At 67.5% G+C, this 57,384-nt stretch carries 48 protein-coding genes and 9 pseudogenes (2 of these 57 only partly in view); 28 read left to right on the top strand and 29 right to left on the bottom strand.

Annotated elements, in window-relative coordinates; genetic code table 11:
• Positions 1-427 carry the 5' end (the start) of a helix-turn-helix domain-containing protein gene (locus OIU81_RS38030; RefSeq protein ID WP_329142563.1) on the bottom strand. The gene continues 506 nt to the left of window position 1, outside the view, so the window shows 427 of its 933 coding nt (coding positions 1-427); its start codon is at positions 425-427; its stop codon lies beyond the left edge, outside the window.
• 199 nt (positions 428-626) lie between these two features.
• On the opposite strand from OIU81_RS38030, the gene OIU81_RS38025 reads away from it, so the two are divergent.
• From OIU81_RS38025 to OIU81_RS37995, 7 genes are all read left to right on the top strand, one after another.
• A complete protein-coding gene (locus OIU81_RS38025) occupies positions 627-1,178 on the top strand; it encodes a hypothetical protein (protein WP_329142564.1) in 552 nt (183 codons plus the stop codon).
• A gap of 106 nt (positions 1,179-1,284) precedes the next feature.
• The gene (gene fxlM, locus OIU81_RS38020) at positions 1,285-2,523 is read left to right on the top strand and encodes a methyltransferase, FxLD system (RefSeq protein WP_329142565.1); all 1,239 of its coding nucleotides are present in this window, start codon (positions 1,285-1,287) and stop codon (positions 2,521-2,523) included.
• 70 nt (positions 2,524-2,593) lie between these two features.
• Positions 2,594-2,734, top strand: coding sequence for an FxLD family lanthipeptide (locus OIU81_RS38015; RefSeq protein WP_329332025.1), 141 nt, complete (start codon positions 2,594-2,596; stop codon positions 2,732-2,734).
• A gap of 91 nt (positions 2,735-2,825) precedes the next feature.
• Positions 2,826-5,903: a lantibiotic dehydratase gene (locus OIU81_RS38010; protein ID WP_329142567.1), complete on the top strand. Its 3,078-nt coding sequence runs from the start codon at positions 2,826-2,828 to the stop codon at positions 5,901-5,903.
• Positions 5,900-7,093, top strand: a complete 1,194-nt coding sequence (locus OIU81_RS38005) for a lanthionine synthetase C family protein (RefSeq protein ID WP_329142568.1) — start codon at positions 5,900-5,902, stop codon at positions 7,091-7,093. The genes OIU81_RS38010 and OIU81_RS38005 overlap by 4 nt, the downstream gene beginning before the upstream one ends.
• Before the next feature lie 57 nt (positions 7,094-7,150).
• The gene (locus tag OIU81_RS38000; RefSeq protein WP_329142569.1) at positions 7,151-8,158 is read left to right on the top strand and encodes a thiopeptide-type bacteriocin biosynthesis protein; all 1,008 of its coding nucleotides are present in this window, start codon (positions 7,151-7,153) and stop codon (positions 8,156-8,158) included.
• A complete protein-coding gene (locus tag OIU81_RS37995) occupies positions 8,158-8,982 on the top strand; it encodes a hypothetical protein (protein WP_329142570.1) in 825 nt (274 codons plus the stop codon). The genes OIU81_RS38000 and OIU81_RS37995 overlap by 1 nt, the downstream gene beginning before the upstream one ends.
• On the opposite strand, the gene OIU81_RS37990 is transcribed toward OIU81_RS37995, so the two are convergent.
• Both OIU81_RS37990 and OIU81_RS37985 read right to left on the bottom strand, forming a co-directional pair.
• Positions 8,962-9,888: an IS3 family transposase gene (locus OIU81_RS37990; protein WP_329142571.1), complete on the bottom strand. Its 927-nt coding sequence runs from the start codon at positions 9,886-9,888 to the stop codon at positions 8,962-8,964. The genes OIU81_RS37995 and OIU81_RS37990 overlap by 21 nt on opposite strands.
• Positions 9,885-10,097, bottom strand: coding sequence for a hypothetical protein (locus tag OIU81_RS37985; protein WP_329142572.1), 213 nt, complete (start codon positions 10,095-10,097; stop codon positions 9,885-9,887). The genes OIU81_RS37990 and OIU81_RS37985 overlap by 4 nt, the downstream gene beginning before the upstream one ends.
• Before the next feature lie 166 nt (positions 10,098-10,263).
• On the opposite strand from OIU81_RS37985, the pseudogene OIU81_RS37980 reads away from it, so the two are divergent.
• Together OIU81_RS37980 and OIU81_RS37970 are read left to right on the top strand one after the other, a co-directional pair.
• Positions 10,264-10,877, top strand: a pseudogene (locus tag OIU81_RS37980) (transposase); the annotation flags it as partial.
• A gap of 834 nt (positions 10,878-11,711) precedes the next feature.
• A complete protein-coding gene (locus OIU81_RS37970) occupies positions 11,712-12,029 on the top strand; it encodes a transposase (RefSeq protein WP_329142573.1) in 318 nt (105 codons plus the stop codon).
• A gap of 111 nt (positions 12,030-12,140) precedes the next feature.
• Here the strand turns inward: OIU81_RS37970 and OIU81_RS37965 are convergent, their stop codons facing one another.
• From OIU81_RS37965 to OIU81_RS42565, 7 genes and pseudogenes are all read right to left on the bottom strand, one after another.
• Positions 12,141-12,326 (bottom strand): hypothetical protein, encoded by a 186-nt coding sequence (locus tag OIU81_RS37965; protein WP_443074186.1) that lies wholly within the window; start codon positions 12,324-12,326, stop codon positions 12,141-12,143.
• Between the two features lie 6 nt (positions 12,327-12,332).
• Positions 12,333-13,513 (bottom strand): IS3 family transposase gene (locus OIU81_RS37960; protein WP_329142574.1). Its coding sequence is split into 2 segments (ribosomal slippage): positions 12,333-13,246 and positions 13,246-13,513, totalling 1,182 coding nucleotides; the frame shifts between segments, so codons are not numbered across the junction.
• Between the two features lie 70 nt (positions 13,514-13,583).
• Positions 13,584-14,000, bottom strand: a pseudogene (locus OIU81_RS42580) (helix-turn-helix domain-containing protein); the annotation flags it as partial.
• A 15-nt stretch (positions 14,001-14,015) separates the two neighbouring features.
• Positions 14,016-15,212: an IS110 family transposase gene (locus OIU81_RS37945; protein WP_329142155.1), complete on the bottom strand. Its 1,197-nt coding sequence runs from the start codon at positions 15,210-15,212 to the stop codon at positions 14,016-14,018.
• 492 nt (positions 15,213-15,704) lie between these two features.
• Positions 15,705-16,673 carry a DUF6211 family protein gene (locus OIU81_RS42575; protein WP_443074895.1) on the bottom strand — a complete coding sequence of 323 codons (969 nt, stop codon included), beginning with the start codon at positions 16,671-16,673 and terminating at the stop codon, positions 15,705-15,707.
• A gap of 267 nt (positions 16,674-16,940) precedes the next feature.
• Positions 16,941-17,213 (bottom strand): DUF6349 family protein, encoded by a 273-nt coding sequence (locus tag OIU81_RS42570; protein WP_443073904.1) that lies wholly within the window; start codon positions 17,211-17,213, stop codon positions 16,941-16,943.
• Positions 17,183-17,395 (bottom strand): annotated as a pseudogene (locus tag OIU81_RS42565) (DUF6349 family protein); the annotation flags it as partial. The pseudogene OIU81_RS42565 and the gene OIU81_RS42570, both read right to left, overlap by 31 nt.
• 462 nt (positions 17,396-17,857) lie before the next feature.
• On the opposite strand from OIU81_RS42565, the pseudogene OIU81_RS37935 reads away from it, so the two are divergent.
• Positions 17,858-18,142: pseudogene (locus tag OIU81_RS37935) on the top strand (transposase); the annotation flags it as partial.
• Positions 18,143-18,315: 173 nt separating this feature from the next.
• Positions 18,316-18,633 (top strand): transposase, encoded by a 318-nt coding sequence (locus OIU81_RS37930; protein WP_329142578.1) that lies wholly within the window; start codon positions 18,316-18,318, stop codon positions 18,631-18,633.
• A 35-nt stretch (positions 18,634-18,668) separates the two neighbouring features.
• Here OIU81_RS37930 and OIU81_RS37925 read toward each other — a convergent pair whose 3' ends face one another.
• Positions 18,669-19,859 carry an ISAs1 family transposase gene (locus OIU81_RS37925; protein ID WP_329142579.1) on the bottom strand — a complete coding sequence of 397 codons (1,191 nt, stop codon included), beginning with the start codon at positions 19,857-19,859 and terminating at the stop codon, positions 18,669-18,671.
• Positions 19,860-20,006: 147 nt separating this feature from the next.
• On the opposite strand from OIU81_RS37925, the gene OIU81_RS37920 reads away from it, so the two are divergent.
• Entirely contained in the window at positions 20,007-20,819 is an 813-nt protein-coding gene (locus OIU81_RS37920) for an IS3 family transposase (protein WP_329142580.1), read from the top strand.
• Here OIU81_RS37920 and ltrA read toward each other — a convergent pair.
• Positions 20,768-22,046, bottom strand: a pseudogene (gene ltrA, locus OIU81_RS37915) (group II intron reverse transcriptase/maturase). The gene OIU81_RS37920 and the pseudogene ltrA overlap by 52 nt on opposite strands.
• 587 nt (positions 22,047-22,633) lie before the next feature.
• Between ltrA and OIU81_RS37905 the strand changes: the two are divergent.
• Positions 22,634-22,840 (top strand): annotated as a pseudogene (locus OIU81_RS37905) (integrase core domain-containing protein); the annotation flags it as partial.
• Positions 22,841-22,886: 46 nt separating this feature from the next.
• Here OIU81_RS37905 and OIU81_RS37900 read toward each other — a convergent pair.
• From OIU81_RS37900 to OIU81_RS37885, 4 genes are all read right to left on the bottom strand, one after another.
• Positions 22,887-23,012, bottom strand: a complete 126-nt coding sequence (locus OIU81_RS37900; RefSeq protein ID WP_329154819.1) for an Imm49 family immunity protein — start codon at positions 23,010-23,012, stop codon at positions 22,887-22,889.
• A gap of 54 nt (positions 23,013-23,066) precedes the next feature.
• On the bottom strand, positions 23,067-24,380 hold the full coding sequence (locus OIU81_RS37895) for an MFS transporter (RefSeq protein WP_329142582.1): 1,314 nt from the start codon (positions 24,378-24,380) through the stop codon (positions 23,067-23,069).
• A gap of 67 nt (positions 24,381-24,447) precedes the next feature.
• Complete coding sequence (locus OIU81_RS37890; protein ID WP_329142583.1) at positions 24,448-25,212, bottom strand: enoyl-CoA hydratase/isomerase family protein; 765 nt, start codon at positions 25,210-25,212, stop codon at positions 24,448-24,450.
• Complete coding sequence (locus tag OIU81_RS37885; protein ID WP_329142584.1) at positions 25,209-26,438, bottom strand: CaiB/BaiF CoA transferase family protein; 1,230 nt, start codon at positions 26,436-26,438, stop codon at positions 25,209-25,211. The genes OIU81_RS37890 and OIU81_RS37885 overlap by 4 nt, the downstream gene beginning before the upstream one ends.
• 140 nt (positions 26,439-26,578) lie before the next feature.
• On the opposite strand from OIU81_RS37885, the gene OIU81_RS37880 reads away from it, so the two are divergent.
• From OIU81_RS37880 to OIU81_RS37860, 5 genes are all read left to right on the top strand, one after another.
• Positions 26,579-27,289, top strand: coding sequence for a FadR/GntR family transcriptional regulator (locus tag OIU81_RS37880; protein WP_329142585.1), 711 nt, complete (start codon positions 26,579-26,581; stop codon positions 27,287-27,289).
• 373 nt (positions 27,290-27,662) lie between these two features.
• On the top strand, positions 27,663-27,998 hold the full coding sequence (locus OIU81_RS37875) for a hypothetical protein (RefSeq protein ID WP_329332019.1): 336 nt from the start codon (positions 27,663-27,665) through the stop codon (positions 27,996-27,998).
• A gap of 121 nt (positions 27,999-28,119) precedes the next feature.
• Positions 28,120-29,190, top strand: a complete 1,071-nt coding sequence (locus OIU81_RS37870; protein WP_329142587.1) for an extradiol ring-cleavage dioxygenase — start codon at positions 28,120-28,122, stop codon at positions 29,188-29,190.
• A gap of 25 nt (positions 29,191-29,215) precedes the next feature.
• Entirely contained in the window at positions 29,216-30,613 is a 1,398-nt protein-coding gene (locus OIU81_RS37865; RefSeq protein WP_329142588.1) for a class II aldolase/adducin family protein, read from the top strand.
• 368 nt (positions 30,614-30,981) lie between these two features.
• Positions 30,982-31,818, top strand: coding sequence for an alpha/beta fold hydrolase (locus OIU81_RS37860; protein ID WP_329142589.1), 837 nt, complete (start codon positions 30,982-30,984; stop codon positions 31,816-31,818).
• 181 nt (positions 31,819-31,999) lie between these two features.
• On the opposite strand, the gene OIU81_RS37855 is transcribed toward OIU81_RS37860, so the two are convergent.
• From OIU81_RS37855 to OIU81_RS37820, 8 genes are all read right to left on the bottom strand, one after another.
• A protein-coding gene (locus OIU81_RS37855; protein ID WP_329142590.1) for an IS5 family transposase occupies positions 32,000-32,820 on the bottom strand; the annotation gives its coding sequence in 2 pieces (ribosomal slippage) (positions 32,000-32,457 and positions 32,457-32,820; 822 coding nt in all).
• Positions 32,821-33,083: 263 nt separating this feature from the next.
• Entirely contained in the window at positions 33,084-35,930 is a 2,847-nt protein-coding gene (locus OIU81_RS37850; protein WP_329142591.1) for a SpoIIE family protein phosphatase, read from the bottom strand.
• Positions 35,931-36,261: 331 nt separating this feature from the next.
• A complete protein-coding gene (locus tag OIU81_RS37845; RefSeq protein WP_329142592.1) occupies positions 36,262-37,710 on the bottom strand; it encodes an aldehyde dehydrogenase in 1,449 nt (482 codons plus the stop codon).
• A complete protein-coding gene (locus tag OIU81_RS37840) occupies positions 37,710-37,928 on the bottom strand; it encodes a tautomerase family protein (protein ID WP_329142593.1) in 219 nt (72 codons plus the stop codon). Before OIU81_RS37840 ends, OIU81_RS37845 begins: the two co-directional genes overlap by 1 nt.
• Position 37,929: 1 nt before the next feature.
• Positions 37,930-38,709, bottom strand: coding sequence for a 2-keto-4-pentenoate hydratase (locus tag OIU81_RS37835; RefSeq protein ID WP_329142594.1), 780 nt, complete (start codon positions 38,707-38,709; stop codon positions 37,930-37,932).
• Entirely contained in the window at positions 38,706-39,758 is a 1,053-nt protein-coding gene (gene dmpG, locus OIU81_RS37830) for a 4-hydroxy-2-oxovalerate aldolase (RefSeq protein ID WP_329142595.1), read from the bottom strand. The genes OIU81_RS37835 and dmpG overlap by 4 nt, the downstream gene beginning before the upstream one ends.
• Positions 39,755-40,660: an acetaldehyde dehydrogenase (acetylating) gene (locus OIU81_RS37825; protein WP_329142596.1), complete on the bottom strand. Its 906-nt coding sequence runs from the start codon at positions 40,658-40,660 to the stop codon at positions 39,755-39,757. Before OIU81_RS37825 ends, dmpG begins: the two co-directional genes overlap by 4 nt.
• Positions 40,657-41,451: a 2-keto-4-pentenoate hydratase gene (locus tag OIU81_RS37820; RefSeq protein ID WP_329142597.1), complete on the bottom strand. Its 795-nt coding sequence runs from the start codon at positions 41,449-41,451 to the stop codon at positions 40,657-40,659. The genes OIU81_RS37825 and OIU81_RS37820 overlap by 4 nt, the downstream gene beginning before the upstream one ends.
• 272 nt (positions 41,452-41,723) lie before the next feature.
• Here OIU81_RS37820 and OIU81_RS37815 point away from each other — a divergent pair, with 272 nt between their 5' ends.
• The 5 genes from OIU81_RS37815 (at position 41,724) to OIU81_RS37795 (ending at position 46,420) form a co-directional block, all read left to right on the top strand.
• A complete protein-coding gene (locus OIU81_RS37815; protein ID WP_329142598.1) occupies positions 41,724-42,653 on the top strand; it encodes a fumarylacetoacetate hydrolase family protein in 930 nt (309 codons plus the stop codon).
• Positions 42,654-42,681: 28 nt separating this feature from the next.
• Entirely contained in the window at positions 42,682-43,866 is a 1,185-nt protein-coding gene (locus tag OIU81_RS37810) for an NADH:flavin oxidoreductase (protein ID WP_329142599.1), read from the top strand.
• Positions 43,867-44,123: 257 nt separating this feature from the next.
• Positions 44,124-44,585 carry an SRPBCC family protein gene (locus OIU81_RS37805; RefSeq protein WP_329142600.1) on the top strand — a complete coding sequence of 154 codons (462 nt, stop codon included), beginning with the start codon at positions 44,124-44,126 and terminating at the stop codon, positions 44,583-44,585.
• A 29-nt stretch (positions 44,586-44,614) separates the two neighbouring features.
• The gene (locus OIU81_RS37800) at positions 44,615-45,313 is read left to right on the top strand and encodes a nuclear transport factor 2 family protein (protein ID WP_329142601.1); all 699 of its coding nucleotides are present in this window, start codon (positions 44,615-44,617) and stop codon (positions 45,311-45,313) included.
• Between the two features lie 201 nt (positions 45,314-45,514).
• Positions 45,515-46,420 (top strand): VOC family protein, encoded by a 906-nt coding sequence (locus tag OIU81_RS37795; protein ID WP_329142602.1) that lies wholly within the window; start codon positions 45,515-45,517, stop codon positions 46,418-46,420.
• A 337-nt stretch (positions 46,421-46,757) separates the two neighbouring features.
• Here the strand turns inward: OIU81_RS37795 and OIU81_RS37790 are convergent, their stop codons facing one another.
• Complete coding sequence (locus OIU81_RS37790) at positions 46,758-47,534, bottom strand: GntR family transcriptional regulator (protein WP_329142603.1); 777 nt, start codon at positions 47,532-47,534, stop codon at positions 46,758-46,760.
• Between the two features lie 415 nt (positions 47,535-47,949).
• Complete coding sequence (locus tag OIU81_RS37785) at positions 47,950-48,909, bottom strand: LysR family transcriptional regulator (RefSeq protein WP_329142604.1); 960 nt, start codon at positions 48,907-48,909, stop codon at positions 47,950-47,952.
• A 162-nt stretch (positions 48,910-49,071) separates the two neighbouring features.
• On the opposite strand from OIU81_RS37785, the gene OIU81_RS37780 reads away from it, so the two are divergent.
• The 5 genes and pseudogenes from OIU81_RS37780 (at position 49,072) to OIU81_RS37760 (ending at position 53,184) form a co-directional block, all read left to right on the top strand.
• Positions 49,072-49,770 carry a type 1 glutamine amidotransferase domain-containing protein gene (locus OIU81_RS37780; protein WP_329142605.1) on the top strand — a complete coding sequence of 233 codons (699 nt, stop codon included), beginning with the start codon at positions 49,072-49,074 and terminating at the stop codon, positions 49,768-49,770.
• A gap of 1 nt (position 49,771) precedes the next feature.
• Positions 49,772-49,930, top strand: a pseudogene (locus OIU81_RS37775) (TetR/AcrR family transcriptional regulator); the annotation flags it as partial.
• 227 nt (positions 49,931-50,157) lie between these two features.
• Positions 50,158-51,171 carry an NADP-dependent oxidoreductase gene (locus OIU81_RS37770; RefSeq protein WP_329142607.1) on the top strand — a complete coding sequence of 338 codons (1,014 nt, stop codon included), beginning with the start codon at positions 50,158-50,160 and terminating at the stop codon, positions 51,169-51,171.
• A gap of 182 nt (positions 51,172-51,353) precedes the next feature.
• A pseudogene (locus tag OIU81_RS37765) lies at positions 51,354-52,108 on the top strand (IS6 family transposase).
• 246 nt (positions 52,109-52,354) lie between these two features.
• Positions 52,355-53,184, top strand: a protein-coding gene (locus tag OIU81_RS37760; RefSeq protein WP_443074114.1) for an IS5 family transposase whose coding sequence is annotated in 2 segments (ribosomal slippage) — positions 52,355-52,691 and positions 52,691-53,184 — 831 coding nt in all. Because the reading frame shifts where the segments join, the coding sequence is not laid out codon by codon here.
• Between the two features lie 131 nt (positions 53,185-53,315).
• On the opposite strand, the gene OIU81_RS37755 is transcribed toward OIU81_RS37760, so the two are convergent.
• From OIU81_RS37755 to OIU81_RS37740, 3 genes and pseudogenes are all read right to left on the bottom strand, one after another.
• Positions 53,316-54,581 carry an IS701 family transposase gene (locus OIU81_RS37755; protein ID WP_443073911.1) on the bottom strand — a complete coding sequence of 422 codons (1,266 nt, stop codon included), beginning with the start codon at positions 54,579-54,581 and terminating at the stop codon, positions 53,316-53,318.
• Between the two features lie 342 nt (positions 54,582-54,923).
• Positions 54,924-55,223 (bottom strand): annotated as a pseudogene (locus tag OIU81_RS37745) (transposase); the annotation flags it as partial.
• Between the two features lie 69 nt (positions 55,224-55,292).
• Positions 55,293-57,384, bottom strand: the 3' portion of a protein-coding gene (locus OIU81_RS37740; protein WP_329332011.1) for a SpoIIE family protein phosphatase. The gene runs 206 nt beyond the window's last position; only the last 2,092 of its 2,298 coding nucleotides appear in the window; its start codon lies beyond the right edge, outside the window — the gene reads right to left on this strand; it ends in the stop codon at positions 55,293-55,295.

The raw sequence follows: 57,384 nt of genomic DNA, 5'->3' as shown, positions 1-57,384 counted from the left end.
GAATGAGCTGCGGTGACCAGATGCGAATGTTCTCCGCATCCGACTCGAGCGAGATGTAGTCCGCGTACGCGGGGGCGACGACGCCGCTGTAGGTCTGCCACCAGCCCTTCTGCCCGGCGTGCTTGGCCAGGCCCTCCAAGGCGGTGAACACCTCGGGATCACCTGCGGGTGTGAGCCCGTATGCCTTGAGGACGTGGGTGGCCTCGGCAGGGCGGATGTGGGCCTTTGCCGTCTCGATCCGGGACAGTTTCGGGGAGGTCCAGGCGCCGCCGTCGCCTCCGGCTTCCTTGTCGAGGCGGGCCAGCAGGTCGGCGGCCTCCTCCAGGGTGAGCCCCTTGCCTTCGGGGCCGGCCTGGCTGCGGAAGCGGCGAAGGGCCTCACCGAGGCGCCGGCGCCGCACGGTCGGTACTGGTCGCGCGTTCGGCATATGCGGAGTGTTTCACCACGCACCTCTCAAGTCGATAGAACAACAGAACAGTCCGATGAACTTCGGTGTCAATATTGCGAGTTGACGGCTAAGTGCGTCATGCTCTGACTCAAAGGCGCGTCACTGACGGTCAGTTGTTGATCTCGCGGCGTGCACGGATCGGGACGTGCGGCCTCGCGGGCCGGGTCACGGAGGAGCCATGGCACGCATAGCGGAGACGGTTGCGGAGGCCGCCCCCGGGTTCTATCTGATCGAGAGCGACCACGGCTTCGTGGTGCACATAAACGCCAGCGCCGAGCGTCTGCGTCTGGTGCGCGACCTGGCCGACAAGCGCCTGACGGCGGCCGGGGTGGACACCGAGACCGCCGAGGGCGCCCAGCTGGTGGCCTCGGAACTGATCGGCAACGCGGTGCGGTCCTGCGGCGACCTGGTTCCGCTGGTCGTCGAGGTCGACGCCGCCACCGGCCAGCTGGTGGTGTGGAAGACCTTCGGCAACCCGCCCCAGCAAACCATGCGCCGCAAAGCGATTCCCTCACTCGAGGCGCTGGCCGCCGAGGTCGCCATCCATCGGCACGAAGCCTTCCTCCAGCACAACCTCGCCCAGACCCTCGCCTCGGCCGCCGTCCAGCACCTGGGCGCCGACCCCGGGCGGCTGGAGGCCGCCGTCAAGGCCCTGTCCGACCCGACCAGCACCACCCCGGTCAGCCAGATCCTGCGTCGCGGCACCGTGCCGCCACAGCAGACCGGCTGACCCCGAACCGCCTGTCCGGACCGGGTGCTCCCCCGTGGCCGGTCCGGACAGGCCACCCCCACAAGACGCACCACCAAGGAGTAACGGCGTGACTACACTCCGGCCGATGACGACTCAGCCCCCCGACCCCGCCCACATCGATGCCCTGCGCGAGGAGATGATCAACAAGCTGCGCAAGCTGGGCGCGATCCGTACCGAAGCCGTCGAGAAAGCGGTCCGTACCGTCGGCCGACACCTGTTCATGCCCGAGGAGACACCGGAGAAGGCGTACGCCGCCGAGCACGCCCTGATCACCAAAAGGGACGAGAACGGGACCTCCCTCAGCTCCGTCAGCGCCGCCCGCATCCAGGCATTCATGCTGGAACAGGCCGACATCCGCCCCGGCATGCGAGTGCTGGAGATCGGCAGCGGCGGCTACAACGCCGCCCTGATCGCCGAGCTGGTCGGCGAGAGCGGCGAGGTCACCACGATCGACATCGACGCCGACGTCATCGACCGCGCCAAGAAGCTGCTGCCCGCCGCCGGATACGACCGCGTACACGCGCTCGTCGTCGACGGCGCCGACGGCGAACCCACCCACGCCCCGTACGACCGGATTGTGGTCACCGTCGAGGCCGCCGACCTCGCCCCGGCCTGGGTGGACCAACTCGCCGAGAACGGGCGGATCGTGGTTCCGCTCCGACTGCGGGGCCTGACCTGGTCGGTCGCCTTCCAGCGCCAGGACACCGCGCTGACGGCGAGGGACTTCGAGGTCTGCGGGTTCGTCCCCATGCGCGGATCCGGAGCCCGCGATGAGCACCTGGTCGTGCTGCACGATGGCGAAGACGAAGAGGTCGGCCTGCGCCTGGACGAGGACCAGGTCGACGCCGACCAGATGCGCAAGGCCCTGGCCAGCCCGCGCACCGAGGCATGGTCCTCGGTGACGCTCGGGCTGGGGCTGCCGTACGATGACCTGGAGCTGTGGCTGGTCTCCGCACTGCCCGAGTTCGCGCTGCTGGCCGCCACCCGCGAGGCCCGCGACCGCGGCGTGGTCGCCTCCTGGTCCCGCCGCGGAGTGGCCACGCTCCTCGACCGCGCCTCCGGCTCCTTCGCCTATCTGACGATGCGCCCGACCACACCCGAGCGACAGGCCTTCGAGTTCGGCGCCGTCGGTCACGGGCCCAAAGCCGCCAAGACCGCCGAGGCACTGATCGCTCAGATCCGCACGTGGGACCGCGCTCACCGCGGCCACAAGCCCGAGCTGAAGGCATTCGCCACCGGCACCGGTGACCAGCAGCTGCCCACCGGGGCAGTGCTGGAGCGGCCCGCCTTCCACTTCACGATCTCCTGGCCCGCCGGACACTGAAATCCGAGCAGGTCAGGTGCAAGTGCACATCCATCACCAACCCCTGGAGGAAACAGTGGACACCGTTGGAATGAGCACCACCGGCAGCGACTTCGACCTGGACGTGACCTTCGCCGAGAAGGGCACGGTCATCGCGGAGCTGATGAACAAGACCAGCGACAACTGCGGCAGCACCAGCGAGAGCGCCTGCGCCGGCTGCATCACCGACTGATCAGCGTGACACCAGGCCCGGTGCCCGGCCCCTGCTCCACGGGGTCCGGCACCGGGCCGATCCCGTCACACAAGGGGAGGGGAACCTGCGGATGTACCGGTACGTGGACGCGGCCTTGTTACGGGCCGCCGCCTATCCGAGCCAACTGGCCATCCCGTCCCGGCCGGAGCCGACCGGCGACGCGGCGGCGGACACCGGGCAGTGGCGGGAGTGGATCACGCAGGTGTGGGCCATCGGCTCGGTCGCCGAAGCGGTCGAGCTGGCCAGCTCCGCGCTCGCCCGCCGCATCGAGGAGATCCGTGGCGGGCAGGTGCGGCAGCCCAAGCAGGTCCGGCGGGCCGCAGACGCGCTCGCCCGCTACGTACTGCGTATCCAGCACCGCTCCACTCCCTTCGGCCTGTTCGCCGGCATAGCCCCCGCCCGCATCACAGACACGCTCTCCCTCGACTGGACGGACGTGCACCGGCCCACCGCACGCGTGGACGCCGTATGGCTCGCGTACGTCATCGATCGCCTGGAATCGATCCCCGAACTGCTGCGGCGCCTTCCGGTCGTGGTGGACTCCACCTGCTTCGTACGCGATGGACGCCTGGTCGTGCCCTGCCAGCGGCCCGACCGGGACAGTGACCGCGGTCCCGGCGAGATGAGCGTGCGGCACACCCGCGCGGTGCAGATGGTCATGGCCGCCGCCACCGTGCCCGTCACGGTCGGCGACCTGGCCGCCAAGCTCACGGCCGAATACCCCGACACCCCCACCCGCGCCGTCGACGCCCTGCTGGCCGAACTGGTCGCCCGCCGCGTTCTACTCACCGCCGTGCGTCCGCCGATGACCGTCACTGACCCCCTGAGCCACGTCATCACCGCGCTTCAGACGGCAGACGCCGTGCACGTCGAGGCTGCGCGGCCCCTCCTGAACGCGCTGAAGGACATCCGGGCGATGCTGACCCGGCACGATGCGGCTCCCACATACCAGCAGCGAAGTCTGCGGGGCTCGGCGGCCGGGGCGATGACCGCCCTCGCCCCGGCCGCCGGGGCGCCCCTGTCTGCCGACCTGCGGCTGGGCGGGGCACTGGCTCTGCCCCGGCTGGTGGCCCGCGAGGCGGAGAAGGCCGCGAGTGTGCTGGCCCGCTTGACGCCGTTCCCTTCCGGATCGGCGGCCTGGCAGGACTACCACGCCCGGTTCCTGGAAACCTACGGGCCCGGCGCCCTGGTCCCCGTCCGTCAGCTCACCGACCCCGATACCGGCCTTGACTTCCCCGCCGGATACCGCGGCTCCCGCCTTGCCCGACCCGCCCCGGCCCTGACCCCCCGCGACGAACAACTCCTCGCGCTCGCCCAGCACGCCGCCTTCGACGGCGTCCGCGAAGTCCAGCTCACCGACGAGCTACTGACCGGCCTGGCACCCGCGCACGGCGGCGTCCCGCTGCCGCACATCGACCTGCGCTTCCACCTCCAGGCCGCCACCCTCCAGGCGGTCGACAACGGCGACTTCACGCTCCATGTCAACGGCATCGCCCCGGCAGCCGGCGCGACCGCGGGCCGCTTCCTCGATCTCCTCGACGCCGCCGACCGCGACCGTATGACGGCCGCGTACACCGGTCTGCCGACCCTGACCAGCGGCGCCCGCCGGGTCCAGGTCTCCAGCCCTGCGCTGCACATCCGTACGGACAACGTCGGCCGGGCCCCCGCCGTGGAACCCGGCGTCATATCCATCGCCGAGCACTACCCAGGCATCCGGCTGGAGTTGGACGACCTAGCGGTCACCGCGGACGCGACCGGCTTCCGCCTGGTCCGGCTCTCGACCGGCCGGACCATCGAGCCGTTCGCGCTCAACGCGGTGGACCTGGGCACCTTCACCCACCCGCTGGCCCGACTGCTGGTCGAACTGCCCCGCGCCGGCGCCGCCGCCTTCGGCCCGTTCGCCTGGGGCGTGGCCGCCCGCCTGCCGTTCCTGCCCCGTATCCGTTACGGCCGCACCGTTCTCGCCAGTGCCACCTGGCGCCTCACGGCCACCGAACTCCCCTCCAGTGTCGCCGAGTTCGCCCTATGGGCCAAGCGCCTAAACACCTGGCGGCATCGCCTCGGTGTCCCCGCCGCCGTGCACCTCGGCGACGACGACCAGCGCCTCCGCCTGGACCTGGAACAGCCCGCCGACACGATGCTGTTGCGCGCCGAGCTGGACCGCACCGGGCACGCCGTCCTGCGTGAAGCGGCCGACGAGGCGGCCTGGGCGTGGATCGGCGGGCGACCTCACGAAATCACCCTGGCCCTCGCCTCCACCGCCCCTCCCGCCACGCACCGGCACGCGGCCGGAGGCCAGACGGCCGTCGGCCGGGACCACGGACACCTGCCCAGCACCTCACCGTGGGCCTTTCTCAAGCTCTACGGACATCCAGACCGGTTCCCCGACATCCTCACCCGCCACCTGCCCCACCTCCTCAGCGGCTTCGACGAAGTACCCGAGTGGTGGTACGTGCGCTACCGCGACCCGCACGACCAGCTGCGGCTGCGCTTCCGCCTCCCACACCCGGAAGCGTTCGGAGAGATAGCCGCCAAGGCCGGTATCTGGGCGGCCGATCTGCGACGGCACGGACTGCTCGGCCGCATGCAGTGGGACACCTACTACCCCGAGACCGGCCGCTACGGCACAGGACCGGCCATGGCCGCCGCCGAGTCGGTGTTCGCCGCCGACTCCACCGTCGCCCTCGCCCACCTGACGTGCGTGGTCGACAGTGAGGCCGACCCCCAGGCCCTGACCACCGCCGGCCTCGTTGACCTCGCCGCCTCGTTCACCGGCGACACTCCGCGCGCGATGCGCTGGCTGATCGACCACATCGACCCGAGCGCCGCCTTGCACCCGGCCCGCCCTCTCCACCAAGAAGCGATGCGCCTGTCCACCCCGTCCGACGGCTTCGCCGCCGTACGCGCTCTGCCCGGCGGTGAAGCGCTCACCGCCGCCTGGGCAGCCCGCCGCCAAGCGTTGCAGCACTACCGCACCGTCCTGGCGGCCGACGGCACGAAGGCGCCGGAGACGGTGCTGCCGTCCCTGATGCACCTGCACTACCTGCGTACGGCCGGGATCGGCCCGGCAGGCGAGGACCTCTGTTCACGGCTGGCCCGCTCCGCCGCCCTGTCCTGGACCGCCCGAAACCAAGGAGCCCGCGCGTGAACCCTTCAGCGACCACCGGCCCGGAACTTTCCAACCCCGGCCACGGCCCCGCCACTCGCGCTCTGCACGCCCAGTCACTCGCCCACGGCACCGTCGGCACCGCACTGCTGCACATCGAGCGCGCCCACCGCAGCCTCACATCCTGGGCCGATGCACACACCCGCCTCGCGTCCTGCACCAAAAACCTCCTCGCCGACGAGGACGCGTCGCTGTACGTCGGTGCCCCGGCCGTCGCCTTCGCCCTGCACGCCGCGGCCCGGGACACCGGCCGCTACAGCGGCGCCCTGCACGCCCTCGACTCCCAGATCACCCAGCTCACCCGACAGCGCATCCACGCCGCGCACGCGCGCATCGACCGCCAGATACGCCCCCGCGTCGGCGAGTTCGACCTCTTCTACGGGCTCACCGGCCTGGGCTCCTACCTGCTCAGCCGCGAGACGGCCGCCCCGGCCCTGCGCGAAGTCCTCACCTACCTGGTGCGACTGACGCTTCCCCTCGACAACGACCCCGACCAACTCCCGGGATGGTGGACAGACCTCGATCCCTCCGGCAGTCGCACGGCGGAGTTTCCCGGCGGGCACGGGAACCTGGGGATGGCCCACGGTGTCGGCGGGATTCTGTCCCTGCTGGCCATCGGCGCGCGGGCGGGATGGGTCGTGGACGGCCAGATCGCGGCGATGAAACGGATCTGCGGCTGGCTGGACCGCTGGCGCCAGGGCACCGAGACCAGCCCGTGGTGGCCGCAGTGGATCACCCGGGCCGAGCACCGCACCGGCACCGTGAAGCAGCCCGGCCCGCTGCGGCCGAGCTGGTGCTATGGCACCCCCGGCCTCGCCCGCGCCCAGCAACTCGCCGCCCTCGCCCTCGGCGACACCGACCGGCAATACCTCGCCGAACGCGCCCTGATCGCCTGCCTGTCCGACCCCGACCAGCTCGGCCGCATCCGCGACGTCGGGATCTGCCACGGCGCCGCCGGCCTGCTCCACACCACCCACCGTGTCGCCCGCGACGCCGCCGTGACCGGCTTCGACGCCCATCTGCCCGGCCTGCGCACCTTGCTCCTGCAGCAGGCACCCGCCGCCGATGACGGATTCCTGGACGGCGAGGCCGGGCGCTCGCTCGCCCTGCTGACCGCCGAGACGCAGGGCACCACGGTCTCCGGCTGGGACGCCTGCCTGCTGTCCGGCTGAGCACTCCCGCCATCGCCGTAGATCCCATCCAGCCTGTCGTCGAGAAGAGGCCACCCCATGCCCCCGAACCCCCGCACCACAGAGGACCTCATCGTGGCCGTCCTCGCGGGAATGCCGCTGGATCAGGCAGCCGCCCAGGCCCCGATGGAAGCCGCCCACCTCGCCGAGGCCATCGAGACGTACAAGGCGGCTGGACGCGCCGCCCTCGAAGCACAAGCCGGCCTCCGCGACTGGTACCAGGTCCGAATCCAGTTCACCGACTGGAACGGCGCGGAACGGATCGCCGCCGCCCGCCTCGCCCCCCACCTGCAGCAAGCCCAGGATGCCGGGACGATCGCCGAGTGGTGGTTCCTGCGCAAGCACCCCTGCTGGAGGCTGCGGTGCCGCCCCGGCCCAAAGGCCACCAGAACCGCGATGACGGCCGCAGTCGGGGCCGTGCTGGACACCATGGCCGCCGACGGCGCCGTCGAACGCTGGTGGGAATCCCTCTACGAACCCGAAGAGCTCACCTTCGGCGGACCGGCGGGCATGGACATCGCCCATGACCTCTTCCACGCCGACAGTCGCGGCACCCTTGACTACCTACGTCACACCCCCAGAATTCCAAACCAAGTCACAGTCGGCCGACGGGAGTTGTCTGTCCTCTTGTGCAGCACTCTGTTCCGCGGCGCCCGCCAGGACGACAACGAGCAAGCCGACATCTGGCACCGCGTCGTACGCGAACGCCCCCTGACCACCGAACCCTCTCCGGACAAGCTGAACGGCATGAGCCCCGGCCTGCGACGACTCATCAGCCTGGATGCTTCGCCCACCGGCACCCTCTTCGCGGCCGAGGGCCCTCTCGCCTTCGCAACTCAGTGGTCCGAAGCCTTTGCCACCACCGGCAGGCGCCTTGCCGACGCCGCCCGCGACGGCACCCTCGAACGCGGACTCCGCGACACTCTCGCCAGCCACGTGATCTTCCACTGGAACCGCCTCGGCCTGCCCGCCACCACCCAGGCCGTACTTGCACGGGCCGCCCGGACCACCCTCCTCACCACTCCCGACGACGGCACGGCACCGTAATGCACCCCGAACCCCACGACCGCCAGGACGTCGCCCGGATGCGGTCCGCCCACCACCGAGCCCGCACCTCCTTGGACGTACGGCCCCATCCGGGCGGGCACGAGGCATGGGGCTGGCACGGCCGAACCCTCGGCCGCCCCGTCACCACCCCAGACGGCCCCGCCTGGCTCCGCCTCGCCGCCGCACCCCTCGACCAGGCCGACTCCACCTTCTGGAACGGCTCCCGCGACGCCAAAGGCGCCATCTCGGAGACGGTGCCCCGCCCCCGCCTGCGCACGATCCATGACTGGAACGAGCCGCCGCGGCGCTACCGCGCCGAGCTGTACGACCACATCGACGAACACCCTGTCGCGACCGCACCGACCCTGACGACGAACCCCAACCTGCCCACGTCGTGGTGGACATCCCTGCATACCGCCCTCGGCACCATCGCCACAATCCCCACCGACCGCCACACCACCGACCAGCAGTACCTCGACTGGGCCATGCCGAGATTCCTCGGTCCCGCCGTCGACACCCGAACCCCGTCCTGGAGCACCGCCCACGGCGACCTGAACTGGGCGAACCTCTGCGCACCCCAACTCACGATGCTCGACTGGGAAGGATGGGGACTCGCGCCCACCGGCTACGACGCCGCCACCCTCCACAGCTACAGCCTTCTCGCACCCGACGTCGCCTCGCATATCCGCAGCGAGTTCGCGGACGTGCTGAACACACCAGCCGGCCGCTTCGCCGAACTCGCCGTCATCACCGAACTCCTCGAAAGCACCACTGGCAATCCCCTGGAAGCGTGGAGGCTTCCTCTATGCGGCTCGGGCTTGTGAACGGGCCTCTGCGCGCTTCTGGTTGATGATTCGTTCGAACTCCGCCGGAGCCAACCCTCCGGCGGCGCTGTGTCTGCGGCGCGTGTTGAAGAAGTCCGCGATCCAGGTGGCGATCTTCAGTCGGGCCTCGGCGCGAGTGGCGAAGCGGTGCCGGCGAATGTACTCGGCCTTGATCGACGAGTGGAACGATTCCGCGGCAGCGTTGTCCAGGGCCGAGCCCACGCGCCCCATGGACTGCACCACACCCAGCCGGCCGGCCGGCCGGCCGCAGAGGCTGTCGTACGCCTCACTCGTATACTCCGCCCCCCTGTCGCTATGAAAAATCACGCCGCCCACGCTCCCGCCCCGCGTCGCGGCGGCCATCTGCAACGATGCGCTGACCAGCGACGCATCGTGCCGCTCGCCCATCGCGTAGCCCAATACCCGCCGTGAGAACGCATCGTGGACGGATGCGAGGTAGAGCTTGCCCTCGCCGGTCTCAAGCTCGGTCATATCGCCCCACCACAGAAGGTCGGGCCCGATGGCGTCGTAGCGGCGAAGTACCAGGTCGCGGGCGGCTTTCCGCTTACCCTGGCGAGTCAGATTCTTGCGCCTGCGCGGTGGCTTGCGGCCCTGCAGACTGAGGTCGGCCATGATCTGGGCGACGGTGTTCTGCGAGACCTGCCAACCCTCGGCCCACAGATCCAGTGTGATCCTCGGCGAGCCGTAGGTCCGGCCCGACGCGTTGAAGAAGTGGGTGATCCGCTCGGCCAGCGTAGCTCGTCTGACCTCGCGTTTCGTCGGCTGCTCGGGGCGACGTCGCCATTTGTAGAACCAGGACTCGGACACCCCGAGCGCCCGGCAGGCAACCGTGTGCGGGACGTGGTGCTCGGTCCGCTGGTCGGCGATGAAGCCCGCAACCGTCACTTCGTCGCCTCCTTCACCCAGAGGACCACGGAACGCTTGAGGACATCGCGCTCCATCCCGACCTCGGTGTTCTCCCTGCGCAGCTGCCGGTTCTCCTCACGCAGCCGGCGCAGTTCCTCCCGCTCGGACTCCTCCAGCCCGCCCGCGGCCTCCGCGGCCGCGCGAGCCTTGGCCCGGTGGACCCAGGTCTGCAGCGTGCCCTCGTGCACCCCCAGGTCGTCACAGGTCCCGCGCGACCACCGCCGCCGTCTTCCCCGTCTCCAACACAATCCGTACCGCACCCTCACGAAAGGGCGCGTCATACGACCGTCGCTTCCCACCCATGACCCTCAACTTCCCCTTCAGTCACACCTCCACGCTACGAGGGGAAGGCCAGTTCTGCTGGTTGCCGCTTACTGGCGTACGAACCTGACACTGCGGCAGCTGGCGCCGCTGTTCGGCGTCTCGAAGTCGGCAGCGGACCGCATCGTCGACCACCTCGGCCCGCATCTGGCGCTTCAGCCCCGCAAGCGGTTCCGCAAGGACGCTGTCCTGATCGTGGATGGCACGCTGGTCCCCACCCGGGACCACACCGTGGCCAAGCAGTCGAAGAACTACCGCTACTCGACCAACCACCAGGTCGTCATCGACGCCGACAGCCAGCTGATCGTCGCCGTGGGCCGGCGCTGCCCGGCAACCGCAACGACTGCAAGGCGTGGGACCTGTCCGGAGCCAAGGCGGCCGTCGGCAAGACCACGGTGATCGCCGACGGCGGCTATCGGGGCACCGGCCTGGTCATACCGCACCGCCGCGAACGCGGCCAGGCCGAACTGCCCGCCTGGAAGGAGGAACACAACACCTCCCACCGCAAAGTCCGAGCCCGCGTCGAGCACGCCTTCGCCCGGATGAAGAGCTGGAAGATCCTCCGCGACTGCCGCCTGAAAGGCGACGGCGTCCACCACGCCATGCTCGGCATCGCCCGCCTGCACAACCTCGTCCTCGCCGGATAAGCGAACAGTGGACCAGCGGCCGACACACCGCCAAAGATCATTTACGAGACAGTCCTTAACGCCAGCTCGCATGCGTAGGAAAGGGAAAGTGCAGGGCCTGCCCCAGGCCACGAAGTAGGTGGATCCTGGACCTGCAATCCCTGCGGATTCGAGAACTTGCATGAGAGCTCTCGCCCCGAGGAGGGGCCCCATCGAGGCGAGAGGAACCCCCACTTTTCAGCAGATACGTCAATTGGCTCCGTGTCAGCGGTACACCAAGACGAGGTGAGCTACTGACCGACAACAGCATCCCACCGGGTTCAGTTCAAGTAGCCCACAAGGCTTGCCCACAGGCAACCCCTTGCATAGCATCATGACCCAAATGGCTGAGCGCATAAGACCGTGTCCTATTGACCCGAGACGCATTGGGGTCAGGCTCGTTGACTGTGCGTGAGTGAGCTCGTGGGGGATGCACGGACGTGGTCGCCGGATGCCCAGGAGACCGTGCGGTTGCTGGCGGTGTCCGCGTTGGTGGAGGGCCGGGACCGGGCAGAGGTTGCCGCCCTGCTCAAGTGTCGGTCAGGGCCGTCGACAACTGGTGGGCGAGGTGGCAGGCCGGCGCGTAGGAGAACACCAGGTCCTGTCCGAGGCCGAGCAGGCCGCCGTCCGGCAGGCTGTCCTCGAACACATCCCTTCCGACCTGGGACTTTCGGGTCAGCTGTGGACACGGGGGCAGACAGGCGAGCTGATCGTCAAGCTGTACCGGGGCCGATTCACCGAGCCCGGTGTGGGCAAGTACCTCAAGCGCCGGGGGTTTGAGGCGCCCCGAAGTTTCCGGACAGTGGTCCCACTACGATGGGACTATCCGGAAAGGGAAGTCGGTTGTCGCGGAAACGCAGGAATTTCACTCCTGAGTATCGGGAAGAGGCCGTGAAGTTGGTGATCGAGACCTCGCGTCCGGTCGCCCAGGTCGCCCGGGAACTCGGACTTGTCGAAGGCACGCTCGGGAATTGGGTCAACGCCTACCGCCGTGAGCACGCGGGAGAGGAACCGCCCCTCACGGTGAATGAACGGGCCCGACTCCGCGAGCAGGAACGCGAACTGAGGGAACTGCGGCAGAAGGTCGCTTTCCTGGAAAAAGTCGCGGCGTACTTTGCCAAGGATCCTCGGTGAGCGACAAGTTCGAGTTCATCGACGCAGAGTACGCAATGTTCACCACGGACACGGAAGAGAGGGCAACGTCGATTGATTACTGAGGTTGAACTCGTGATGTCGCGTAGTTGCTCAGGTGGGTCTGATGGTCAGGCCGGTCTCGGCGAGGCACCCGTCGATAAGGTCGCTGCGGTACTGGATGTGGCGTAGGCCGCGTCGGATGCGCTGGACGAGGTGTTCGGGGGGGCTGAAGGCGACGTTGGAGAGCCAGCCGCGTCGCAGGAGGGACCAGGGGGCCTTCCCCGTGATCGTGGACACCGGTTGTCATGCGGCGGTGGCCAGCGTAGTTGATCGCTGTTCGTAGGTGATCGGGCTGATCTGGCCGAGGCGGGAGTGCCGTCGGCGGGTGTTGTAGCGGGTCGCCCAGCGGAAGACCGCGAGGCGGGCCTCACTGGCCCCGTTCCACCGCTTGCGGCCCTGGAGCGTTTCGCGCTTCATGGTCGCGTTCAGACTCTCCGCGGCGGCGTTGTCCGCACTTGTGCCGACCGTGCCTCGCGATCTGGTCACGCCCAGCTCCGAGCAGACCTGGGCGAACTCCTTCGACACATATTGCGCCCCGTTGTCGCTGTGAAATATCGCCCCGCGCAGGCCGTCCCCGCCGCGGGCCCTCGCTGCGGCCCTGAGCGCGTCGGTGACCAGCGAGGTCCGCATGTGGTCGGCGATCGACCAGCCCGTCAGGCGTTTCGAGCACAGGTCCAACACCGTTGCCAGATAAAGGAATTGGCCGTTGCCGATCGGGAGATAGGTGATGTCGCCCACGTACTTGGTGTTCGGCACCGGGGCAGCAAAGTCCCGCTGGAGCAGGTCCGGCACCGGTGTCGCCGACGGCTCGGGAATGGTGGTGCGGACCTTCTTGCGCAGGTGCAGCCCGACGATGTGGAACTTGCGCATGACGCGCTCGACCCGCTTGTGATTGACCGGCTTCCCGGCCTCCTTCAGCTCGGCGGTGACGCGCGGAACCCCATAGGTGCCGTCCGATTCCTGATGGATCCGGTTGATGTGCTCGGCGAGCTCGGCATCCGCCCTCGCCCGGCTGGCCCGCGCGGATGCGCCGGCCAGCCACCGGTAGAAGCCGGAACGCGAGACCGCGAGTATCCGGCACAGCCGCTTGACGCCGAAGGCGCCACGGTGATCCTCGACGAACTGGAAGCGGCTGCTCACCAACTGGTCTCCGCCGCAAAATACTTCGCGGCCCTCCGCAGGATCTCCCGCTCGAGCTCGAGTTCCTTCACCCGCGCCCTCAGCTGCCGGTTCTCCTTCTCCATCGCGGTGGCCTCCACCGCCCCGGGCCGGGCGGCCTGCTCGGCATCCCGCACCCACGTGCGGAGCGTCTCGTGGTTGACGCCCAGGTCCTTGGCCACCGACGCGTACGTCCCACCCGGGCTCGAGTGATACAGCGCGACGGCATCGGCCCGGAACTCAGGCGAGTACTTCGACGTCCCCAACGGGAACTCCTGTCCTATGGATCATCACGATCCAATGATCAGGGTGTCCACGCTCAAGGGGAAACGCCCGCCGCGAGTCTTCCGCGCAGGGCCACACCTCCTTGACCCACCCGGCCACCGCGTCGTCGTCCCGCTCCATGGCGCGTCGGGCCGGTACCTGGCAGGACCAGCCGTTGCGTACCAGCAGCTTGCGCACGCCCTGGACCGTGTAGGTCAGGTGGAAACGCCGGCCGATCACCGTCTTCACACGGCTCAGGGTCCAGCGTTGGTCCTCCCAGCCGTGCGCGGCCGGCCCCTTGGCCAGCTCTGCTTCCAGCTGGGCGAACTGCTTCTCGCTCATCCTCGGCAGTGACGCCGGCCCCTGTGACCGCAGAGCCCGCGGACCGCCCTCGTCCCACCCCTGCCGCCATCGCTGCACCGAGCGGACGCTGATCCGAAGGTCCTTGGCGATCACCGAGCTCGCCTCGCCTCGCGCGAACCGCTCGGCTTCCTAATGAAGTTGTCAAGCCGCTGTAGCCACTGGGGGTGCGACCTCGTAGCACCGTCGGTCACGGATCAGGGCCCACAGGACGTTGACGCGGCGGCGGGCGAGGGCGAGCACGGCTTGGACGTGCTTCTTTCCCTCGGCGCGTTTGCGGTCGTAGAACTTCCGCGAGTTGGGGTCGCAGCGGACGCTGACGAGCGCGGAGGTGTAGAAGACGCGCTGGAGTCTTCGGTGGTAGGCGACCGGCCGGTGGAGGTTGCCGCTGACCTTGCCCGAGTCGCGAGGCGCGGGCGCAACGCCGGCGAAGGCCGCCAGGGCGTCCGGAGAGTCGAAGTCGTCCAGGCTGCCGCCGACAGCGGCGAGGAATTCCGCTCCCAGCACGGCACCGATGCCGGGGACGCTCTGGACTATGTCGGCGAGTTCGTGCTCGCGAAACCGGCCCTCGATGAGCTTGTCCATCTCGGAGATCTGCTCGTTGAGGGTCATCACCTCCCCGGCCAGGGTGTGGACCAGCTTGGCTATGGTCTTCTCCCCGGGGATGGCGGTGTGCTGCCGCTCTGCTGCCTCAACGGCTGCTTCGGCCAGGGATCTTGCGTTGCGGACGGTGCGGTTGGCCAGCCACTTGGTCAGCCGTGTGACCCCGGCGCGGCGGATCGAGGCCGGACTCTGGTACCCCGTCAGCAGCTTGAGCGGGCCGGTGTTGGTCACGTCCAGGGCCCGTTCCAGGGCGGGGAACATGCTCAGCAGGGTGCCGCGCAGGCGGTTCACGGTGCGGGTGCGGTCCTCGACCAGGTCGGCGCGGCGTCCGGTCAGCAGCTTCAGCTCGATGGCGGCTTCGTCGCCGGGGCGGATGGGCCGCAGGTCGCGGCGCATCCTGGCCTGGTCGGCGATCACGTAGGCGTCGCGGGCGTCGGTCTTGCCCTCGCCGCGGTAGCCGTCGGAGGCCCGGTTCACCAGCCGGCCGGGCATGTACAGGATCTCCTGGCCGTGGTTGACCAGCAGGGCCAGCAGCAGTGCGGGTTCTCCGCCGGTCATGTCGATGGCCCAGGTGACCTGACGCCCGTCGGCCAGGTCGAGGACGTCACCGAGCAGTTTCAGCAGCTCGGGCTCGTCGTTGGCGACCCGCCGCGACAGCAGTGTTTTGCCGTCGGTGTCCAAGGCGAGGCCGTGGTGGTGGCCCTTGCCGCTGTCGATCCCCGCCCATATCCGGCTCATCGTGCTCCTGACGTTCGTGTTCGTACTGTTCGTGCCACGGACGACTTCGCCGGCATTGCTCTACGCAGCGACTTGTTCGCACTTCCTAATCGGCGGCCGAGTCGTCGTGGGGTGCCGGGCGGCGAAGCCTCGCAAGCCACAAGGTGGCAGCCGCCTGACAGCCACACCCAGCACCCCTGGGCGACCCAACCCTACGAATGGCTCGATCAACCCGATCAAGAAGGTAGAGCTGCCTGATTCGAAGGAGGAATCGTGCAAAAGCTATCTCATCGTCCGGACATGTGACGTTCCGCCGCACTTTCCTGATCGAGTATCGGCGACCTGGGTGCTGCGCTCATGGGACGGGGCTCCGCTGCCATCACGAAGCGGAGCCCCCAATGCCCACGTGGGGGACGTGGTCGTGCTCTTCAACGAGCCTCTGCTGAGGGGGTTACCCAGGCGCCCGGCACGGAGCGGGCCGCTGCAACGCGGGCAGCGGGTACCGGACGCGGATCACTCCTCGGGATGGTCGCGGGCGGACTTGAGGATCAGGTTCCACGTCGGGCGGGAGTACGCCTTCTCCGTCTGCTCCTGGAGCTGGGGGATCAGTTCGGCGTTCTTGGCGCCGGGGTTTGCCGCGATGGCCTGTCGCGCAAGGGCCAGTCGCTCGTCTCCCCTGGTAGGGGTAGGCCAGTCCGCGGCGACCCGTGGGCCGCCCGCCGGCGTGACCGCGCCCCTTCCGGTCCGCGAGGTACTGCCACAGCCTCCAACGCTTCCACTTCGGGCGATCCCGGGTCGGGAGCTCGTCCCAGTCATCCGGCTCGGGCCAACCCTCAGGCGGGTTCTTGACGTAGTGGGAGACGGTGGCGGAGTCGGAGAATCCGCACACCTTCGCCGCCTCGGCCGGGCCCACCATCTCTTCTGGGTCTCCGTCGAGCTTCGGCGGGTTGGTGGTGTTCGCGGCGGCGCGCTGACGCTGAAGCTCGTGGTGCCACGTCGCCCAGACCTCGCCATCCCAGTGCATGACGCCGTCGATGGTCTCCGCGACGTCCGGGTGACCGTTTTTCTCCCGGTTGGTCCAGAGGCTCTGAAGCGTCGGCTCACTGATATTATGGGCCTTGCGCAGGTCCGCTCGTGAGTAGAGCGTTGGGCTGGTCTTGCGGGGCACGTCGTCTCCTGTTCGGGGTCGTGAGTACTCGGCGGGCTCATTGGAGGTCGTCTGGTTCGGTGCCGGCGCCCACTGCGGCTGCCGGTGGGTTCGAGTCGGGTGAGGGCGGCTATGTTGTCCAGGGGAACGGCGGCGGCCCAGTCGGCGCGGCAGTGGTGGCCGGCGGGGAGGTTGAGTACGAGGTGCCGGCCGGTCGGGGGGAGGTCCTCGACGATGACGAAGGTGTCGGTGTGGTCGGCACCGAGGCTGTTACCCCTCTTGAGCTGGGCGATGTCGCCGGGCTGGGGACAGTCGGGGTGTCGGTCGCATAGCATGGTACGGTTCTCTCTGGTGAGAGAACACTGACGGCCAGCGCCTTGTTGCCCTTGTGCGCTGACCGTCATCTGTTGCCTGGGGTGCGTGGCGCCCCGTGGGACGCACGGCCGGTCGGAGGTTGCCCGCTCCGCTGACGGCGGAGTAATTAAACCACCTTTGGGTTGAGCGGGGTGGGGCCCTGGTCCGAAGGACGGCGGTCATCAGAAGAGGGCCCCCTGATCTGTCGGGTGCTTGTCCTGGTCGCTCGGCGGCCGGGCTATGTGGAGTTAGCGGGGGCGTCCCGTGTGCGGCGGGGCGCGTGCTTCGCTGCGGTAGCGGCTCCAGGCCAGGAGCGGAGCGCCTTGGTCCATCCACCCCGCCGGGTACACGGATGTCAGTTGGGCCCAGTGTCCCGGGCTCTGTGGGATCTGCCACCGGTCTTTGACTCTGGTGATCGGCGGCAGCGTCCGCCAGCCCGGGAGCGCGTGGTCGTGGGCGTCTTCCACCGCCCGTATCCCTCGCCGCGGTGGATGGGGCCTTCCCAGTCGCGGGTGAGGCATCCGCCCCGGAATTCCTGCTCGTCCCGGCGGCCGGGCGGCCGGCTGCGGGAGAGCAGGGTCGGGATGTGGTGCTCGGGTGGGTCCAGCTCGTGCCCGAGGTCGCAGTACACGCCGCCTGGGTGTCCGGGCTTGTTTTCGACAGGGTGAAGTAGAGCCAGTGAGACAGCGGGAATGAGGGCCACTGTGTTTGGGTGGGTATGACATGCCGCTGATGGCGTAATGGCGGTTGTGGGCCGTTTGGTCCGATCACGCTGTGGTCTGTTGATCACGGTCGTGTCAGGAGCCCGTGGGTGTACAGGTCGCGTGAGTGGATCTTTGAGCGGATCCGTCGTGATCGTCGGATGGATCCGGCGGTGTCGGGGCGGGAGCTTGCTCAGCGGTACAAGGTGTCGCGGAACACGGTGGCGAAGGCGTTGGCGTGCCCGGTGCCGGCGGTGCGGAAGAAGCCGCCGCCGCGCAAGAGTGTGCTGGAGCCGGTGAAGGGCTTCATCGACCCGATGCTGCGCGAGGACGCCGACGCGCCGCGCAACATAAGCACACCGTTGACCGGATCCTGGAGCGTCTGGCTGCGGAGCGGGACTTCGAGCTGGCCTCGTATTCCACGGTGCGGGACTACGGCGGTAAGCGGCGCCCGCAGCTCGTGCTGGAGGGCAAGAAGGGCCGGCAGCGTGCCCTACCCGGCGTTCCCGCCGGAGATCAGGAAGGTGATCTACCGCACGAACATGATCGAGTCGATCAACGCCAGGCTGCGGAAAATCACCCGCAACCGCGGACACTTCCCGACGGAGCAGGCCGCGGTCAAGGTGCTCTACCTCGCGATCCGAGAGCTGATCGAACCCAAGACCCACAGCAAAACCCACGCCACGCCGCACTGGAAGGCCGCGCTGAACGCGTTCTCGATCTACTTCCAGGACCGCATTACCCTCTAGTGAAACCCCAGGACTTACACGGAGTCACTGACACACCCTCTCAAGCGCTACCTCGCCCGACGCCTCTACCGCCACCTCAACAATGCCGCCGCAACGGCACCAGGGGTTGACGAGACATAGAAGCTTCATTGGGATGAGGCGCCCCGAAGTTTCCGGACAGGGGTCCCACTAAGGTGGGTCTGTTCAGAAAGGGAAGTCGATTGTCGCAGATACGCAGGAAGTTCACTCCTGAGTATCGGGAAGAGGCCGTGAGGATGGTGATCGAGACGTCGCGTCCGGTCGCCCAGATCGCTCGGGAACTCGGACTTGTCGAAGGCACGCTCGGGAATTGGGTCAACGCCTACCGCCGTGAGCACGCGGGAGAGGAGCCGCCCCTCACGGTGGATGAACGGGCGCGGCTCCGCGAGCAGGAACGCGAGCTGAGGGAACTGCGGCAAAAAGTTGCTTTCCTGGAAAAGGTCGCAGCGTACTTTGCCAAGGATCCTCGGTGAGCGATAGGTTCGAGTTCATCGATGCCAGGGCTTGATCAAGTTCCGTGAGTGTCTGGGTTGTTGGTGATGCCCAGGATGGCGAGTGCTCGTTCGGGTTCGTGGCGAATGGCGCGGGTGGTCTTGGCGATGTTGTCGGCTCCGAGGATCTTCAGGGTGCCGATGGCGAGGTTGCGGATGGTGGCCATGGCGCGGGGTGCAGTGCCGGTGTGAATGGTCGAGGCGTCCTCAGCGAACGTGACATCTCGGATGTAGTGGGAAGAATTTTCGATTCCCCAATGCCCGCGAATGGCGGCGGCGAGGTCGATGGGGCGGGTTTGATGGGCGGCGAGGCTGGTGACCGCGTAGACGTTCTCGCGGGTTTCGGGCCGGCCGGTGGGCTTGCGGCGGCGGTGGACCCGGATGGCGAGGTGGGCGTGGGGGAAAGCGATGCCGCCGAGGTTGTCGGCGATAGCGCAGGTTTTGATCGAGCGGGACTCGCGGCGGCCGTGGGCGGTGGCGGTGTGCTGGACCTTGATCGAGGTCCAGGGCAGGGCGGCGAGTTGGGCGTAGGCGGTGGGCTGGTTGGTCTTGATGACGGCGATGTAGTGGGCCTTCTTCGTCTCGACCAGCCAGGTGATGTTGGCCTTCACCGAGTGTAGGGCATCGAAGGTGACGACGGTGTCGGCGAGGTCGAGCGGTGCCAGCAGGGGTTTGAAGTGGCGCACTTCGTTGGTCTTCGCACCGACTTCGACCTGGGCAATCGTGGCGACGCGGTCGTGGGTGACCGCCGAGAGCAGGTGGCGCCGCGGCGCGGCCAGGCGGGCTGAGCCCGTGAGGGCCTTGCCGTCCACGGCGATGATCTGCCGCGATCGGGTCTCGGGCATGTCCACGGACGCGGTGATGCGGTGCCGGTCGGCCAGGTAGGCGCCCACAGCCTGGTCCAGGGCGTCGCCGTCAAGTGCCTGAAGGACGCGTCCGAGAGTGACCGGCTTGGGGCTGCGCCGCCAGCCGAGCAGGTGACGGCGTACCCCGAGGGATGCCAGCAGCGAGTTCGTGGCCCGCTCGCCGAACTCGGCGAGTTCATCGATGCTCTTCGCACCGCAGACGGCCGCGCAAGCACACATCAGCAAGATCGCCGTCAGCGAGTACCACCGGCCCCGGCGTGAGCGCGGATCCGGAACCGATTCGAGGTAGGGGCCCAGGTCAGCGATCCGGTCCGCATCCAGCGGCCCCAGCTTCTCCAGCACGGCAGGGATAGGGGAAGCTGCAACAGCAGGCACGGGACGTCCTCGTGATCATCTGGCTTCGACACCACAATGATCACGAACCCCCGTGCCTGCTCTGCCATCCGCCCCTACCGGCCTGATCGTCAACCCTCCACGCAAGCCAGGAACTTGACGGAGCCCTGCATCGATGCCGAGTACGCGACATTCACCACGAACACCGAAGAGATATCGTCGGTCGCGAAGATGTGTGACTGGCTGGAAGTGTCCCGCTCCGGATTCTACGAATGGCGGAGTCGGCCGCTTTCGGCGACCACCCGGCGACGGGAGGATCTGAAATTGCTGATCACCAAGTCTTTCGAGGATTCTGACGGCACCTACGGCTACCGGCGCGTTCACGCCGACCTCGCCGCCTGGGGCGTGGCCTGCGGGCCCGAACTCGTGCGTGACCTCATGCGGGAGCTGGACCTCCAGGCGTGCCAGCCGCGGCCGTGGCGCCACAGTCTCACCGAGAACGACGGCCGGGCCGGCCCGATCCCCGACCTCGTGAACCGCAACTTCACCGCCGACGCGCCGGGGAAGAAAATGGTCGGTGACATCACCTACATTTCGACCTGGGAGGGCTGGGTATTCCTCGCCACCGTCATCGACTGCCGTACCAAGGCCGTGACAGGCTGGGCGATGGACGACAACTACAAGACCCCGCTCATCGAGGCTGCCATCGAAATGGCGGCACGCAATCACCCGCTCTCCGAAGACGCCATATTCCACTCGGACCGCGGCAGTAATTACACCTCAGAACAGTTCGCCCGGACGCTGGACAGACTGGGCATCCGGCAATCCGTCGGGCGGACCGGCATCTGTTACGAGGTGAGTCGGCGGCGGGAATCTCACCCACCGCCGCTCTCAGAACCGTGCGTGAACCTCGCGACTCACACGGCTCCCATTGTTGAACCAGTGGGCAATGCGCCATGCTTCCAGTGAGCGAACATACCCGGGAATGCTGAGGCAATCTCAGCCAGCCTCCTCCGGGCCTTCCTTGAGGCACTACGATACCGTTTGTACTTCCTCCGGGCCCATTTCACCAGGAACGGATTGATCCGCTGTTCCAGGAACCTGATCAATCTGGACTTGTAGAAGCGCCCATAGTAATTGATCCATCCCGCCACGACAGGGTTGATCATCGCGGCGATCTCCCGAAAGCTCAGCTCGGTGCAGCGCCCCAGTCGCCAACTCCGGATAGTCCTCGCCATGGACTTCATGGCTGTTTCGCTCACTGCTGGAAGGAAGCCGGTTTTCAGCCTCCCATCCCGCAAGCGGGCCGCCCGAGGACGGAAGGTGTACCCCAGGAACGTGAACTCCGTGACCGGGAACTCCCGTTCACGACCTTCCTGTTTGCAGTACACCACCCTGGTCTTCTCCGGATGGAGACGTAATCCGAACTGCAGCAACCTGCGCTCGATGATGTCGCGGACGAAATTCGCCTGCTTCTCACTGGCGCAATGCACCACAGCGTCGTCGCCGTACCGCTCGAACCTGATCGCCGGGTACTCCCGAGCCAACCACGCGTCGAAGGCGTAGTGCATAAACAGATTCGACAACAACGGGGAAATAGAAGATCCTTGAGGAGTTCCCTTTTCCCGTCTGACGAGCGTTCCGTCGGGCTGTTGCACAGGGGCGACAAGCCATCGCTTCACATACAACAGAACCCACGAGAGATTGGTATGCCTTTCCACTGCCGCGATGATGGGGGCGTGCGGCACGTTGTCGAAAAAATCCCTGGATATCAAGGTCGATCACCCAGGGATGCCTCCAGCACCGCTGCTTGCACGTCTCCACCGCATCCAGCGCGGACCGCCTCGGGCGATAGCCATACGAGTCCTGATGGAAGATCTGCTCCACATCTGGCTCCAACGTCATGGCCACTACCGTCTGGGCGATTCTGTCGGCCACGGTCGGAACCCCAAGGCTCCGAGTCCCACCGCCGGTTTTGGGAATGTCAACCGCTCTCACGGGTGGGGGGAAGTAGCTTCCCGAGGAGAGTCGATTCCACAGCTTGTACAGGTTGTTCTTCTCATCCTGCTCAAACTCCGCTAACGACTGCCCGTCCACCCCAGCCGCTCCCCTGTTGGCCTTGACCTTCAGGTATGCGTTCCAGATCAGCCGTTTCGGAATATCAAACGGCTTGCTCGCTGATCTCGTCTCGACCATCCGATTCCTCCCATCTCTGGTTGATCGCCGATCGACACCCAACAACACGTCCCCTTCGCTCCGCCTCTATTACGGAGGTTTCATCACTACTACGGGACATTCCGCCCTCCCGACGCGCGACCGGTACTCCGGCTCTCATGGCTCTTCGCCACTTGAGCCTCTTCCTCTCGCGAGCCACGTCAACCCGTGGATCGCGGTTTCGCGTCGAGGAGTTCTCCAGTTCCGTTGTGAAGCCCGGACTGAGCTCGCGCCACCTTCATGCCGGACACCGCCAGACCAATAGACAGGTTCTCGTCTGGCTTGTCCCAGGACAGCATTGAGGCCCTGGTTTTGATGTCATCTAAGCTTTACGACACGTCATCAGTGGTTCACTTGCGTTCGCCTTCTCAACCCCCACCTGCCGCATTCAGTACGGCTTTTCCATGACGCTCACCACCACGGCTCATTCACCGCAGCAGCTCATGGTGGTTTGACACCTGCACCTGCATGCCGATGTCGAAGGACCTACCTTCATCTCCACAACAACATGGCGACTGTTCGTTTCCGTCTTCTACATCAGAACCTCACAATCACCTTCTGGACACACCAACGCCCTGGCGGAATCATTCTTCGCGACCCTGAAAAACGAACGAGTCCATCGGACCGTCTACCACACCCGCGAACACGCCTACCGTGATATTGCCCGCTACATAGAGGTCCGCTACAATACGAAACGCCGCCACTCAGGACTCGGGTATCGGACCCCACGAGAAGTCCACGACGAGTACCTGCTGAATCAGCAGCTCGCCGCATGAATTAGCCAGTAGGTAGCTGTCCGGAAAACGCGGGGCCCCTCAGGAATCAGTAGTCAGACGAGACAGTGATGGGAAAGCCCGTGTCGTAGGCGAGGCAGGCGATGGCAAGCGGGTCGAGAGCAAGATGGCCGGCAACGCTGACTTCCCGCTCGTCCCTGACCTGCACGGGCATCCCCTGATAGGTGAGCCATCGGCTCACCTATCAGGGGCACGGTGCGCGGGTCGCTCAGGTGGGAAGGGCGGTGCCGCGGGTTTCGGGCGCGAGGCGTACCAGCGCCATGCCGATAATGAAGACGAGCGCGGTGAGGGTGAGCGGGATGGTGAGGGAGCCGGTGGCGTGGATGCCGTAGCCGATGAGGAAGGTGCCGGCGGCGGCGAACCAGCGGGAGAACGTGGTGGTGAAGGCGAAGGCGGTGGCTCGCATCCGGGTGGGGTACTGCTCGGGCAGCCAGATGGTGAACACCGCGAAGCTGGCCCCGCCGAGGCCGAGTACCGGCAGGAAGGCGAAGGTCAGGCCGATGGAGTGCAGCGGGTAGGCGATGCCGTAGGCACCCACCGTTCCGACGATCATCAGTCCGAAGGCGGCGACGAGCGCGCCGCGCCGTCCGAAGCGGCCGGCCAGCCGGGGCACTGCGAAGCAGCCCAGGATGGTGAAGGCGGCCACGGTCATGGAGGAGAGGCTGGCGAGGCGCACGGTGGCGTCGTGGCTGTAGCCGGCGTCGGTCGACAAGTTGGTCATCGCCGTGGGCACGTACGTGGAGCCTGCCCACAACCCCATGACGCAGACCACGAGCAGCAGCAGGTTGCCGATGGTGCGTGCGCGGTAGGGAGTGGAGAGCACTTCGATGACGGGTTGCCAGAAGGAGCGGGCCGGCCGGTCCGAGGTGTCCTCCTGCCAGCGCTCGGGTTCCGGGGTGGTACGGCGGATGAGGAACACGGCCAGGGCAGGGATGCCGCCGACGAAGAACATGCCGCGCCAGCCGAGTGCGGGGCCGAACAGCAGGTAGACGCAGGAGACCGCGAGTACGCCGAAGTACGCGGCCGAGTGCATCAGGCCGCCGAAGCGTGCCCTGACCCGCTCCGGTATGACCTCGGCAAGCAGGGTGCCGGCCATGGCCCACTCGCCGCCGACGCCGATGGCGGCCAGGAAGCGGAAGGCGTTCCATTCCCACAGGTTGGTGGCTGTCCCGGCCAGGGCGGTGAAGACCCCGTACATGAGGATGGACGCCATCATGGCGGGCTTGCGGCCGAACCGGTCGGCGATGGGGCCCCAGATGAAGGCGCAGCCCCAGCCGAGCAGGAACACGGCGGCACTGAGCTGTCCGTACCAGCCGATGTTCTCCGGGGTGACGGCGATGCCGGCGGCGGGAAGCAGCACGGTCAGGGTGGGGGCCAGCACGAGCCCGGGGATGGTCCAGCTGAAGCCGTCCATGGCCCAGCCGCCGAAAGAGCCCCAGAAGGCATGGCGCTGGGGGCCGGTGAGGCGGGTGGGAGGGGATTTGGCTGTGGTGCTCTCTGTGGTGTGCTCGTTGATCGTCACAGGGACCTCGATTCGGCTCGGGAGGTGACGACGGCGGGGGGAGGTGACGCCTGCGGTCCGACGCAGGTCAGCCGACGGTGATCCGGTTGAGGAAGGTGCTGAGCCCGCTCTGCATGCTGGCGTAGTCGGCGGCGGGGCCGGCCGGGAGCTTGCGCAGACGGTCGCGTGCGGGGGCGAGAAGGGTGTCGATGGAGCGCTTGGCCGCGCGAATCGCCGTCGGGGGGTGGGCGGTGATCGATGCGACCAGGGCGGCCGTGGCGGTATCCAGTTCTTCCTCGGGTGCGCTGGCGGTGGCCAGCCCGAGCCGTACCGCCTCCGCGCCGTCGACCAGCCGCCCGGTGAACAGCAGGTCGCGGGCCGTGGCCGGGCCGGTGAGCACAGCGAGGCGGGCCGCGAAGGCAGGAGGTACCAGAATGCCCCATCGGGCGATGGGCATGCCCAGCTTGGCGCTGGAGGAGACGATCCGCAGGTCACAGGCGCAGGCCAGCTGGCAGCCGGCACCGACTGCGGCACCGCGGACGGTGGAGATGACGGGGACGGGGAGGCGTTCGATGGCGGTGAGCGCAGTCTCCATGGCGGCGAAACTCGTGTCGATATCAGCGGGGGCGGCGGACAGCCATTCGCGCATGTCGGAGCCCGCGCTGAAGGTGGCGGTCCCCCGGCCGGACAGGACGACGGCGCCCAGGGACCGGTCTTCCGCCAGGTCGTCGAACAGGGCGGCAAGTGCCTGCCAGTCGCGGGTACCGAGCGCGTTGGCGCGGTGCCCGGTGCCGACCCGGACAGTGGTGACGGCGCCGTCACGCTGGATGTCTATCGCTCCGGAGTCGGTCATCGCACCGCTCCTGCCGCGTGCAGTTCGGCGATCTCGGCCGGGCTGTATCCGGTTTCGGTGAGCACCTCGTCGGTGTGCTGGCCCAGGACCGGCGGTGCGGTACGGATGCGGGTGGGTGTGCCGCTGAGCTTCAGCGGGGAGCCGACGGTGCGCAGCCGTCCCGCGGTGGAGTGGTCGAGTGCGGTGACCATGTCCCGGGCGGTGGCCTGGGGGCTGGTCAGGGCTTCTTCGACGGTGTTGATCGGGGCGCAGGGCACGCCGGCGGCTTCAAGTAGCTGTGCCCATTCGGCGTTGCTGTGCCGGGCGAGTTCCGCCTCCAGCAGCGGGATGAGCTGTTCACGGTTGCGGACCCGATCGGGGTTGGTGGCGAAGCGGGGGTCGGCGGCGAGCGAGGCGGAGCCCAGCACTGCGGCGAGGGACCGGAACAGTTTGTCGTTGCCGGCGGCGACCATCAGATAGCCGTCGCCGGTGGCCAGCGCCTGGTAGGGCACGATCGTGGGGTGCGCGGAGCCGTGCGGGCCGGGGGCGGCGCCGGTGGCGAAGTAGCCGCCGGCGACGTAGGTGAGCCAGGCGAGCTGTCCGTCGAGCAGTGAGACGTCCAGGTGCTGGCCGAGCCCGGTGCTCCGGCGGGCCTCCAGCGCGGCAAGGATGCCGATGGTGGCCCACATGCCGGCGCCGATGTCGGCGGTGGCGACTCCGGGCCGCATCGGCGGACCGCCGGGTTCTCCGGTGATGCTCATCATGCCGCTCTGGGCCTGGGCGATGGCGTCGTAGCCGGGCCGCGCCGCCCAGGGGCCGGTCTGTCCGTAGCCGGATATGGAGGCGTACACCAGCCGCGGGTTACGGGCGGACAGGGTGCGGTAGCCCAGGCCGAGCCGGTCGGCGGTGCCGGGGCGGAAGTTTTCCACCACGACGTCGGCCCGGTCGGCCAGCCGCAGGACGAACTCGCGTCCCTGGCCGGTCTTGAGATCGACCGAGACGCCACGCTTGTTGCGGTTGGTGGACAGGAAGTAGGCCGCCTCGTCGCCTTGGAACGGCGGGCCCCACTGACGGGTGTCATCGCCGTCCTTGGTGTCCTCGACCTTGACGACGTCGGCGCCGAGGTCGGCCAAAACCATGGTGGCCATCGGGCCGGACAGGATGCGGGACAAGTCCAGTACGCGGATGCCTGCCAGGGCGGCGGGAGCCGTTCCGGTCTGGGAGCTGGGATGTGCGGTCGATGTCATCGGGGTCGTGCCTTTCTGGGGCCAGCTACCGAGAAATTGGATGGACCACTGGTCCTCTGGACCTTGCGCTAGAGTGTCAGGCGGGTCCGATCCGCTGTCAAGGGTCGGGGGCGAGTCCGTCCGGGGAAGGGATCTGCACGGTGACCGATTCACTGCGTCCGCTGGCACGCCCCCGCTTGTACGAGCAGGTCGTGGAACGACTGCGGGAGTACGTCCAGGCCGAGAGCCTGCAAGCCGGCGACCGACTCCCCCCGGAACGTGACCTCGCCGACCAGCTCGGAGTGAGTCGCACCTCCGTGCGGCAGGCCATCGTGGCCCTGGAAGTGCAGGGCCTGGTCGAGGTTCGGCACGGTGGCGGCACCTACCTACTGCGCGACCGGCTGGACGCCGAGCCCCTCCAAGCCATGATCGACCGGCGTCGACGGCTACCGGACGTCCTGGACGCTCGGGACGCATTGGAGACCAAACTCGCCGCCCTCGCGGCCGCCCGCCGCACGAACCAGGACCTGGAAGAGATCGACGCGGCCCTCGCCGCCATGGTCGACGCAGTCGAACGCGGAGAGCTCGCCGTCACCGAGGATCAGCGCTTCCATGCCGCGATCACCGCAGCGGCCCACAGCCCGCTGCTGGCCGAATTCATGACAGAGATCTCGCAGCCGATCGCAGAGAGCCGCACCGAGTCACTGCGCCAGCCAGGCCGCCCCGAGCAGTCGCTCCACCAGCACAAACTCATCGCGGAAGCCGTACGAGCCGGCATCCCGGAGGCCGCGGCACAGGCCATGCACACCCACGTCGACAGCGTCGGCCACGTCAAACTGCTGGAGTGGCACGCCAACGCCAACGGGGAGTAACACCGAACTCCACGAGCATCAGTGGCCACAGGGCAAGCGTGCAGGAATCCGTACCGCCCCCACACCGTGAGCTTTCGCTCCGCACTCGACCGAGCTTGCGTGCGTACGCGGCCGGCATCGAGACCGCGCCCCGCTTCATTGCGTTCCACACTTACCCGCCCCTGCATGTGCCGCTCGTGAGGGTCTTCGGGGCGAGGACTCTTCGCCCACCTGCTCTCGATATGCGTTAAAAAAACAACAAGGTCCGGTTTGGGCGAGCTTGGGGAAAATTTCCCGTGGATTCATGAGCCGGTCCGCCCGGAGTCGGCAGGAGCGTCCGGGACATCAGGAGCAGCGCTCGCGCGAGACCCCGCTCGGGTAGGTGGGTCGGCGTTTGCGGTCGGCACCGGCCCTGCGCAGCATCGCCGGCCAGATGCTCGTCTTGTTGGTGGCGGTGGTGCTGCTGCTCGTCGCCGCTGGGGCGGCGGCGCTCGTCTGGCAGGCCCGGCACACCAGCGAGGAGAAGGTCCGCGAGCGGGCGCTTGCCGTTGCCGAGACTTTCGCGCAATCCCCCGAGCCCCTGGCGGCCCTGCGTCCCTCCGACCCGTCTGCGTCACTGCAGCCGCGCGCCGAGGGCGTCCGACACCGGACCGGCGTCGGCTTCGTCGTCGCGACGAGCCCGACGGGGCTGTACGCCTTCGGCGGCGACAGGAACCGAAGTAATCACTGATTTGATCTTCCGGCTACCGAGAAGACTTGCAACCTGCATCTTTCCTGGCCTGTTGACGCAGAAACGAAGTAAGTGTTTACTTCCCTCATCTGATCGGCCGCCGCGATTGCGAGGAAACACCGTGGGCGAGATTCTCGGAATCGGAGTCACGCATTACCCACCCCTGTCAGGGGTGGACGAAGACATGGCGTGGCTCCTGCGCAACAGCTTGCAAGACCCGCTCGTGCCCGAGCACGCGAAGGACGTGGCTTCGTGGCCGAAGCGGATGAGGGAAGAGTGGGGCTCCGACGAGGGCAGGGCTGCGGCAGCGCGCCACCGCGAGGGTCTGGTGGCTGGGCTGGACCACTGTCGGGCCGAACTCGACGCGTTCAACCCGGACGTCGTTGTGGTTTGGGGCGATGACCAGTACGAGAACTTCCGCGAGGACATCATCCCGCCCTACGCGGTCCTGGCCTATCCCGACATGACGGTCAAGCCGTGGGCCAACATGGCGCACTCGTCGGCGATGGATGACAGGCCGAACGTATGGAATGAGGGCCCTGACACGACCTTCGAGGTGAAGGGAGCGCCCGAGGTTGCACGGTTGCTCGCGAAGCAGCTCCTCGAGCAGGGCATCGACGTCTCGTACGCATACAAGCCCCTTCACCAGGAGGGGTTCGCGCACGCGTTCCTGAACACGCTGCTCTACCTCGACTACCACCGTCGAGGGTTCCCCTACCCGGTCGTTGCGTTCCCGCTGAACTGCTACGGATCCCTCGTTGTCGCGAACAAGGGTTTCACCGTGTCTCTCGGAGAAAAGCCCGAGCAGCTGGACCCGCCGTCGCCGCCGCCGTGGCGGTTCATGGAGGTCGGCCGCGCTGTCGTGCGGGCGCTTGCCGCCACTGACCTGCGGGTTGCGCTCGTCGCGTCGTCAAGTTGGAGCCATGCCTTCAACACAGACAAGACGTGGAGGCTCCAGCCCGACGTTGCCGCCGACCGTGAGCTGTACGACGCGATGGTGAACGGGAAGTACGACGTCTGGCGGGACCGTACCACCGCGGCGATCGAGAACAGTGGCCAGCAGGAACTGCTCAACTGGTACACCCTTGTCGGCGCGATGGAAGAGCTGGGCCACACGAAGCCGGACTGGAGCGTGTTCGAGGAGTCGTACGTCTTCAATTCGTGCAAGGTGTTCGCGGTCTACCGGCCGTGACGTGGTGCGATAGCGTGCGTGAACGGTGACGGCGGACCGACTTATCGGAGAGGCGAGGCACTTGTCGAGTGGGTCTTCGGAGCAAGGTCCTCGGCGCCGGCGGGACGGCGCCGAGACTCGTGAGCGCGTTCTCTCGGCTGCGCTCGACGAGTTCACGGCAAAGGGATACGCGGGTGCCCGGGTCGAGGCCATGGCGGCCCGTGCCGGTGTCAACGTTCGCGCGCTCTATCAGCACTTCGGCAGCAAGGAAGCGCTGTACGAGGCAGTCTTCGGGGACTCGTTCCGTAAGAAGCACAACGCCGTTCTCGACGCGATCGAGGCCGTCGTCGACGACGAGGGACAAGCCGACGAGCTCCTGGGGGCGTTTCACCAGTCCCTGGCCGGCAGCCTCGCCTTCGTCCGGTTGGTCACGTGGGATGCACTGTCGGTGAGCATGGACCGTCCGGGCACTGACGTCATGGCCTCCGCGGTCAGGGCCGATATGTATGTCAGAGAGATCGAGCTGATCCGACAGGCGCAACGCGCCGGGCACATCCCCCCGACGCTCGACGCCGATCTCCTGCTCGTTGCCCTCATGGCACTGGCGATCTTCCCGTCTGCCCTCCGCCCACTCACGCAGGTCATCACCGGACAGTCTCCAGAATCAGCTGCCTTCCGTAAGCGGTACGACGCCTTCCTGGCCGAACTTGGCCGATCGATCCTGGCGAAGCGTACCGACGCAGGCCGCGTCGAAACGCCGGACGCGGAGCGGGATTTGCACCGGACGCTTCGGACTGCAGCCCGGGCACTGTCGAGCGCGGGGCTCGTCACGGCGTACGGGCACTGCTCGATCCGTCGTGACGAGTCCACATTCCTCGTCACGCCCGTCGTCCCGCTCGGGCACATCACGCGACAGCCCGGGATCCTCGTCCCGGTCGAAGGCGAGCTGCCCGACGATGTCCCGGGCGAGGTGCGGATGCACCAAGCGATCTACCGTCGTAGAGCCGACGTAGGCGGAATCGCGAGGGTACTGCCCACCGCGGTGCGGGCGCTGTCGGTTCTGGGCCTCACCGCCCGCCCGCTCGACGGGACCGGCTCGTACTTCGCACCGGGACCGCCGCTGTGGTCCGATCCAGGGCTGGTTCGCACTGCGGAAGCAGCGGACGGGGTGGCGGACACCCTTGGTGACGCGCCGGCGATCGTGCTTCGCGGCAACGGCGCTGTCATTGTGGGAAATTCGCTGCCTCGAGCCGTCGTCCTTGCCCAATTTCTGGAGACCGCCAGCGAGATCGATCTGGCCGTACGGTCGACTGGCAGCGAGGCGATCGAATTCAGTGCGGCGGAGATAGCTGCCAGAGCTGTGTGGGCCGGCAAGATCGAAGAGCGCATGTGGTCACATCTCACTCGAGATGACCCCGAGGCAGGTGGCCCATCGGGGCAGTGACGAGCAGTCCACCTCAGCCTTTACCGCCAAGGTGCTGATTTCTGTGGGGCGGCTCATCTTCCTAGGGACCGACTCTTTGAGCGGGGCCGGCGGCCGTGCCGGACCGGATCACGGGGTCACGAACTGGGCGCCACGGGCGATGAAACGCCTCCAGCGAGACCGGTGCCGGTGACGTGCCTGGTGGCGCGGCAACTGCACCAGCCGAATTCGGCGCCACGAGAAACACAACGGCAGGGCGTCGCTCGCCCAGACCACCGAGGACCGCGGTCGGCAAGGCGCTGTATCACCCTGGCCCAGGTTCTACGATCGTGTCGTATCGAGTGGGAAGACACCCAAGCCAACGCCCATGCGGGCAGTAAGGAGCTCCCATGACAGGCAATGCGGAATCACCAGAGATCGGCCTGACCGTCGACGTGAACGGCGTCGCGACCAACTACCACGATTACGGCTCCGGCCACCCGGTGCTGCTGATCCACGGCTCGGGGCCCGGTGTGTCGGCATGGGCCAACTGGCGCCTTACCATTCCCGAACTTGCCAAACGACATCGCGTCCTCGCCCCCGACATCCTCGGCTTCGGCTACACACAACGCCCCGAAGGAGTGCAGTACGACGCCGAGAACTGGTTGGCCCACCTCGTGGGCTTCCTCGACGCGCTGGGCCTCGAACGGGTATCGATTGTCGGCAACAGCTTCGGCGGATCATTGGCACTGAGGCTTGCCACCCGCCACCCCGATCGGGTGGACCGGCTGGTATTGATGGGCAGCGTCGGCGTGCTGTTCCCCCTCACCCCCGGGTTGGACGCGGTCTGGGGCTACGAACCGTCCGTCGAGAACATGCGTCGTCTGCTCGACGTCTTCGCCTACGACCCACGCTTCGCCACCGACGAGCTCGCCGAGCTTCGATACCGAGCCTCGACCCGCCCTGGTGTCCATGAAGCGTATGCGGCAATGTTCCCCGCGCCACGGCAGGACAAGATCACTGCCATGGCGGTCCCCGAAAGTGACATTGCCGCCCTCCCACACGAAACGCTCATTGTGCACGGGCGCGATGACCAGGTGATTCCGTTGACCACAAGCCGCAGGCTGCTCGAGTTGATCCCCAAGAGCCAACTGCACGTATTCGCTCAGTGCGGGCACTGGGTCCAGATCGAGCACGCCGAAAGCTTCGCCTCCCTCGCGTCTACCTTCCTTTCCGGAGAATTCTGAACACCTACAGAGCGTCGAGTGCCTGTCATTGCGCCGCACCGACGTCGGCGTCCACCGGCGCGTGACCTTATGGCGCCGGATAGCACGTCGCCCTTGCCGGAGCAGACGGCCCGCAGGAACGAGGGGCAACTCCACGCCGACCCACCTGCCCGGACATCTCGGCTCGGCCGGCTAAGAGGAGCTAACAGAATGCTTGGATGCGTCGATAGGTGATGACACAGCAGGCCAGTTTGAGGAATGCCTCGTGGACGTCGTCGCGGATCTCCCAGCGGATTCGCAGCCTGCGAAAGCCGTGAATCCAGGCGTTCGTGCGCTCGACCACCCAGCGGACGGCGCCGAGCCCGGAGCCGTGCGGCACCCCTCGTCGGGCGATGGCCGGCTTGATCCCGCGCTTCCACAGCAGACGGCGGTACTTGTCGAAGTCGTAACCGCGGTCGGCAAACAGCTGCCGGGGCCGGTGGCGAGGTCTGCCGGTGCGGCCCCTGATGTGCGGTATCGCGTCGAGCAGGGGCAGTAACTGGGTGACATCATGCCGGTTGCCACCTGTAAGCGTGATGGCCAGCGGGGTGCCTTGTGCGTCGGTGATCACGTGGTGCTTCGAGCCCGGCCTGGCACGGTCGACCGGACTCGGACCTGTTTTGGGCCGCCCCGACGCGCCTGCCGATGCGACCCGTCGATCACCGCCCGGGACCAGTCCAGCTTTCCCGCCTGGTGCAATTCGGTCAGCAGCACCTGGTGGAGCCGGTCCCATACGCCAGCTTCGTTCCAGTCCCGCAGCCGGCGCCAGCACGTCATCCCCGACCCGAACCCGAGCTCCTGTGGCAACCACTCCCATTGGATGCCGGTATGCAGCACGAACAGGATCCCCTGCAGGCACCGGCGGTCATCCAGCGGCAGACGCCCAGCATTGCGAGATCTGCGCTCACGGACCGGCAACAGAGGCTCGAATCTCGCCCACAAGTCATCCGTCACCAGCCACGGCGGACCCTTCCCCTTCCCCATGACATGTCCAACGAGCCACCAGGAAGCGAGACATGGCGACACAGAAGCTTTCTGTTAGCTCCTCTAAGAGGCAATGCCGTTGTCTTTAGCATTCGATGGCTTGGGCGTACGCTGCTGGGATGCGGCCGACAGCGTCGCGAATGAGAAGGAGTTCGGCCGTCCGGGCAACAGCCACCCATGTCCCGAGGTGCGGCCGGTCGCGGCGCCGGTCACGCTACGAGTCGCTGACCGTACGATCGCCCCGCCGATATCGCCAGGAAGCCTCACCTGCCGGGAAGCGGCTGAGCTGTCCAGATCCACTTTCCGGTGGCCGTGTAGCGGACGCCCCACCGTTGTGAGAGCGCAGCGACCAGTTGCAGCCCCCGCCCTCCTTCATCTGTCTCCAAAGCCCGGCGGATACGGGGCATGGTGAGGCTGCCGTCGGAGACTTCGCAGAGAAGCTCCTCATCACGCAGCAGCCGCAAGTGCAGTGGCCCCTGCGCATGGCGTATGACGTTCCCCACCAGTTCGCTGGCCAGCAGCTCCGTGGTCATCGTCAGATCGTCCAGTCCCCAGGCGGAAAGCTGGTCCCGGATCAATTCGCGAGCCCGGCCTGCGGCCTGTGGGTCCTCCGGGAGCAGCCAAGAGGCCATGTGATCGGCCGGCAACGCGTGGACGCTGGCAACGAGAAGGACAGCGTCATCCCCGCTGGGATGCCCGGCCGGGAGCAGATCGGCGGTCAACGCGCTGCACAGTCGGTGCAAATCTTCGCTCTGGGCCGTGTGCAGAAGCTGCGTGAGTCGGAGCATGCCTTGATCGATGTCGCGTTCAGCCGATTCGACCAGGCCGTCGGTGTACAGCACCAGCAGGCTCTCCGCAGGTAGGTCCAGCTCCATCGTCTCGAACGGCGGTTCCGCAGCGCCTAGCGGCGGATTCCGGGGTACGTCGAGGAAGTGCACAGAGCCGTCGGGATGGACCACTGCTGGTGGTGGGTGGCCAGCGCAAACAATAGTGCAGCTGCGGTCGGTGGAATCATAGAGTGCGTACAGGCAGGTGGCGTACGAGTCCTCCCCGAGGCCGCTGACGATGTCGTTGAGATGTCCCATGATCTCTTCGGGAGGAAGCTCGAGGGCGGCGAGAGTGTGGACTGCAGTACGCAGTCGGCCCATGGTGGTGGCCTCGGACAGGCCATGCCCCATTACGTCGCCGATGACGAGTGCGACTCGCGCCGCCGAGAGTGGGATGACGTCGTACCAGTCACCTCCCACATCCATATCCTGCTCGCCAGGGATATAGCGTGCGGCGATCGTGCATGCGGACAGGTCGGGGAGCTCCTGGGGGAGCAGGCTCCGCTGCAGTTCCCTGGACCGGGTGTGCTCGGCGTCGTAGAGTCGCGCCCTCTCAAGGGCATGGGCAACCAGTGCGGTGACTCCCGTCAGTAGGGCGCACTCGTCCTCGCTGAATACCCGGGGTTGGTCGAAGGCCAGGACGCAGACGCCGAAGGTGTGTCCGGACGCGGCCAGAGGCACAAACGCCCATGCTTGCTGGTTGGGCTCCCGCAGGTGTTCTGCTGCCTGCGGGTAGCGCGCCAAGAACTCCTGGGTCGAGGAGATGAGGACCGGCTCTTTGGTCAGCACCGCGTCCCAGACAGGCTCGCAGGGCGCCATCGTGTAACTTGCCCCCCGGTCGAGGGAGGCTAGAGGCCGACCGGCTTCACCGATGTCATACAGCTGATCGCCCTCGATGATCTGCATTTTGACGCCCGTGACTCCGTACGGCAGAACCCGCTGGGCGAGGGCATCGACCACGTCGCGCGCTGTCGTCGCTTTGGCGAGCGCCGCTGTCAGCTCGGAGATCCAAGCGCCGCGTTCAGCGGCGATCTGTGCAGCCTCGGACCGCTCGGCTTCGTAGCGAAGGGTCTCGGTGACATCCGTGAAGTAGACGGCGCGTGCGCCCCGCCCTGGGACGAGCCGCAGATGGTAGTCGCGTTCCGAATCTGGCATCCGAACGTCGAAGCCGACAGGCGCATCCCTGGCGGCAGCCTCGCGGAACGCGGTTTCAAGGGTCGTCATCTTTTGCAGCGGGGACAGCTCCCACAGGACGCGGCCACGCAGTTCCTCCTCTGAAGCGCCCAGAATGTGTTCCGCTTCCTCGTTCACAAAGGTGAGCCGCCATTCACCGTCCACCGAGAGGAACCCGTCGTGCATATGGCGCACGGCGCGGCCCAGGGCGTCCAAGGCGGATCGGGACTCGCTGCTGTCCCAAACGGTGCCGACCAGTCGGATGGCTTGCCCCTGGTCGTCCAGCACGACGGTGCCGCGGACACGTATCCAGGCATACAGGCCGCCGCGCCGCCGGGTCCGGTACTCGGCCTCGTACAGATTGCGTTTTTGGATCACCGTCTCGACAGCGGCCAGCGTCCGCGGCAGGTCGTCGGGGTGGATGGACTCCAGCCACGTCTCGACTCGCGGCACAAAGCCGACCGGATCGACGCCGTGGAGGACCATGCATGCCTCGTCCCAGAGCATCTCGCCAGTGCGGAGGTCGACGTCCCATGAGCCGACCTCGACGGCCTTGAGCACCTGCCGGAGATCGCTTCCGTCCGAGCGGAACCGTTGGGCGGGGGGTGGCCCCTGTCCCAGTTGCTGCTCGACCCACACAGCCACGGCATGGAGAAAGTCCCACTGCTCCTGCGACGGTCCGCCATGAGCGCCGGTCAGGACCGTGAGCGATCCTGTCACCCTGCCGCCCCTGTGCAGAGGGACAGCGGCGGCCCCGCTGCCGAGCCGGTCGTCCAGCGATCGGCCGGCGGAGTGAGCAAGCTCCCGGGATGGAGCGGTGGGCAGCCACACGCCATCGCCCTCGCGGACGGCGCGTGCGGGAACCGGCTCGTCCTCCAGGTCAATGATCTCCCAGGATTGGCGCAGCACCGGATGCAGTCCGACCGAAGACACCAGACGCAGCCTGGCGGGGGGAGCGCACAGGTGTATTGCTCCACCAAAGCCATCGAGTCCGGCCACGGCGTGCAGAAGAGCCAGTCCGAAGGCATCACCCTCCGTGATGTCTTCGGAACTGGCAAGCGCATCCAGTCGCGCTTTCATATGCAAAATATTACCAACTTCGTCGGTCACTCCTTCGTGTGTGGGCTGCCAAACATGTCGGGCTTCTGCATGCCTGATCCGTGGCAGTCCCATAACGAGTCATGAACGGCTTCATCTACTGACTCATCGGCGATCACCGGTGTCAAATGGACTCATCACCGGCCGGCCGATACAGGGGATCTTGCCGGGATCCAGCACGACCGGTCCGGAGTCCGGGGTGAACAGATCGTGCGCTTGCCGGGAAACGTTCGCGGCACGAACCCGCCGTTTCGAACCTCAGCAGTCCCAAAGATCTCTGGTGCCGATCTCGATCGCGGCCTGGTTGTCCATCCGCGCCGCGGTATCCATGCCCTCGCCAACCTCACTGTGCGTTCTCTTCCGGCGCAATCTGCATCACCACTGCCTTGGGCTCGGTGAAGAACTCACGGCTGAAGGTGCCTCCCCCGCGCCCTATTCCGGAGTCACCGACGCCGCCGAAGGGCGCCCGCAGGTCCCGTACGAAAAAGCAGTTGACCCAGACGGTTCCCGCACGCAGTGCGGCCGAGACGCGGTGTGCGCGATGCAGGTTCTCGGTGAACAACATGGCGTTGAGGCCGTACAGCGTGTCATTGGCCAGGTCGACCACCTCGGCCTCGGTGGTAAAGGGGATCACCACGACGACGGGGCCGAAAATCTCCTCGCGGGTGTGCCGGGCGTTCTGGCCCATGCCGGTGATCACCGTGGGGCGTACCGTCCAGCCGTCGTCGCGACCACCGGCTCGCAACGTGCCTCCCTGCTCCGCAACGGTGTCCACGTAACCGGTGACCTTCGCGTGGTGCTCCGCGGAGGCGAGCGGCCCGATCTGGGTTGTCTCGTCCATGGGGTCGCCGATGACCATGGCGTCGGCCGCTGCGATGAACCGGGTGAGGAACTCGTCGTAGATCTCCCGCTGGACGTACAGCCGAGAGCCTGCGAGACAGACCTGGCCCGAGTTGGTGAACACTGCCCGGATCGACCACTCGACCGCGTTGTTCAGGTCGGCATCGGCGAAGACCAAGTTGGCGCCCTTGCCTCCGAGTTCAAGGCTGACAGGGGTGAGGTTGCGGGCTCCTGCCTCGGCGATGATGCGGCCGGTGCCCGACTCGCCCGTGAAGGTGATCCGGTCCACGGCCGCATTCTCGGTGAGGGCCTGGCCCGCCGAGTCAGGTCCGTAGCCGTGGACGACGTTGAACACGCCGGGCGGCATTCCTGCTTCGAGCGCCAGCCGGGCCATCAGGGTGGCGGAGACGGGGGTGTCCTCGGCGGGCTTGAGTACCACGGTGTTGCCCCAGGCGAGCGCGGGCGCGATCTTCCAGGACTCCAGCATCATCGGGAAGTTCCACGGCGCGATCGCGGCCACAACCCCTGCCGGGTCGAAACGGGCGTAGGCATGGTGGCCGGTGTCCATCGAATAAGCCTCGGAGGTGGACAGCCGTGCGTGGTCAGCGAAGAACCGGAAGTTCGCGGCCGTGCGGGGTACATCGTTGCCACGGGACTGGGCGATCGGCTTGCCCATGTCCCGGGTGTCCGCCAGACCGAGGTCGTCGGCGTGTGCCTCGATCAGGTCGGCCAGGCGGTGCAGGATACGGCCTCGCTCGGCTGCGCCCATCCGCGGCCACGGGCCTGAGTCGAAAGCCCGGCGGGCGGCGGCCACCGCACGGTCTGCGTCGGAGCTGTCGCCGAGCGCGATCTCCGCCCAGGCCTGACGGGTGTATGGATCAACGGTGTTGAAGGTGGCGTCCGAGGCAGCGGCCACCTCCTTGCCGTCGATCACGTGGCCGTAGAGCTCCATCAGATCGGTCCTTCCGCGAACCGGCTTGCCGTCTCGCGTTCGGCGACGGTGACATCGCCGGCCGCCCAGTGCGTCTTCGGTAGCTCCCGAACGGCGACTTGAACGCTCTGCTGCGGCACGCCCAGTGCCTTGACGACTCCCTCGGTCAGCTCGGGGATGAGCGAGCGGATTCCGTCCGGTGTACGGCCGCCGACCAGGATCGCTTCGATCAGCGGCATGTCAGCCTCCTGTCAGATGGAGCGAACCGAGGTGGGTGAAGTGGACCGCGATGGTGGTGCCGGGCGGTACGGGGACCGCGTCGGTCATGCCGCCGGTCAGCACCAGCCAGCCAGGTTCGATCGCAACGCCTCGGCGGGCGAGGTCGTTGGCTGCCAAAGCCAGTGCCTCAGCCGGATGCCCCAGAACGGCGGCGCCGGTGGCACTGTCGGTGACTTGGCCGTCGACCTCGACCAGGCAGGCCTCCATCGTGAGGTCGATCTTCTCGGGCGGCTGGGCGACGGGGCCGGTGACGAAACGGCCGGAGGAGCAGTTGTCGGCGACCACGTCGGGCAGTGTGAAGCGGAAGCCCCGGTAGCGGCTGTCGATCAGTTCGATGCCTCCGTGCACGGAGCCGACTGCGGCCAGGGCCGTTGCCGCAGTGACACCGGGACCAGCGAGCCTGTCCTTCATGACGAACACGATCTCGGGTTCCGCTCGTGGGTGGATCAGCCCGTCCTTCGGAACCGGGGAGCCCGTCGGCAGCAGCATGGCGTCGGTCAGCCAAGCCGTGAGCGGTGTGGCAATGCCCATCCGCTCCTGCTTGGCCCGCGAGGTCAGGCCGAGCTTGACACCGACGAGCTTCTCGCCGCGCTCCAGCCTGCGGCGGAGTGCTTCGTCCTGAACCGCGTACGCGGTGGCCAGGTCGAGTTCGGGCCACTCGTCGGTGAGCGGGGTGCGGTCGGTGCGGTTGTCTTCTGCTTCCAGCAGGGCAGCGGCGGCGTGGGCGATGTTCCGGGTCATCGATCGGCCCCCGCCTTCTCGCGCTCTTCAGCGAGCCGCAGAGCGATGTCAATGATCATGTCTTCCTGGCCACCTACGTAGCCGGCTTCGCCCACCTGCTCGAGGATCTCGTGGGCGGGCACGCCGTAGCGTTCCGAGGCACGTTCGGCGTGCAACAGGAAGCTGGAGTAGACGCCCGCATAGCCCTGCACGATCGAAGAGCGGTCCATCCATGGCAGCCGCGGGATGAAGGGCTTGACCACGTCCTGGGCGGCAGCCAGTGCCAGATCGACGTCGACGCCGGTGGGAATTCCCATGCGCTCGAAGGTGGCCGCAAGCACTTCGGTCGGTGAGTTTCCGGCTCCGGCGCCGAGCGCGCACAGAGCGCCGTCGATCTGCTGGGCGCCGCCCTGGTAGGCGAGCACGGAGTTGGCAACGCCGAGGGAGAGATTCTGGTGGCCGTGGAAGCCGACCTGGGCCTCGTGTCCGATCTCCTTGACCAAGGCCTGGACGCGGGCTTGTGCATCTGCGAGCACCAGGGCTCCGGCGGAGTCGACGACGTACACGCACTGGGCGCCGGCGTCGACCATGATCCGGGCCTGCTTGGCGAGTTCGTCCGGGCCGATGCGGTGCGAGAGCATCAGGAAGCCGACCGTCTCCATGCCGAGCGCCCGTGCGGCAGTGAAGTGCTGGACGGAGGTGTCGGCTTCGGTGCAGTGGGTGGCGATGCGGGCCACACTCGCGCCGACGGCGTGGGCGCGCTTCAGCTCGGTGACCGTGCCGACGCCGGGCAGCATCAGGACGGCGATCTTCGCGCGGGTGGCTTCGTCGACGGCGGCCCCGATCAGCTGGATCTCGTCGACCTTGGAGAAGCCGTAATTGAAACTTGAGCCGCCGAGGCCGTCGCCGTGGGCCACTTCGATGACCTCGACACCCGCGTTGTCCAGGGCGTGGACGACGCCGCGTACCTGTTCCTCGGTGAACTGGTGCCGCATCGCGTGCGAGCCGTCCCTGAGGGTCGAATCGGTGATGCGCAGCTTGCGCGGAGCATCGGTCGTTTCGGGAGTCATGAGTTCACCGCCGTGGTCTTCGCGTCCGCCAGCAGCTCGCCTACGCGAGCGGCCGCGGCCGTCATGATGTCCAGATTCCCTGCCCAGGGCGGCAGATAGTCGCCCCGGCCGCGCACCTCGAGGAAGACGGCCACCCGGGCCTGGTCCTTCCATTCAGGGCGCGGGTCGTCGAACTGCGGGTCGGCGCGCAGGGTGTAGCCGGGTACGTATTCGGCGACTTCGCTGACCATCCGGACGATGGACTCGCTGATCGCGTCGCGGTCGGAGTCCTGCGGAATCGCGCAGAAGACCGTGTCGCGCATGATCATGGGAGGCTCGACCGGGTTCATGATGATCACGGCTTTGCCCTTGCGGGCGCCGCCGACCTGCTCGATGGCGTGCGCCGTGGTCTCGGTGAACTCGTCGATGTTCGCGCGGGTGCCGGGTCCGGCCGACCGGGATGCGATCGAGGCAACGATCTCGGCGTACTCGACGGGCACTACGCGGGAAACGGCGTGCACGATCGGGACGGTGGCCTGTCCGCCGCAAGTGATCATGTTGATGTTGGGGGCGTGCAGATGCTCGCGCAGGTTCACGGGCGGGCAGACGAACGGGCCCACGGCAGCAGGGGTCAGGTCGATCGCTTGGATGGAGGCCTCGGCGTACCGCGGTGCGTTGGCGATGTGGGCCTTGGCCGACGTAGCCTCGAAGACGATCTCCGGCACTTCGTCGCGGGACAGCAGCCAGTCGACTCCTTCTGCGGATGTCTCCACACCAAGCTTCGCCGCTCGGGCAAGTCCGTCAGAGGCGGGGTCCACGCCGACCATGTACTGCACGTCGACCGTCTCGCTGTGCAGCAGCTTGGCGAGTAGATCGGTTCCAATGTTGCCGGGGCCGACGATGGCCGCGGTCGCCTTGCTCATGTGGTCTCCTCGGTGAAACGCGCTGTGACGCTGCCGAGCCCGGCGAAGGCTGCGGTGACGGTGTCACCTGCGGCGACGGGCACGGACGCGGTGATGGAGCCGGGCAGTACTACGTGTCCCGCCTCCAGCACCACGCCGCGGGCGCCGACAGTGTTGGCCAGCCACACCAGCGAGGTCAGGGGGGACCCGAGCACCGCGCCACTCGCGCCGGTCCCCACGAGTTCAGCGTTGCGGTGCAAGGTGCATCCCGCGAGCCGCAGGTCCACGTCGGCGAGCGGGGAGGGGGAGCTGCCCAGGACGACTCCGCCGGACGAAGCGTTGTCGGCGATAGTGTCGATGATCCCGATCTGCCAGTCGCGGATGCGTGAGTCGATGAGTTCCAGCGCAGGCAGGACGAAGTCGACTGCCGCGGCGGCCTCGGCCACGGTGACGCCCGGGCCGGCCAGTGGTCGTTTGAGTACGAACGCAATCTCCGGCTCCACGCGCGGCTGCAGGAACCGTGACGCCGGTACGGGCGCGTTCTCCAGCCAGAACATGTCGTCGAGCAGGTGGCCGTAGTCGGGCTGATCCACACCCAGCTGGCGCTGCATGGCGGGTGAGGACAGGCCGACCTTGTGCCCCTTGATCCGGGCGCCGGCCTCCAGCCTGCGGCGGATCTGCAGCAGCTGGATTTCGTAGGCGTCGGCCAGGGTGAGGCCCTGGTACTTGGCCGCCGGCGGTTCGACAGGGACCCGAGTGTCATAGGCGGCGAACAGGGTCTCCGCCACCTCGGCCAGAGCCACGTCGGTCATGCCGGCACCCCCTCGTCCTGCTCCGCCGGGTGGGCGATCAGGTCCGTCATTGGCGCTCTCCGATCGGATCAGTTGATGTGCACGCCGGACCGGCCCGGCCATCCACTGCGCAAACTGTGTGCACTTTCGTGGGTCGAAGTCAACCCTTGGTCGACCTATTGACTCTCCGCGAAACTGTATGCACTCTGGGGGTCATGGCCGATCAGGGGCGCTTTTATCGTGGAGCCTCCAAATGATAGGGCAGCCAACTATTTCGAGCTTCGGGAGTTCACATGCCCGTGTGGAGTCTGGTCACCTGCAGTCCTGGGGACCGCAGCCCAGAACCAGGCGAGTCGTTCGTCGCGGTCGCCGATACCGAGGGGGGCGTGTGGCACAACCCGGTCCTGGCGCGCTACCCGGACGTGGGAGCAGCGCTACGTGACTGGGCGGAGCTGGAACCGGTGCTGCGCGACTGGCAGCCCTCGCAGGGGAAGCTCCTGGACGGGGTGCGGCTCCTGACGCCGATCCCCTCCCCCACCAAACTCGTCTGCGCGGGCGCGAACTACAGCGACCATCTCCGGGAGATGGGCGTCGACGAGGTGCCGCCCGGCATGGAGCCGTACTTCTTCCTGCTGCCACCGACCACGATCGTCGGACCCGACGACCTGATCGAGATTCCGGACGGCCCGGGTGCCCGGGTGGACTGGGAGGCCGAGCTGGGCGTCGTTATCGGGCGGCGTACCCATCGTGTGCAGGTGGAGCGGGCCCTGGAGGCGGTCGCGGGTTACACGATCGTCAACGACATCTCGGCACGCGGCCTCCACGCCCGGGAAAACCCCCTGGCTCCACCCTTCGCCTACGACTGGCTGGGGTCCAAGGGACAGGACACCTTCAGCCCGATCGGCCCCGGGGTGACGCCCTCCTGGTTCGTACCCGACCCGCAGTCGCTGCCGATACGCCTGTGGCGCAACGGCGTGCTGGAACAGGACGGCAACACCAGGGACATGATCTTCAGCGTGGCACGGCTCATCGCGGCGGCCAGCTCCCTGATGACCCTCGAGCCCGGAGACGTGCTCGCCACCGGCACCCCCGCCGGGGTCGGCGTCGCGAAGGGTCTCTCGCTGAGTCCCGGCGACGAGCTGCACATCGACATCGAACCACTGGGCTCCCTGCGCAACCACGTAGGGCATGCCGAGGAGCCACCCGCCCCGCAGGCGGCCTGAGAGACCTGGAGCTGGGATGACCTCCACCATGAGCACGAGCTCAGCCGACGTCGCAGCGGACTTCGCGCCGCTGTTCACACCACTGAGCCTGGGCAGGCGCACCGCCCGCAACCGGATCTTCCAGGCCCCCATGTCCGTCGGATACGCCAACCCCGACGGCACGGTGACCGAAAGGGAAATCCAGCACTACGCCCGCCGCGCGCAGGGCGGCACCGGAGTCGTGGTCACAGAGAACTTCGCGATCAGCAGCGCAGGCCGCCAGATGCCGCTGCAGACGTTGGTGAGCGACGAGGACCAGTTGCCCGGACTGCAGCAGTTGGCTGCCGAGATCCGTCGCCACGGCGCCCTCTCGATCGTCCAGATCGTCCATGCCGGCCGGTACGCCGGGCCCTGGGAGGAGTACGAGAGCCGCCGCCGGCTCGCTCCCTCCGCGATCCCCTTCGAACTGACCCGGGGCCGGGTCGTCACACCGCAGGAAATCACGCCTGAGGAGATCGAAGAATCCATTGAGGAGTTCGTGCGTGCCGCGCAACTGTGCGAGCGTGCCGGGTTCGACGGCGTGGACGTACACGCCGCACAGGGCTTCCTCATCTCCGGGTTCCTGTCTCCGCGTACCAATCAGCGCACCGACGAATGGGGCGGCGACTTCGTCGGCCGAACGCGGTTTCTGCTCGAGGTCGTACGCCGTATCGTCGCCAACACCGGCCCGGACTTCGTTGTCGGAGTGCATCTGCTCAGCGACGAGCGGGTCGAGGGTGGATGGAGCCTCGACGACGCCGAGCGGCTGGCTCCGCTGCTGGAGAGCGAAGGCGCAGCATTCCTCTTCGCCATTCCCGCCACGTTCGAGACCATGCGCATGCCTCACAACGCGGGCATGCTGGCCAAGCCGGGCTTCTCGCTCGATGACTCGGCCGCTCTGCAGCGTGCGGTGAGGATCCCGGTCGTCGCCAACGGCGGTCTCGGCGACCCCCGTGAGGCAGTGCGCGCCCTCCAAACGCACCAGGGATCGGCTGTGGGCCTGGCCCGCCCCCTCTTCGTCGACCCCGACTGGCCGACAAGAGTGCAGGCCGGGACCCCCGAGGCCCGACGCACCTGTCCCTGCAACCCGCCCCTGTGCCTGCAGACACAGCTGACCGGAGCCCTCTGCAACCACTGGCCCGAGACCGCTCAAACGCGAGGCTTCTTCGGCTACGACGAAGGGCCCCCCGCATGACGACCTCGGCCGAGGACATCGACGATGCCGCCCGATCAGCAAAAGAACTCTTCGGCACCTCCGGCGAACCAGGCGTCATCCACACGCGCACCGGCTCCCTGCATCACTGCCTCCGGTCCTCGCCGAAAGACACGTGGCACGGCCCGACTGCACCCACTGTCCGGCAGCGTTGTCCGCCCGCGCGAGCGTCATAACGGCGCCTTTGCACTTTCGTTCTCTCAGAGCCGGCAACGCCGCCGGCTGAAAGAGGAGGTCTGATGATCTTCGTAAGCCATACAGTGCCCGTCAACGAGCCGGGAGCCCCCCGCCTCAGCCGTGCGGCGGTGTGGGATGGCTTGGTCCGAAAGGCCAACAATGCCCTCCCGTTCGTTGCCGTGATGAGCGACTGCACCGTGGTTGCCAGGCACGAGGACGGCAGCTTCGACCGCGACATCCGCATCCGGGGCGACGCATTCCGAGAGCGCATCACGCTCGACGAGCCCCACCGGGTGGTGTTCACCCGCCTGTCGGGGCCGGTCCTCGGGACCCTTTCCAACGAGATCGAGTGCGACGGCGACGACATGCAGTTGCGCTTCAGCTTCGCCCTGGCCCTCGTGGGAGTCCCCGGCAGCTCCGAGGCGGAGGAGGCGTTCGCCAAGACCATGACCGACGACTACGCCCGGGCCGTGACCGCCACCAGAGACGCAGTGCGTCGACTCGCGACCGCCGACGCGGCCTGACACCCAACAGCCCGGACGGAGCGACAAAGATGTCTGACGACTCCGACACGATCAGCTGGATCGACTCCTTCTACGCCGACGTCGACGCCCAGGACACGCAGCGCGTCCTCGACCGGTTTGCCCCCGACGGAGAGATCGTCTTCGGCGGCACCCCGCCTGCCATCGGCCATCCCGCCGTGCGCGAAGTGCTGGAAAACCTGCGCGCGGCGCTCACCAAGATGGAACACGAGTGGCGCAACCGCTGGCAGCTCGACCCGACCACCCTCGTACTCGAAGCCCGTGTCCGCTATTTCACTCGAGGCGGCGCCGAGGTGCTTCTCCCGTGCGTCACGGTCATCGAACGCACCTCCGCCGGCCTCATCACCTCGCTGCGGATCCACATTGACGCCGCCGTCCTGTTCGCGACCCTCGACACCGAGTCGGTCATAGCTCCAGCCGAGGACCTGCAAGAGTTACCGGTCAGCTCGCCGGGCGCACGGCCGTCGTCACCATCGGTAGAGCAGGCGCTGGCACTGCTTCCGGCCGGCTGGCCGACGACAGAGTGGGAGCGCTGTGCTCGCGCGCCGGCACGATCGGCGCCGACCGCGAGGAAGCCGGGCCGGACGCAGCGGGCCCGACAAAGCCGTCGGGGCAACGCCACCGGTCCGGCGACCGTCCGGCGCCACGGCACGAGGCCAAGGAGGCAGCGACCCCTCAACACCATATTCGAGTGCTTCTCACGGAGCTGAGTACGCCGGACCGACTCCGGCCCCCACCTCGGAGCGGAGCGGGGAAGCGGGCAGCCGCCCCCTCCCCCGCTCCGCAGGCTCCGGGCACGCCTACGACGACCAGACGGTCTATGGCTTTGTGTCCGGCGCCGCTGCGACCGGCAAGTGACCAAACCGTCCGCCCCTCACCCCGGGGCGGACTGACTGATGAGGGAACGCACCATGCACGTCAGTGGCCTTCTGCATTACGGCCTCCAACTGCCCGACTTGGCCCAGGGCAGGGACTTCTACTCCGACTTCGGCCTGGCCGTGGACGAGCGCGACAACCAACTGGTCGTCCGCTGCGACGGGCGCGGTCAGGACCAGACCCTGCTCGTCGAGGGACACGACAAGCGTCTGCACCATGTCGCCTTCGCGGCGCCGCACGGCTCGCTGCCCCAGCTGCAGCGTCACCTCGAATCCCTCGGCATCGCCCTACAGGACGCACCGACAGGCGGCCTTGAGGGCGGCTTGTGGTTCCGCGACCCGGACGGAAACGCGATCAACGTACGCGAGCAGGAACTGGCGTTGCCACGCGCCGCGGAACCCTTCAAACAGAACATGGCCGGCGACTACCAACGGGTGGACGAGGCCCACTGGCCGACCGCGAATGCCGCACCGCGCCCGCGCCGACTGGGGCACATGCTCATCTTCTCCTCCGATGTGAACCGCTCGCAGGACTTCTACGAGCGCACCCTCGGTCTGAGGCTGTCGGACCGGATCACCGGCAAGGCCGTGTTCATGAACTCGGGCCCCGGCGACCACCACGTCTTCGGGTTCGTCCAGAGCAGCCACCCGGGGTTGCACCACTCCAGCTGGGAGGTCAACAACCTCGACGAACTGGCGATGGGTGCGCAGATCATGGCGGACAAAGGACACACTGTCGGCTGGGGCCTGGGCCGACACACCCTGGGCTCCAACCTGTTCCACTACGTACGGGACCCGTGGGGCAGCTGGATCGAGTACTTCTCCGACATCGACCAGATCACCGAGAACTGGAAGGGGCAGGACTGGGACGTCCCCCCTGCGGTGTGGTGTCCACTGATGCCGGAGGAGTTCATGCAGAACTTCGAGCCGAAGCCGGAGTGACACGCGCAGAACGGTAGAAACAGCCGTAAGGGTGCTGGGGCCGGCCCAATGGACCGGCCCCAGCACCCTTACGGGGAAATCGATGAGCGCTTTCTTCCGCCCGGCTCATTCCCTGCGGTTCAGCTCAGCTCGCCCTGCCTTCTGGACACGGGCGTGAACCGGTCGTTCGTCAGCTCGGCTCCCCCGCGCGTTCTGGTTGTGGCTGCGGGCTCGTCAACTGGTCCGCGACGCAGCGGTGGGGACACAAGCCGACCGGCGCGCCTGAAGCGGCCTCGGGCTTGAGACCGGCAACGAGCCGGACCGTACCAGGCGTTCGCCGGTGACGGGGACACGGCCTTCACGCTGCTTCGTCCGCCCTTGGCCAGGGCGCGGGACCGGCATTCACCAATGCCATCGCCCGGGTCACCGTTTCAGGATCGTGGTCGGGGGCGTGCTCGTGCATGACACGCAGCGCTGTTCGCTCCAGATGGTGTGCCAGACACGACACTGCTGCATCACGATCGTTCGCGATGACTGCTTCCAAGATCGCCGGGTGCTCGATATCGCCGGAAGTAGACCAGCTCTCGGGGTCGAAATTCAGCGCTATTCGGATATAGCGTGCGCTCCGGTCGGAGAGCGCGCGCAGTTGGCGCTGCAACGGTTCACTCGCGCCGGCTGTGAGCAGACCGTGGTATTCACCGTGCGCGACGAACCACGTTTCCGTGTTCTTGGCCCGCGAGGCCGCCTGCATGGCCGTGACGCGCGCTTCGGCCTCTCGTCTCTGTCGCGGCCCGAACCTGTCGAAGGTCATGGTCAGCGCCAGAGTTTCCAGCAGGATGCGTTGCGCGTAGGTGGCGTCCAGCTCGGCCGGATCGATGCCCGCCACGCGCATCCGCTGATTGGGTTCCGCCTCGACGAGGCCCTCCTCTTGCAGCATGCGCAACGCTTCCCGCACCGGTGTGCGGCTTACACCCAGTTGCCGACCGAGTGCTACCTGCGACAGCGTGGTGCCCGGCGGCAGTCGGCCGTCGACGATGCACTCACGCAGGAAGGCGTGCAGGGGGGCGATCGACTGCCGGGTGCCAGGCAGGTTCAACGGCTCGATGCCCGGTATGCGGATTGTCGGCTGAGGCATGACACTCATTATGACGTAGGTGCATACACATTCCGTAGCCGTCAGATGAATCCGTGGTCAGGAGCAGGCATACCTGGGAGCGTCTATCGCTTGACCGAACAGCTTCACTTGGGCTTCGCGGTGTTTCTCACGGCAATGCATCCCTCCCTTGATCGGTGATCTCACCCGCTCCGGCTACCGCACCGGCGCGCGAGACCTGCGCGTCGGGGGTGGCGCTACCGACCCGCTGCCACAGAGCCTCTCGGGTACGGGAAGTCCGCTGGCCGACGGCGTCGCATAAGAGCAGCTTTCCCCGGGCTCACACGTCCCAGTGCCCAGGTGTCCAGATCAACGGGGGAACCTCATCGTGAACAGGGCATCACCGACGGCACTGTGAGAGACACACCTCAAGCCCCCGTGGGCTTCAACCTCTTCGTCAATCCCAACACCGTGCGCTATCGGCTCCGTCGTCTGGAGGAGCTGCCCGGCCGAAGGTCTTGGCTGCGGTCATCAGCCGGTCACGTACGAGGGCCACGTGCGGATTGGTGGAGCCGCCGGGGCGTTGGACGAGGTAGGCGGTTTTGATGGGAGGGTCCTCCGGTTCGTGGAGGAGCTGTAGCGCGCCGGAGGCGAGTTCGGCGCGACACAGGTAGCTGGGTAGCACGCTCCACCCCGCGCCGGCTGTGACGGCGGTGAGGACGCCGCGCAGATCCGGGACCGTCACCGCGGCCTGGGCCTGGAGGCGGGTGCCGAAGACGTGCCGCCAGTAGCGGCGGGCGATCGGCAGGTCTTCGGCGTAGGTGACCAGCGGGAGTTCCTGCAGGGCGTTCGGCAGCTCCTGCCCCGTCAGCTGCTCCGCCCACGGGCGAGCCGCGACCAGGACGAACTCCTCGTCGGCGAGCGGTTCGGCGTGCAGGGAGCGGATGCGGGGGCGCTGGGTGGTGACGAGGAGATCGTGGCGGCCGGCGCGCAGCTCGTCCAGCAGCGGGGCGGTCAGCCCGGTGGTCACCCGCAGCCGGACGCCGTCGGCTGTGAGGGGAGCCAGCACTGCGAGCAGGACGGTGCACAGGAACTCTGCTGGTCCCGCGAGGTACACCGATGCCGCGACGGGGCCGGGCGTCTCGCCGGCGACGTGCGCGAGCTGGTCGAGCGGGGCGGACAGCTGTGCGGCGAACTCGTCCGCGAAGGGGAACGGGGTGACGCTGCGGGCGCGGCGTTCGAACAGCTCGCGGTCGAGACGGTGCTCCAGAGCCTTGATCTGCGTGGTCACGGTCGACTGCGAGAGGCCGAGGTGGTGGGCGGCAGCCGTGAATGAGCCGGAGCGGTGCACCGCCAGGAAGGTGCGCAGCAGGTTCAGGTCCAGCGGTGCCGACCCCGGGACGTCGCGATCGTTCATGGGTCGATTCTATTCCCGGAAAGGCATCGAAATCCCGATACCTGGCATCGATGTGCTCATTGGTCCCGATGCTTGAGAAGGTCTACTTTCGAGACATCAACGCACTGGCGTTCAGAGTGCTGAGCGTGCAGGGCGTGAACCTCGAATCCCGGAGACCACATCATGCCGAAGAAGATCCTTTTCGTGATGACTGGCGTCGACTACTGGACGCTGAACGATGGCACCAAGCACCCCAGCGGATTCTGGGCCGAGGAGGCCGTCGCCCCGTACGAGGCCTTCAAGGCCGCCGGGCACGAGATCGTCGTCGCCACCCCGGGCGGTGTCGTCCCGACCGTGGACGCCATCAGCCTGGCGCCCCAGGTCAACGGCGGCGAGGAGGGAGCGAAGAAGATCGCGGACATCCTGGCCTCGATCACCGAGATCCAGAACCCGATCCGGCTCGAGGACGTGAACCTCGGCGACTACGACGCCGTCTTCTACCCCGGCGGACACGGCCCGATGGAGGACCTGGCTGTCAACGCCGACTCCGGGAAGCTGCTGACCCTGGCGCTGAAGTCCGGCAAGCCGCTAGGCGTCGTCTGCCACGGCCCGGCCGCGCTGCTGGCCGCCGTCGAGGAGGACGGCGCCAACTCCTTCAAGGGCTACCGGGTCGCCGCCTTCACCAACGCGGAGGAGATCCAGGCCGGCCGCGCCGACAAGGCGAAGTGGCTGCTGGAGACCCGCCTTGTCGAGGCCGGCGTGGACGTCCGGGTCGGCGAGCCGTGGGTGTCGAACGTGGTCGTCGACCGCAACCTCGTCACCGGCCAGAACCCCGCGTCCTCCGGCCCGTTGGCCGCGGAGTTGCTCAAGAAGCTGGCCTGACATGCCGCCCGCCGACCGCATCGACGAGGTGCTGGCTACCGCCTGCACCTGCCTGACCAGGTACGGGGTGCGCCGCACCACGATGGACGACATCGCCATCGAGAAGGGCGTGTCGCGGGCGGCGATCTACCCGTACGTGCGCAACAAGGAGGCATCCTTCTGACTGCTTGCCTCCCGGTGAGGTGTGGTTGCAGTACTGGCAGGCACTCGGCCGGGCCCGGGCATCGGCCACCCGCGTTTGTCGGCCTGGAGAGCGCGCCCGAGCCGCGACGGCTCGTGTGTCGCGCCGCCGACGCCCTCCACGCCGGGCTCGCCACCCGCAACTGACCGGCGCCGCACGTTCCCGTTCTGTCCGCCTTTCCCTGACCACGAATCCGAGGTACCTTCATGCCCTTCTCCAGCCGTGAATGGCAGCTCGCCGCCCGTCCGATGGGCGAGCCGACGCCCGCCGACTTCGCCTACACCACCGTCACCGTGCCCGACCCGGGCCCGGGCCAGATCGTGGTCCGCAACACCTGGCTCTCCGTCGACCCCTACATGCGCGGCCGGATGAACGAGGGTCCCTCCTACATCCCGCAGTTCGAACTGGGAGAGACCATGACCGGAAGCGCCGTCGGCGTGGTCGTCGCCTCCGAAACCGAGGCGATCCCGGTCGGCACGCCCGTCTCGCACTTCGCCGGCTGGCGCGAGTACGCGCTGCTCGACGCGGCCGCCGCACAGACGCTCGACACCACCCTCGCCCCGGCCCAGGCCTACCTTGGCGTACTCGGCACCACCGGGCTCACCGCCTACGCCGGCGTCACCGACACCGCGCCGGTGACGGACGGCGATGTCGTCTTCGTCTCCGGGGCAGCGGGCGCGGTCGGCTCCGTCGCCGGACAGATCGCAAGGAAGCTCGGCGCCGCTAAGGTCATCGGCTCCGCCGGCGGCCCGGAGAAGGCCCGCCGCCTGGTCGAGGACTTCGGCTTCGATGCCGCGATCGACTACCGCGAGGGCGACCTGCCCGCGCAGCTCGCCAAGGCCGCCCCCGAAGGCATCGACGTCTACATCGACAACGTCGGCGGCGACCACCTCCAGGCCGCCCTCGGCGCAATGAACCTGCGCGGCCGCGTCGCCCTCATAGGCGCGATCTCCCTGTACAACGCCACCGAACTCCCGCCCGGCCCGAACAACCTGCCGCTGGCAATCGGCAACCGCATCAACCTGCGCGGCATGAACGTCGGCGACCACTTCGACCTGATGCCCGAGTATGTCGGCCAGGCCGCCGCCTGGCTCGCCGACGGCTCCCTGCGCGCCGACGAGACCATCATCGACGGCATCGAGAACACCCTGGCCGCCTTCCTGTCCATGATGCGCGGCGGCAACATCGGGAAGATGCTCGTCCGGCTGAATCACCACTGACGAGCGACCCGAACAACCTCGGCGGCGGGCTCGCCCCTGTGGCAGTCCCGCCGCCGACGCCATCCGCCAGCCGACCAGGACCTGAGACGTCGAAGCCCGGGCCTCCTGAGGCATCCGTCCGGCGGGCACTGTCAACTTGGCTGAGGGGCCGTCTGTGGGACGATCGTCGGGTTGATCGTGGGATGGCCGGGGAGGGACTGTTCGTGGAGTCTGGGGCGCCGTCGTACAAAGGCTTCCGGTACCGGCGGAGATCATCGCGCACTGTGTGTGGCTGTACCACCGCTTCCCGCTCAGTTTCCGTGAGGTCGAGGAGCTCATGCTCGCCCGCGGCGTGATCGTCTCCCACGAGACCATCCGGCAGTGGTGTGCAAAGTTCGGGCCCGACTATGCCCGCGCGCTGCGGCGCCGGCGGCCCGGCCCGGGACAAGTGGCATCTGGACGAGGTCTTCGTCACGATCGGCGGCGAGCGGAAGTACCTGTGGCGGGCGGTCGACCAGGACGGCAACGTGCTGGACATCCTCGTGCAGAGCCGCCGGGACAAGACCGCGGCCAGGCTCTTCTTCCGCAAGCTGCTGAAGAAACAGTCCCGCACACCGCGGGTGGTGGTCACCGACAGACTCCGCTCCTATGGTGCGGCCCACCGCGAGGTCATGCCCTCCGTGGAACACAGTCGAAATGCCTCAACAACCGGGCCGAGAACAGCCACCAGCCCACCAGGCAACGGGAACACGCGATGAAAGGCTTCCACTCCGCCGGCGGAGCACAACGGTTCCTGGCGGTATTCAGCACGGTCACTCCGCACTTCAGACCCCGCCGCCACCGACTACCGCACCGAAATGCGCCACCGCTTCACCGTCTGGAGGCAGATCATCGGGACCACCGGCCTGCCCACCCCACCCTGAACACCCAGCCGACATCCAGTCCCACTATGCCCTGACACACCCTCACCCAGCGTCTCGGTCAACAAGTTGACAACTCCGTTACTGGGGAATCAGCTAGCGCAGCGGCAGTACCTCAACACATGTTCGCCGTGGGGAGGTTCGCTCATCGGGGCGCGACCTGGTGCACTGCGACACGGTCGAGCCGACTTGAACGCCGCAGACTAGGCCCTGGCTTGCAGCCAGGGCCTAGTACTCTAGGTCGTGTCTTCAAATGATCTTGAGTAGTGGATCATGGTTGGGTGATACGTCGCCATGAACTGTCCGATGCCGAGTGGGAGTTCGTCCGGCCGCTGCTGCCCGCGTCCTTGCGGGGGCGGAAGAGGTTGGACGACCGAAGGATCCTCAACGGGATCGTGTGGAAGTTCCGCACCGGGACGGCCTGGCGGGATGTGCCCGAGCGGTACGGGCCGTGGGCCACGCTGCACACCCGCTTCCGCCGGTGGGCGGCGGACGGCACCTTCGAGCGGATGCTCAAGACCGCCCAGGCGCAGGCGGACGCAGTGGGGCATGTCGACTGGCTGGTGTCGGTCGACTCCACCGTCGTCCGCGCTCACCAGCACGCCGCTGGGGCCCGAAAAGGGGGCTTCGCAGCCCCGGCCTCGGACGCTCCCGAGGCGGCCTGACCAGCAAGATTCATCTCGCCTGCGACGCCTTCGGCCGCCCGCTCGCGTTCACCGTGACGGGCGGCAACACCAACGACTGCACCCAGTTCACCGCCGTGATGGAAGCGATACGGGTGCCCCGTATCGGCCCGGGACGGCCCCGCGTGCGGCCCGCCCATGTGCTGGGCGACAAGGGCTACAGTTCCAAAGCCATCCGCACCTGGCTGCGACGGCGCGGCATCGGCCACACCATCCCCGAGCGGGCCGACCAGATCCGCAACCGGCTCCGGCGCGGCAGCCACGGCGGGCGCCCGCCGGCCTTCGACAAGCAGCTCTACAAGCGTCGCAACGTCGTGGAACGGTGCTTCAACCGCCTGAAGCAGTGGCGAGGCATCGCGACCCGGTACGACAAGACCGCCGAGTCCTACCAAGCAGCCGTCACCCTCGCATCGCTCCTGATGTGGGCGTGACATTTGACGACAACTCCTAGTAGGGCTTGGTCATGTTGGTGCGGGGTCTGGCATGTCGCGGTGACAGGTGGGACAGGCGCCGGTCCAGATCACGAGGAGTATCTGCAGCTCGCGAACGATTCGGTAGAGGCTCAGGCCGACGCCGTCTCTTTTGGGGATCGGCTCAGTCGCTGAAGGGTGCAGAAGGCGTGCGCGACCGAGACGAGGGTGACGTGGTGGTGCCAGCCTGGCCAGGTTCGGCCTTCGAAGTGGGCCAGGCCCAGGGCCTGTTTCATCTCGCGGTAGTCGTTCTCGATGCGCCAGCGGAGCTTCGCGGTGCGCACGAGGACGGGCAACGAGGTGGTCTCAGGCAGGTTGGAGAGCCAGAACTGCACGGGCTCGTCCTGGTTGGCGGGCCATTCGGCCAGCAGCCAGCGGACCGGAAGCTCGGTGGCGGCTGTGGCCTTGCGGATCTCACGTCCGGCGGGCCGGACCCGCAGGGCCACGAAGCGCGAGTACATGCGCTTGTGTCCGCTGCGGCCACTGCCGGGCCGCGATCCCTCCCTCCACTGCACCGGCCGCGCGGAAGATTTACCGGCCGCGATGACCAGGCTCTTCACCCTCTGTGCTGGCTCGGGGTAGGCAGGAGCCGGCCGTCGGCCCCGGTCGGGGAAGGCCGGGGTGCACGGCTGCGCGTCCTCGGGTTGCGCGGTGGTCGTGGTCGAGATGCCCACCACGTAGTCGAGGCCGCGTTCTTCCAGACCGAGCCGGAAGGCGGCGGTGTCCCCGTAGCCGCCGTCGGCGATGACCTGGGGCACCTCGATGCCCCAGGACCGCGTCTCGTCGATCATGTCGAGGGCCAGCTGCCACTTCTCGACATGGCCGACCTGGGCGGGGATAGCGCACTTGTCACGACGGGCCACCTTGGCCGGATCGGCCTTCGGTGAGGCGGGATCCCAGCTCCCGGGCAGGAACAGACGCCAGTTCACCGCCGCCGAGGCGCCGTTGGAAGCCAGGTGCAGCGAGACCCCGGCCTGGCAGTTGGTGACCTTGCCCGCGGTGCCGGTGTACTGCCTGGTCACGCACGCGGACGCGTCCCCGTCCTTGAGGAACCCGGTGTCATCGATGATCAACGCGGTGGGTTTGACGACCGGCTGCATACGCCAGGCCAGACGGGCCCGCACATGCGCCGCATCCCACGGGCTGGAGGTGACGAAGTGGGCCAGGGCCTGCCGGTTCCCGTCCTCGCCCAGGCGGGCGGCCATCGGCTCCACCGACTTGCGCCCGCCGTCCAGCAGCAGGCCCCGCAGATAGACCCCGCCCCACCGTCGCTGATCCGCCCGCGCGAACGGCTCGAACATCTCCGCCGCGAAGTCCTCCAGATCACACCGGACCGCAGCCAACTCCCCACTCAGCACACACGGTCAACGACACGACCGATCAAGAAGACACGCCATCAAGGACCGCACATGACCAAGCCCTACTAGTACCCCGCCGCAGCCCGGACACGACAACTCGCCCTCGACCAGGCGCCGTTCGACAACCGAAGTTGCCACCTCTACCGTGACCAAAGCGCCCTCCGTTGGCGCTCGCACGGCCCTCCCGGACGCCGCCAAACGAGCGGGAGGGCCGTGATCATGTTCAGGACATGATCACGGTGCCGCCCAGCACCCAGAAGATCAATTACCTTCTTGTGAACTCTTCCTCATCAACATCACCAATGGCACAACACTGCCCGTTCGTCAGCATGTTGAGTGGCTATCTACAGGGTTCAGGTCCGGTGCATACGCCGGGAGCCGGAAGACGGTGAGCCAGGAACGGGTGGCGATCAGCTCGCGCATCGCGTGGTCGGTGTGGGCGGTGGCGTTGTCCCACACCAGCACGATCGGGCCGCCGAGCTGTTGGTGCGCGGCGTCCAGCAGACGGGCGAGATCGTTCTCGCGGAAGCCCTTCTTCTCGTCCTTACGGCTGTGGTGGACGATCATCCGGTAGATCAGCCGGGCATGCGGGGTGCCGGGCCGGGTGCACACCAGCCCGGTCAGGGACACGCGTCCGGAGCCTTTCCCGGACCTGGGGAGAGGGGAACGCTCCACCCTGCTGCACTCTTGCGGTTCGTTCCCCGTGTCTGCTCAGGGAAGTGCCTGTTCGCACCAGATGACCTTGCCGCGGGGAGTCTGGCGTGTGCCCCAGCGCTGCGTGAGCTGGGCGACAAGCATCAGACCCCGGCCGCCTTCGTCGAACACACGGGCTGTGCGCAGGTGCGGCGCGGTAGCGCTGCCGTCGAAGACCTCGCAGACCAACGTACGATCGCGGATGAGCCGCAGCTCGATCGGGGCACATCCGTACCGGACGGCGTTGGTGACCAGCTCACTGACCACCAACTCGGTGGTGAAGCCTGCTTCTTCCAGATCCCACTGGCGCAGACGGCGGATGACCTGCCTACGGATCTCAGGCACTGCTTCGAAGGCGGCGGGCACGTTCCACGACGCAACCTGGTCGGAGTCAAGGCGCTGGACCCGGGCGAGCAGCAGGGTGGCGTCGTCAGCCGGGTAGTCAGGGAGTAGTGCGCCGACCACCTGGGCGCACTGAGCATCCGGCGAGATCGCCTCGCCCGAGAGGTTTTGCAGCAGGCTTGTGAGCCCTTCGTCCATGTCATGCCGCCGGGAGTCGATCAGGCCATCTGTGTGGAGCGCGAGCAGGCTGTCCTCGGGCAGCTCGACTTCCAGCGACTCGAACGGCAGTCCGCCCAGGCCCAGGGGAGGGCCGGCGGGCAGTTCCAGCAAGGACGCTGTCCCGTCCGGCTGTACCACTGCTGGGTGGAGGTGTCCTGCACGGGCGAGGCAGCACAGGCCCGACACCGGATCATATACGGCGTACAGGCAGGTGGCGCCGGCCAACTCCGGCGCGATCGACTCCGCTCCCGTCTCGGACTCGGATGCCAGTCGGATGACGAAGTCGTCGAGCCGGGTCATCAGTTCGTCCGGCGCCAGGTCTACGTCCGCGAGGGCCCGCACGGCGCTGCGCAGCTGACCCATGGTGGCAGACGCGTGGAGACCGTGGCCGACCACGTCGCCAACGACGAGCGCCACCCGTGCCCCGGACAGTGGGATCACATCGAACCAGTCCCCGCCCACCCCGAACGCCGGGGCGCCCGGAAGGTAGCGGAAGGCGGCCCGAACGGCGGACTGCTCCGGCAGCCGCTGGGGCATCAGGCTCCGCTGCAACGTAAGAGCCGCCAGGTGCTCACGGGTATAACGCCGGGCATTGTCCAGGCAGACGGCGGCCCGCGCCACCAGATCCTCGGCGAGGGAGAGGTCCTCGCCCTCGAAGAACTCGCAATGACGCGAGCGGACGAAGCCCACCACACCCAGCGTCGCGCCCCGCGCGGTCACCGGCACGAAGATCCAGGAGTGGAATCCGTACTCCTCGTTCTTGGCCTGGCGCACGGGATCCTCCCGCACCCAGGAGTTCGCATGGCGCGCCGTCCGATACAGCACGGAACGCCCGGTCGCCAGGCAGCGGGCCTGTGGCGAGTTCGCCGTGTAGTAGTCCGCCTCCCCCACCGCGACCACTGCTTCGGGCTCGCCGTCCCGAACGGAACGATGAGCCACTCTGCGCAACACAGCCCCGATGACCGGCACCAGCGGCGGCTCCTCGCCACTGAGCAGCCCTTCTACCAGGTCGACGCTCACGAAGTCGGCCAGCCGCGGCACTGCAAGATCGGCCAGTTCCTGTCCGGTGCGCATCACATCCAGGGTGCTGCCGATGGCCCTGCTGGCCTCGTCCAGCAGGGCCAGCCGCTCCTGGGCGCGGTACTGCTCGGTCGAATCGATCACTGTGGCGCACACACCGGCAATCTGCCCGGACTCGTCACGCAGCGGGGAGGCAGACGAAATGAAGCACCTGTCGTGGTCGGGGTCACCTTTGGTTCGGCCTCGGACGAGGAAGCCTTCCTCACGCCGCCCCGTCTCGAGTACCCGGCGCATACGCGCCTCCCACTCCAGGGCGTCGCCCCCGGCCAGGACCGCGGACAGGCCCTGGCCGATCCTCTCCTCATCGGGCACGCCGGTCAGCCGCCGCATGGCATCGTTCAGCTGGACGCAGCGCATCCCGGTGTCGTAGACCGCAACGGCGACGGGATTATCCGTCAGCACCCAGTCCGCCAGGACCTGCTCCGTAGGGAGGGCCTCACCGGGTTCCCGAAACAGTAGCCAGAGCGAC

Origin of the sequence: Streptomyces sp. NBC_01454 (genome assembly GCF_036227565.1) — a bacterium.
In the GTDB taxonomy this organism is placed as follows: domain Bacteria; phylum Actinomycetota; class Actinomycetes; order Streptomycetales; family Streptomycetaceae; genus Streptomyces.
This window is presented reverse-complemented; position numbering and strand designations above follow the sequence as displayed.

Bases quoted from the DNA above. Each gene is read 5' to 3' on its own strand.
- OIU81_RS38025 (WP_329142564.1), top strand. From the start codon at position 627: ATGGCACGCATAGCGGAGACGGTTGCGGAGGCCGCCCCCGGGTTCTAT.
- fxlM (WP_329142565.1), top strand. From the start codon at position 1,285: ATGACGACTCAGCCCCCCGACCCCGCCCACATCGATGCCCTGCGCGAG.
- OIU81_RS38015 (WP_329332025.1), top strand. From the start codon at position 2,594: ATGAGCACCACCGGCAGCGACTTCGACCTGGACGTGACCTTCGCCGAG.
- OIU81_RS38010 (WP_329142567.1), top strand. From the start codon at position 2,826: ATGTACCGGTACGTGGACGCGGCCTTGTTACGGGCCGCCGCCTATCCG.
- OIU81_RS38000 (WP_329142569.1), top strand. From the start codon at position 7,151: ATGCCCCCGAACCCCCGCACCACAGAGGACCTCATCGTGGCCGTCCTC.
- OIU81_RS37995 (WP_329142570.1), top strand. From the start codon at position 8,158: ATGCACCCCGAACCCCACGACCGCCAGGACGTCGCCCGGATGCGGTCC.
- OIU81_RS37970 (WP_329142573.1), top strand. From the start codon at position 11,712: ATGGGACTATCCGGAAAGGGAAGTCGGTTGTCGCGGAAACGCAGGAAT.
- OIU81_RS37945 (WP_329142155.1), bottom strand. From the start codon at position 15,212: ATGAGCCGGATATGGGCGGGGATCGACAGCGGCAAGGGCCACCACCAC.
- OIU81_RS42575 (WP_443074895.1), bottom strand. From the start codon at position 16,673: ATGCTATGCGACCGACACCCCGACTGTCCCCAGCCCGGCGACATCGCC.
- OIU81_RS42570 (WP_443073904.1), bottom strand. From the start codon at position 17,213: ATGCCTCACCCGCGACTGGGAAGGCCCCATCCACCGCGGCGAGGGATA.
- OIU81_RS37900 (WP_329154819.1), bottom strand. From the start codon at position 23,012: ATGCCCGTGCAGGTCAGGGACGAGCGGGAAGTCAGCGTTGCCGGCCAT.
- OIU81_RS37890 (WP_329142583.1), bottom strand. From the start codon at position 25,212: ATGACCGACTCCGGAGCGATAGACATCCAGCGTGACGGCGCCGTCACC.
- OIU81_RS37885 (WP_329142584.1), bottom strand. From the start codon at position 26,438: ATGACATCGACCGCACATCCCAGCTCCCAGACCGGAACGGCTCCCGCC.
- OIU81_RS37860 (WP_329142589.1), top strand. From the start codon at position 30,982: ATGACAGGCAATGCGGAATCACCAGAGATCGGCCTGACCGTCGACGTG.
- OIU81_RS37845 (WP_329142592.1), bottom strand. From the start codon at position 37,710: ATGGAGCTCTACGGCCACGTGATCGACGGCAAGGAGGTGGCCGCTGCC.
- OIU81_RS37840 (WP_329142593.1), bottom strand. From the start codon at position 37,928: ATGCCGCTGATCGAAGCGATCCTGGTCGGCGGCCGTACACCGGACGGA.
- OIU81_RS37835 (WP_329142594.1), bottom strand. From the start codon at position 38,709: ATGACCCGGAACATCGCCCACGCCGCCGCTGCCCTGCTGGAAGCAGAA.
- dmpG (WP_329142595.1), bottom strand. From the start codon at position 39,758: ATGACTCCCGAAACGACCGATGCTCCGCGCAAGCTGCGCATCACCGAT.
- OIU81_RS37825 (WP_329142596.1), bottom strand. From the start codon at position 40,660: ATGAGCAAGGCGACCGCGGCCATCGTCGGCCCCGGCAACATTGGAACC.
- OIU81_RS37820 (WP_329142597.1), bottom strand. From the start codon at position 41,451: ATGACCGACGTGGCTCTGGCCGAGGTGGCGGAGACCCTGTTCGCCGCC.
- OIU81_RS37815 (WP_329142598.1), top strand. From the start codon at position 41,724: ATGCCCGTGTGGAGTCTGGTCACCTGCAGTCCTGGGGACCGCAGCCCA.
- OIU81_RS37810 (WP_329142599.1), top strand. From the start codon at position 42,682: ATGAGCACGAGCTCAGCCGACGTCGCAGCGGACTTCGCGCCGCTGTTC.
- OIU81_RS37805 (WP_329142600.1), top strand. From the start codon at position 44,124: ATGATCTTCGTAAGCCATACAGTGCCCGTCAACGAGCCGGGAGCCCCC.
- OIU81_RS37800 (WP_329142601.1), top strand. From the start codon at position 44,615: ATGTCTGACGACTCCGACACGATCAGCTGGATCGACTCCTTCTACGCC.
- OIU81_RS37795 (WP_329142602.1), top strand. From the start codon at position 45,515: ATGCACGTCAGTGGCCTTCTGCATTACGGCCTCCAACTGCCCGACTTG.
- OIU81_RS37790 (WP_329142603.1), bottom strand. From the start codon at position 47,534: ATGCCTCAGCCGACAATCCGCATACCGGGCATCGAGCCGTTGAACCTG.
- OIU81_RS37785 (WP_329142604.1), bottom strand. From the start codon at position 48,909: ATGAACGATCGCGACGTCCCGGGGTCGGCACCGCTGGACCTGAACCTG.
- OIU81_RS37780 (WP_329142605.1), top strand. From the start codon at position 49,072: ATGCCGAAGAAGATCCTTTTCGTGATGACTGGCGTCGACTACTGGACG.
- OIU81_RS37770 (WP_329142607.1), top strand. From the start codon at position 50,158: ATGCCCTTCTCCAGCCGTGAATGGCAGCTCGCCGCCCGTCCGATGGGC.